The sequence below is a fragment of the Vallitalea sediminicola genome, assembly GCF_054408565.1.
In genome coordinates this window covers 57672-102009 of record NZ_BTPT01000018.1, presented here as the reverse complement: position 1 = coordinate 102009, position 44338 = coordinate 57672, and the positions used below count along the sequence as shown (strand labels likewise).

Annotated in this window: 50 protein-coding genes and 1 pseudogene (1 of these 51 running past the window's edge); 1 reads left to right on the top strand and 50 read right to left on the bottom strand. The window is 28.5% G+C overall.

Annotation, left to right across the window (positions count from 1 at the left end):
• The 16 genes and pseudogenes from ACX6CF_RS08540 to ACX6CF_RS08465 form a co-directional block, all read right to left on the bottom strand.
• Positions 1 to 1141 (bottom strand): histidine kinase N-terminal 7TM domain-containing protein (locus tag ACX6CF_RS08540; RefSeq protein WP_458784901.1); only part of this gene is annotated, 1141 nt, incomplete at its 3' end.
• A complete protein-coding gene (locus tag ACX6CF_RS08535; RefSeq protein ID WP_458784900.1) occupies positions 1141 to 1776 on the bottom strand; it encodes a response regulator in 636 nt (211 codons plus the stop codon). The genes ACX6CF_RS08540 and ACX6CF_RS08535, both read right to left, overlap by 1 nt.
• 23 nt (positions 1777 to 1799) lie before the next feature.
• Positions 1800 to 2867 (bottom strand): hypothetical protein, encoded by a 1068-nt coding sequence (locus tag ACX6CF_RS08530; RefSeq protein WP_458784899.1) that lies wholly within the window; start codon positions 2865 to 2867, stop codon positions 1800 to 1802.
• Positions 2868 to 3064: 197 nt separating this feature from the next.
• Positions 3065 to 3436, bottom strand: coding sequence for a MerR family transcriptional regulator (locus ACX6CF_RS08525; RefSeq protein ID WP_458784898.1), 372 nt, complete (start codon positions 3434 to 3436; stop codon positions 3065 to 3067).
• Between the two features lie 20 nt (positions 3437 to 3456).
• Positions 3457 to 4626 (bottom strand): iron-containing alcohol dehydrogenase, encoded by a 1170-nt coding sequence (locus tag ACX6CF_RS08520; RefSeq protein WP_458784897.1) that lies wholly within the window; start codon positions 4624 to 4626, stop codon positions 3457 to 3459.
• 158 nt (positions 4627 to 4784) lie between these two features.
• Positions 4785 to 5123 (bottom strand): hypothetical protein, encoded by a 339-nt coding sequence (locus ACX6CF_RS08515; RefSeq protein ID WP_458784896.1) that lies wholly within the window; start codon positions 5121 to 5123, stop codon positions 4785 to 4787.
• A gap of 39 nt (positions 5124 to 5162) precedes the next feature.
• Positions 5163 to 6125, bottom strand: a complete 963-nt coding sequence (locus ACX6CF_RS08510; protein ID WP_458784895.1) for an acyltransferase domain-containing protein — start codon at positions 6123 to 6125, stop codon at positions 5163 to 5165.
• 76 nt (positions 6126 to 6201) lie between these two features.
• Complete coding sequence (locus tag ACX6CF_RS08505) at positions 6202 to 6945, bottom strand: 4'-phosphopantetheinyl transferase family protein (protein WP_458784894.1); 744 nt, start codon at positions 6943 to 6945, stop codon at positions 6202 to 6204.
• A 43-nt stretch (positions 6946 to 6988) separates the two neighbouring features.
• Positions 6989 to 7666, bottom strand: coding sequence for an MBL fold metallo-hydrolase (locus ACX6CF_RS08500; protein ID WP_458784893.1), 678 nt, complete (start codon positions 7664 to 7666; stop codon positions 6989 to 6991).
• Between the two features lie 171 nt (positions 7667 to 7837).
• Positions 7838 to 7903: pseudogene (locus tag ACX6CF_RS08495) on the bottom strand (hypothetical protein); the annotation flags it as partial.
• Between the two features lie 448 nt (positions 7904 to 8351).
• Positions 8352 to 9827 (bottom strand): sensor histidine kinase, encoded by a 1476-nt coding sequence (locus ACX6CF_RS08490; RefSeq protein WP_458784892.1) that lies wholly within the window; start codon positions 9825 to 9827, stop codon positions 8352 to 8354.
• Positions 9824 to 10519 carry a response regulator transcription factor gene (locus ACX6CF_RS08485; RefSeq protein WP_458784891.1) on the bottom strand — a complete coding sequence of 232 codons (696 nt, stop codon included), beginning with the start codon at positions 10517 to 10519 and terminating at the stop codon, positions 9824 to 9826. Before ACX6CF_RS08485 ends, ACX6CF_RS08490 begins: the two co-directional genes overlap by 4 nt.
• Before the next feature lie 19 nt (positions 10520 to 10538).
• Positions 10539 to 11777, bottom strand: a complete 1239-nt coding sequence (locus tag ACX6CF_RS08480) for a hypothetical protein (RefSeq protein WP_458784890.1) — start codon at positions 11775 to 11777, stop codon at positions 10539 to 10541.
• 118 nt (positions 11778 to 11895) lie between these two features.
• Positions 11896 to 13119, bottom strand: a complete 1224-nt coding sequence (locus tag ACX6CF_RS08475; protein ID WP_458784889.1) for a hypothetical protein — start codon at positions 13117 to 13119, stop codon at positions 11896 to 11898.
• A 325-nt stretch (positions 13120 to 13444) separates the two neighbouring features.
• Entirely contained in the window at positions 13445 to 15016 is a 1572-nt protein-coding gene (locus ACX6CF_RS08470; protein ID WP_458784888.1) for a methyl-accepting chemotaxis protein, read from the bottom strand.
• Positions 15017 to 15165: 149 nt separating this feature from the next.
• Positions 15166 to 15753 (bottom strand): TetR/AcrR family transcriptional regulator, encoded by a 588-nt coding sequence (locus ACX6CF_RS08465; protein WP_458784887.1) that lies wholly within the window; start codon positions 15751 to 15753, stop codon positions 15166 to 15168.
• Between the two features lie 234 nt (positions 15754 to 15987).
• Here ACX6CF_RS08465 and ACX6CF_RS08460 point away from each other — a divergent pair, with 234 nt between their 5' ends.
• Positions 15988 to 17976, top strand: coding sequence for an oxidoreductase (locus tag ACX6CF_RS08460; protein WP_458784886.1), 1989 nt, complete (start codon positions 15988 to 15990; stop codon positions 17974 to 17976).
• 146 nt (positions 17977 to 18122) lie between these two features.
• Here the strand turns inward: ACX6CF_RS08460 and ACX6CF_RS08455 are convergent, their stop codons facing one another.
• From ACX6CF_RS08455 to ACX6CF_RS08290, 34 genes are all read right to left on the bottom strand, one after another.
• Positions 18123 to 19220, bottom strand: coding sequence for a VanZ family protein (locus ACX6CF_RS08455; RefSeq protein ID WP_458784885.1), 1098 nt, complete (start codon positions 19218 to 19220; stop codon positions 18123 to 18125).
• Between the two features lie 138 nt (positions 19221 to 19358).
• Positions 19359 to 19823, bottom strand: coding sequence for a COG2426 family protein (locus ACX6CF_RS08450; protein ID WP_458784884.1), 465 nt, complete (start codon positions 19821 to 19823; stop codon positions 19359 to 19361).
• 86 nt (positions 19824 to 19909) lie between these two features.
• Complete coding sequence (locus ACX6CF_RS08445) at positions 19910 to 20410, bottom strand: metallophosphoesterase family protein (protein WP_458784883.1); 501 nt, start codon at positions 20408 to 20410, stop codon at positions 19910 to 19912.
• A 203-nt stretch (positions 20411 to 20613) separates the two neighbouring features.
• Entirely contained in the window at positions 20614 to 22134 is a 1521-nt protein-coding gene (gene glpK / locus ACX6CF_RS08440; RefSeq protein WP_458784882.1) for a glycerol kinase GlpK, read from the bottom strand.
• 43 nt (positions 22135 to 22177) lie between these two features.
• Complete coding sequence (locus ACX6CF_RS08435) at positions 22178 to 23038, bottom strand: hypothetical protein (protein ID WP_458784881.1); 861 nt, start codon at positions 23036 to 23038, stop codon at positions 22178 to 22180.
• A 118-nt stretch (positions 23039 to 23156) separates the two neighbouring features.
• Positions 23157 to 23735 (bottom strand): glycerol-3-phosphate responsive antiterminator, encoded by a 579-nt coding sequence (locus ACX6CF_RS08430; RefSeq protein ID WP_458784880.1) that lies wholly within the window; start codon positions 23733 to 23735, stop codon positions 23157 to 23159.
• A gap of 446 nt (positions 23736 to 24181) precedes the next feature.
• Complete coding sequence (locus ACX6CF_RS08425; RefSeq protein ID WP_458784879.1) at positions 24182 to 24436, bottom strand: TM1266 family iron-only hydrogenase system putative regulator; 255 nt, start codon at positions 24434 to 24436, stop codon at positions 24182 to 24184.
• Between the two features lie 7 nt (positions 24437 to 24443).
• Positions 24444 to 24668, bottom strand: coding sequence for a hypothetical protein (locus ACX6CF_RS08420; protein WP_458784878.1), 225 nt, complete (start codon positions 24666 to 24668; stop codon positions 24444 to 24446).
• Complete coding sequence (hydG, locus tag ACX6CF_RS08415) at positions 24661 to 26151, bottom strand: [FeFe] hydrogenase H-cluster radical SAM maturase HydG (RefSeq protein ID WP_458784877.1); 1491 nt, start codon at positions 26149 to 26151, stop codon at positions 24661 to 24663. The genes ACX6CF_RS08420 and hydG overlap by 8 nt, the downstream gene beginning before the upstream one ends.
• Before the next feature lie 427 nt (positions 26152 to 26578).
• Positions 26579 to 27130, bottom strand: coding sequence for a DJ-1/PfpI family protein (locus ACX6CF_RS08410; RefSeq protein ID WP_458784876.1), 552 nt, complete (start codon positions 27128 to 27130; stop codon positions 26579 to 26581).
• Between the two features lie 26 nt (positions 27131 to 27156).
• Positions 27157 to 27438, bottom strand: a complete 282-nt coding sequence (locus ACX6CF_RS08405) for a hypothetical protein (RefSeq protein WP_458784875.1) — start codon at positions 27436 to 27438, stop codon at positions 27157 to 27159.
• A 51-nt stretch (positions 27439 to 27489) separates the two neighbouring features.
• The gene (locus ACX6CF_RS08400) at positions 27490 to 28332 is read right to left on the bottom strand and encodes a PhzF family phenazine biosynthesis protein (RefSeq protein ID WP_458784874.1); all 843 of its coding nucleotides are present in this window, start codon (positions 28330 to 28332) and stop codon (positions 27490 to 27492) included.
• Between the two features lie 193 nt (positions 28333 to 28525).
• On the bottom strand, positions 28526 to 28978 hold the full coding sequence (locus tag ACX6CF_RS08395) for an HIT family protein (RefSeq protein ID WP_458784873.1): 453 nt from the start codon (positions 28976 to 28978) through the stop codon (positions 28526 to 28528).
• Between the two features lie 71 nt (positions 28979 to 29049).
• Positions 29050 to 29601 carry a histidine phosphatase family protein gene (locus ACX6CF_RS08390; protein ID WP_458784872.1) on the bottom strand — a complete coding sequence of 184 codons (552 nt, stop codon included), beginning with the start codon at positions 29599 to 29601 and terminating at the stop codon, positions 29050 to 29052.
• Positions 29602 to 29628: 27 nt separating this feature from the next.
• On the bottom strand, positions 29629 to 30471 hold the full coding sequence (locus ACX6CF_RS08385) for a hypothetical protein (RefSeq protein WP_458784871.1): 843 nt from the start codon (positions 30469 to 30471) through the stop codon (positions 29629 to 29631).
• Positions 30472 to 30513: 42 nt separating this feature from the next.
• Complete coding sequence (locus ACX6CF_RS08380; RefSeq protein ID WP_458784870.1) at positions 30514 to 31221, bottom strand: HEAT repeat domain-containing protein; 708 nt, start codon at positions 31219 to 31221, stop codon at positions 30514 to 30516.
• Positions 31222 to 31226: 5 nt separating this feature from the next.
• Positions 31227 to 31541, bottom strand: a complete 315-nt coding sequence (locus tag ACX6CF_RS08375; protein WP_458784869.1) for a GNAT family N-acetyltransferase — start codon at positions 31539 to 31541, stop codon at positions 31227 to 31229.
• Positions 31542 to 31795: 254 nt separating this feature from the next.
• Complete coding sequence (locus ACX6CF_RS08370; RefSeq protein ID WP_458784868.1) at positions 31796 to 32272, bottom strand: NUDIX hydrolase; 477 nt, start codon at positions 32270 to 32272, stop codon at positions 31796 to 31798.
• Between the two features lie 214 nt (positions 32273 to 32486).
• Entirely contained in the window at positions 32487 to 33092 is a 606-nt protein-coding gene (locus ACX6CF_RS08365; protein WP_458784867.1) for a hypothetical protein, read from the bottom strand.
• Between the two features lie 28 nt (positions 33093 to 33120).
• Complete coding sequence (locus tag ACX6CF_RS08360; protein WP_458784866.1) at positions 33121 to 33843, bottom strand: GNAT family N-acetyltransferase; 723 nt, start codon at positions 33841 to 33843, stop codon at positions 33121 to 33123.
• 69 nt (positions 33844 to 33912) lie between these two features.
• A complete protein-coding gene (locus ACX6CF_RS08355) occupies positions 33913 to 34479 on the bottom strand; it encodes a uridine kinase family protein (RefSeq protein WP_458784865.1) in 567 nt (188 codons plus the stop codon).
• Positions 34480 to 34552: 73 nt separating this feature from the next.
• Positions 34553 to 34975: a ribosomal maturation YjgA family protein gene (locus ACX6CF_RS08350; RefSeq protein WP_458784864.1), complete on the bottom strand. Its 423-nt coding sequence runs from the start codon at positions 34973 to 34975 to the stop codon at positions 34553 to 34555.
• Between the two features lie 63 nt (positions 34976 to 35038).
• The gene (locus tag ACX6CF_RS08345) at positions 35039 to 35827 is read right to left on the bottom strand and encodes a hypothetical protein (protein WP_458784863.1); all 789 of its coding nucleotides are present in this window, start codon (positions 35825 to 35827) and stop codon (positions 35039 to 35041) included.
• A gap of 21 nt (positions 35828 to 35848) precedes the next feature.
• The gene (locus tag ACX6CF_RS08340) at positions 35849 to 36067 is read right to left on the bottom strand and encodes a hypothetical protein (protein WP_458784862.1); all 219 of its coding nucleotides are present in this window, start codon (positions 36065 to 36067) and stop codon (positions 35849 to 35851) included.
• Between the two features lie 295 nt (positions 36068 to 36362).
• Complete coding sequence (locus tag ACX6CF_RS08335; RefSeq protein WP_458784861.1) at positions 36363 to 37289, bottom strand: metallophosphoesterase family protein; 927 nt, start codon at positions 37287 to 37289, stop codon at positions 36363 to 36365.
• A gap of 289 nt (positions 37290 to 37578) precedes the next feature.
• Complete coding sequence (locus ACX6CF_RS08330) at positions 37579 to 38031, bottom strand: hypothetical protein (protein ID WP_458784860.1); 453 nt, start codon at positions 38029 to 38031, stop codon at positions 37579 to 37581.
• A gap of 57 nt (positions 38032 to 38088) precedes the next feature.
• Positions 38089 to 39018 carry a hypothetical protein gene (locus ACX6CF_RS08325; protein WP_458784859.1) on the bottom strand — a complete coding sequence of 310 codons (930 nt, stop codon included), beginning with the start codon at positions 39016 to 39018 and terminating at the stop codon, positions 38089 to 38091.
• Positions 39019 to 39452: 434 nt separating this feature from the next.
• Complete coding sequence (locus ACX6CF_RS08320) at positions 39453 to 39617, bottom strand: hypothetical protein (protein ID WP_458784858.1); 165 nt, start codon at positions 39615 to 39617, stop codon at positions 39453 to 39455.
• A gap of 62 nt (positions 39618 to 39679) precedes the next feature.
• Positions 39680 to 40459 (bottom strand): DUF2262 domain-containing protein, encoded by a 780-nt coding sequence (locus ACX6CF_RS08315; protein WP_458784857.1) that lies wholly within the window; start codon positions 40457 to 40459, stop codon positions 39680 to 39682.
• Between the two features lie 31 nt (positions 40460 to 40490).
• On the bottom strand, positions 40491 to 41495 hold the full coding sequence (locus tag ACX6CF_RS08310; RefSeq protein WP_458784856.1) for a S66 family peptidase: 1005 nt from the start codon (positions 41493 to 41495) through the stop codon (positions 40491 to 40493).
• 31 nt (positions 41496 to 41526) lie between these two features.
• The gene (locus ACX6CF_RS08305; protein WP_458784855.1) at positions 41527 to 42027 is read right to left on the bottom strand and encodes a DUF2569 family protein; all 501 of its coding nucleotides are present in this window, start codon (positions 42025 to 42027) and stop codon (positions 41527 to 41529) included.
• Positions 42028 to 42122: 95 nt separating this feature from the next.
• Positions 42123 to 42983, bottom strand: coding sequence for a hypothetical protein (locus ACX6CF_RS08300; RefSeq protein ID WP_458784854.1), 861 nt, complete (start codon positions 42981 to 42983; stop codon positions 42123 to 42125).
• An 88-nt stretch (positions 42984 to 43071) separates the two neighbouring features.
• Positions 43072 to 43983, bottom strand: a complete 912-nt coding sequence (locus tag ACX6CF_RS08295) for a metallophosphoesterase family protein (RefSeq protein WP_458784853.1) — start codon at positions 43981 to 43983, stop codon at positions 43072 to 43074.
• 97 nt (positions 43984 to 44080) lie between these two features.
• Positions 44081 to 44338, bottom strand: the 3' portion of a protein-coding gene (locus tag ACX6CF_RS08290; RefSeq protein WP_458784852.1) for a hypothetical protein. 438 nt of this gene lie beyond the right edge of the window; only the last 258 of its 696 coding nucleotides appear in the window; the start codon falls outside the window, past its right edge; the stop codon is at positions 44081 to 44083.

Sequence of the window (44338 nt, the reverse complement as noted above, 5' to 3'; positions counted from 1 at the left end):
ATATCATAGGGCATTCTCTTGCTACATAATTTCTCGCACCGATCTTAGATGTCTCTTTCAATGTACTAATTGCCTTTTTGAGCTCTTTATTGGAATTGTTCAAATCCTTTTGACTACATTTAATTTTGCTTTCAACTCTTCTATATGTAGTTATATCTCGAAAAATAATAAGATATTGAGTTTCTCTTATTGAATAGACTTCTTTTACGAATATTATAAAACTAAGACCTTGAATCTTTATTTCTCTCTTTACATCCTTTAATTCATTAATTATTTCTTTATTCAGTATTTTTTGTATCACTTCAGTAGCTTCATCATCAAAAATATTCTCCAACTTTTCATTGACATAGATAACATCACAACTAGATCCTAACACACATATAGGTGTATCCAGTTTATGTACAATCTCATGCTTCATAATTGGCGAGAGATTCAAAAAATCATGTTTAAAAGTAGCATATACATAAGCAAGTGTAGACCATGTAAAAACAATAGGAGTAATATCAAAAATTACTGGTATACCAAGCGAGAAAACAAATCTATGTATTACCTTAGTTATATATAAAAAATTAAATATCAATGGTACTAATATTCCTCCTGAAATAAAATATTTATACCATCTATTTTTATGTCGAAATCTTATTTTGAATGTTTTATAACAGTATACGAAACCTACAGCAATAAAAGTATATACTATTAAAGTATGGATATAGAAAAGTATACCAAAACTGTCACCCCAAAAATCATAAGTAGCATAAAACATGTGATGATAAGGATTAGTTATAACAGCTACAATCTGTAAAAGCGACAATGTATAAATAGGACATTTAATTCTATTAGGTAATGATTTACCCTTGTAATAAGCATAACCAAATTCCAAAAAAGCTACTTCAAAAACACAAGCACAAGCATAATATCCTACAATAAACCACCATCTTGAAATAACAGTAGGAGATACCGTTTTGAATATCTTAAATACCATCCAGCCAATCATACTTACTTGCATGACTAAAAAAGCTTTTAAAGCATAATCTTTATTAGCCTTTATATAAAACATCATAAAAAAGATAATGGCTAGAATTATCGCTACAATATGCACTATACAAATAGTCTGTATTTCCAATTTTAATATGTCCTTCATCATTCTATCCCATTTTCTACAGCATATACCGCCAGCTGCAATCTATCCGAGATACCAAGTTTCTCATAAATCCTACTAACCTTATTTTTTATTGTACCTTCAGTATAGCTAAAAAATGTTGCAAGTTCTTTGTTGCTTTTACCATCTACGATAAGCTTAATCATATTAATCTGTTCTATGGATAAAATATCTGTATAATTCTTTTTACCTTCTGCCATTTTTCTGAACTTATCCACCATAATATTCTTAACGCTTTTATGTATAACAGTCAAACCATAACCTACACATTTAATGGTTGTTATTAACTCATCGGGATCAATATCTTTTGTTATATACCCATCCGCTTGTGATAGAAATGACTCCACAATATTTTCCTTATTTTCAAAGGTTGTAAGTATTATGATTTTAATATTCTTATACTTATTTTTAATTACTCTCAGTGCTGAAATACCGTCCATTTCTGGCATCTCAATATCCATAAGCACTATATCTGGATGATGAAGTTTACAAAGTTCTATAGCTTCTTTACCATTTGTAGCCTGACCAATGACATTAATCTTTTCATCTATACTTAATATCTGACTCAGTGATTTTCTGAGTAACGACTGGTCATCTGCTATTATTACGTTAATCATAACTACCTCCTATTTTTTACATTTTATTCATAGTAATTCATATATGCTGTAACTGCACTTCTAACATCTTGTAAATCATCCTTTGCATGCTGAATTATGTCTACTATGTTCTTATCAAAATCATCATCTACATTTTTACTTAATTCATCTATATTGGTTTTTAATTTACGCATGGATTTGTACTGGTTATTTGCTATTTCTGAGAGAAGATTATTGATTTCTTTTTCTTTTTCCATTTCATAAACAATATCTTTGTATTTAGTAAGTTTGTTATTAGCTCTAGTCGTTTGATTTTGCTTGATTTTCAATTCATCTAACATATTGATAAGCTCTGTTATATCAATGAATGTTATTATATATCCAACGATTTGATTATCTTTTAGTAGTTCTTTTTTATTGTATTGAAAATAGATTTTCATTTCCCTGCTACCAACGTATTTTATAAAAGATTTATCATAAGCAATTCTCGTGGTTACTTCGTCACTAAAAATATTTTGGATATTTTCCACATCAAATATATTTGTTCTATTAAAGATATTTGAATTCATTACTCTAGTATTCTTATAGATGATATATCCATTTTCATCAGTTATAAAAACATAATCAAGTATAAAGTCTTTTACCGCACCAAATATGGACGAACTAATTCTATAGGGCATTAATCTTGTTGATATGACACTAAAATTAATATTAAATAGTATATATATAAATTTTTCTGACTCGCTACCAGACAGTTGTAGTACTACTGGAAGTCCAAACAAGAATATAGTTGTTACAATTGAAAATTTATCTAGATTTTTTTTTGCATATAAATGCGTAAGAAGAATTAAATAGGTTATAATGTAAATCCATAAAAATATATCCGACATAATATTAAAAAACTCAATAGTGCTTTTCTTATATGCTATTTCTTCTATGAACCTACAAACAATAGATAATCCAAGAGAGAGCTGGGTAAAAATTAAGGATTTGTTGTTTTTAGAACTTTTATACAGACATACCATCAAACTTATTACAATGAAAATTATAAGTATTGTAAAAAAGATGATATTAAAAAATTGTTCTGTTGTATAATATCTGCCATCTCCCATTTTGTTCCTCCAAAAGTTGTGTTTCTATTATTATACAATAAACTAACGTCATTATAAAGTAACCGTAGTCATTAGTTGTTGGTTTACTATAAAAATGGAAAATAGAAGATATAAGATAGACTCTAGTTAGCTATTATACCTTAAAAGCTATGTATAAATTATGGCTAAATAGAGTCTATATAATATCTATCTTTTCTTTACTTACAATCGACGTATCCTTTGTAATAATCAATTTTTTTATTAATTTTTTCCAGATTTTTTTTTGTTGATTCAATATTTTGAAGGACTTTATTTTTATGATTTGTCAGAATTTCAAGTCTTTCTTTTAAAGTGTCTTCAGTATTGGTAGCTAAACTAAGCCTAACTATTTCTTTTATATCTTTTAGAGGCATACCTGTTTCTTTTAAACAGCATACTAATTCTAACCATTGAATATCGGTTGTCGCATATTCCCTAACACCATTTTCAGTCCTTTTTACTTCAGGTATAACTCCCTCTTTTTCATAATATCTTATTGTATGGCTACTAAGATTTAATTTGTCAGATACATCTTTAATTGTAAAACTCAATTCATCACCTACTTTAATTTTTATTTATATGCTTGCTTAAGAATATTAGTAGCATCAACTAGTGTCAATTTATATGGATCTAATTCAAATAAGCCGCCCATAGTATCCATAGCATTTTTCGCATATATTTCTAATTGATCTTTTTGTATTCCATAATCAGATAATTTCAGCTTATCTACTCTACAATCTTTTTGTAATTTTAAAAGTATATTAACAAAATCTATTGGTTCATCTGCATCTTTATTACCTAATGCTCTTGCCATATTTATAAATCTCTCTGGTACTTTATCCATAAAAAATCTATAATATGCTTCTGATATCATTATCAAACCAGCTCCATGTGGAAGCTCTGGATGATAAGCACTTAGAGCATGTTCCAGTGAATGCTCAGATATACAACTGGATGTTGATTCAACAAATCCTGATAAAGTATTTGCAAGAGCCATATCTGTTCTTGCTTCTTTATTATTCCCATCATTCACTGCTTTCGCCAAAGACCTTCCTATTAATTCAATACTTTTTAATGCATACATATCACTGATTTCATTGGATATATTAGCAAGATAGCCTTCTGTAGCGTGAAATAGAGCATCGAATCCTTGATATGCAGTAAGTTTTGTTGGTACACTCATCATCAAATCAGGATCTACTATTGATATCCTAGGAAATGTATCGTTATTACCATAACCAATCTTTTCATAGGTATCTTCTTTTGTTATAACTGTCCATGGATCTGCTTCTGTACCAGTACCAGCAGTTGTTGTTATTGCAACTATTTCTAATGGCTTATTACCTAGAGGTAACCCTTTACCAGTTCCACCATGTACATAATCCCAATAGTCACCTTCATTGGTTGCCATAATTGCAATGCTCTTTGCAGCATCAATACTGCTTCCTCCTCCAAGACCTATTACAAAATCGCAATTATTTTTCTTGGCAATCTCTGAACCTTCCATTACATTTTTGTATGTAGGATTTGGTTTAATTTTATCATAAACAACATATTCACATGAATTATTTTCAAGTAACTTACATAGCTTATCCAAATATCTATATCGCTTCATTGAAGTCCCTGAAGATATTACAATCAGTGCTTTTCCCCCTGGTAGCTTGATTTCTCCTAGCTTATTAATCATTCCACTGCCAAAAAATATTTTCGTTGGAATATAATACGAAAAATTTTTATCCATAACATAACCCCTTTTCTTATTAATTATTTATTGGTTATTTTTATCTTACCCCTTAGAGTTAGCTCTAAGTCAAGAACTTTTTTTAAGTCTAGTTTAAAAGTCTAGATATTAATAAATAACCTCTCTAAAAATAGTATATAATATTTAACTAGAGAGGCTTAAATTCCCAATATATCAAAATCATAGTTCATAAATCCACTATCTTCTATTGTTGTGATATGTGGAGTTATACCATAACTTTGAATTAACAAATCATTTTTATCTAGATACCCTTTTATACCTTTATCTTTATAAAAAACAGATACTTGAATACCAAAATGAATTATATCCCCTTCCCATATTCCCTCTTCTTCTCTAATTTTAATTTTATTATTGTTCTTATCTACGTAATATTCACCTTTGTTTGAAAGATATATTTTGCTATTGATTTTAGGCTTTAAATATTTATATAAATTCTTAGGTCCACAATATGGGATGTCGTATCCTAACCTCAACATTCATTTCTTTTTCTAGAAAGCAACTGAACTCTTCCGAATCTAAATTGATGATTTATTGTCGTTTGGAAAATATTTTATGATGGTTTCTAGATTCTTGAGTTCATTATGAAAAGGTGTCATTATCTGAAAATCATTTTGTTTTATACCTTTTCCATGTATACGTTTGCTAAAGTTAGCTAATGTTCCCGATGGTCCTACATCAATAAAGCAATATTCTTCATTAATATCTAAACTATTCACAGCCTTCTGGAATTGTATTGGTTTCCTAACCGTATTCCAATAATAATCATTTTTCATGTCTTTCATATGATTACCTGTTACACAAGAGATATAATTTACTTGTGGCTCACTAAATGTTTTGGTACGCAAATAATCCTTATACGCTATTGCAACTGTATCCATCATGGAAGAATGAAAAGCATATCTTACTGGTAGCTTAGCGCATATGATTTCCTGAGATTTTAGATGTTTTTCTATTTTATTGATACCTTCTATACTTCCAGATACTACAAAATGGGAATCAAAGTTCACAGCAGCCATTTCTGAATTATTCTTTAATATTGAAATATCATCATATATTTTTTTGTTTTCCAAAATTGCTAACATGGAACCTTCCTTACAACTGTCTTTTACTAGTTGTGACAGTTTCAATATTGATCTTATAGTATCATTATAACTCATAACATTGGAAACTGCCGCTGATGTATATTCACCAATACTAGCTCCAATAACATAGTCTGGATTTATTCCATTTTCTATTAACAGATTGGCTAAAGAATATTCAACCATGAATATAGCTACTGATGTATATAATACATTATCAAAAGGATTCTTTAACCCAGATTTATACAAAACATCTATTATTGATTTTCCCATGCTATCTTTTACTACTTCATCTAACTTATCCATCGATTTTCTAAAAACTGTATTATTTTTATACAAATCCAGTCCCATATTATAGTACTGAGAACCCTGCCCCGAAAACATAAATACTACTTTCATTTTTCTAGCTCCTCTCTAATAATTTATATTCACAGCATAATAAATCATAGCTATATATTTTATGCACCCTATATAACTATAAATTATTTATTATTGCATTATAAACTGTTTCATAATTAAGCTTTAAGTCACATTTAGATGGATAACATATAGTAACTAAATATTTATCGACCTTATAAGTTGTAGATTTGAACATCTTAAAATTTTTGTAAGAACCATTTATACAATAATCATCACCTTCTATACGTTCAACTTCATATGTTTTCAAAGATGTTAAAAACCCTATTCTCAGCACTTTTGATAGTGCTTCTTTTATAGTCCATAGAGTTACAAATCCCACTTCTGCTCCCAATGAATGTTGTTCTACTAATTGTATTTCTTTATCAGTCAATTGTGTCTTTATTGCTTTTGTATAATGTTTATCAATTCCTTCAATGTCTATCCCTATTGGATAAAATTCTTTTGTAGCTGCGGCCATTCCTATATGTTTAGTATGGGTAATAGTCACAGTGATGTTATGATTATTACATTTGACAATAGGATTACAAAATATTCCTTTTTCTATGGATATACTTTTATAATCATTACAATCCATATAAGATGCAATAGCTCTTTTGGAAGATACTCTGCCCAATAGATAAGAAGTTTTTCTAGCATCATATTTTAGTTTGTTGTAATAATCTTTTTCGTCCATGTTTAAATATGTATCAATAAACTCATTTTCTATACAATCAATGTTTTTTAAAGAACAAAAGCTCATTGTTATTGGTATTGATTTATTGTTTTCAACCAATTCTGTCGTTATATCTGTATATTTCATCATTACCTCCACTAGTAGTATAATCTTGATTCAACCTTTTAAATTAGCAGAAATTGAATAAATCCTTCTGGTTTTTCCTCATTCTAAAATCTATGAATGTCTGCTTATCTTCCAATATAAGATATATGTTATTGTACTTAAGATAATCTAACTTATGTCCTGGTTTTAATCCATAGGAATGAGCAGGGTACACTCTTATAGTACCTGCTATCTCCTTTTTTATCTTCTGAATACTATGATACATCTTTTCAGCAGAACCACTATAGGATGTACATAAACCACACCCTTCACTAAATAGTGTATCCCCAGTAAATATATGCTTCTCACATAAGAAACAGGTACTTCCTATTGTATGTCCAGGTGTAAGCATACACTTAATTGATGTATTGCCTAATTTCAATACTTGATTATCATTTATTCTTATCTGATTCTTGCAAGTAAAACCAAAGCATTCTGATTCATCTGCTGATATATATACATCTACATCATACTTATCAACCAAAGGATTTACTAAATTTATATGATCATAATGTGCGTGAGTTATTAAAATACTTTTTAGCTCTATTTGATACTTAGTTATTGTCTTCTCGATTTCATTCAATTCCCAAGTAGGATCTATTATAGCTCCATAACGAGTTTCATTATCTATTATAATATAAACATAATTTTTGAAATAATTATGTCTAAGTTTTAAAGTAACCATTTGATATGTTTGGTCCATTCAATTTTACCCTTTCATACTATATATTATCTTGTTCTTCATACTTTACCTATAGCTCTGTATTCACTGTATCGTTTTTGCATTAATCTTCTTTATCCAATGATAGTCATTCCTTTAACTCTTGTAATATCCTCACCTTTATTTCCTTGAAAATACATTCTTTTGCGCACTTTAAGATTTTCTATAACCTTCCGGCATAGTCTTTCCAAAGTTTATAGTTATATTTTCCTCTAAGGTCTTTCCTTTTTATTGTTCAATTACAGTTATTTTTGACTTTTAAATAAAGTTCATCTGTCTTAATTTCAACATATGGTAAATTTAATTCTTGGGTAACTTTTAATAAATTATTTAGTACACTATAATCCATATTTTCTCCTTATATTTTTTACAGTTTATTTTTTATATTACATCAGCTTTATTAGTTTTTAAATAACTTCCTTATTTGCCATTATATCATATAATTTGATATATTTTCAAACTATTTATCATCATAACTTCATGATTTGATTCATGCTTTACGATTAAAATTACTATAATCATAAATGTATTCGCACTAATTTTCACCAATCTCTTTTCCATTGTACACCTTACCTTATCTCTTCAAATTAGTTTATTTATAGAATAAGTACAGATTAATAAATAAGCTATCTAAACTATTATTGATCAATAGATTAGACAACTTAATTTATTTACATACTTTTTCATTTTTGCTTAAAGGAATATTAACTTGAAATACGGTCCCCTTCTTGGAATCCAAAATACAAATTGTTGAATTTTGTTTTTCAAGCATCTTCTTGACTAAACTTAATCCAAGACCCGTACCTGATAATTTCTTGGATTTATTTTTATCAACTGTGTAAAAAGGTTCAAATACCCTTTTTTTGTGTTCATCTGGTATTCCGATTCCAGAATCAGCTATTTTAATTTGGTTAACCCCTTTGTTAACGCTACTTGTAATATTTATTTCACCATTTGTTATGTTATATTTAACTGCATTATCAATTAAATTAATGAAAATCATCATAAAACTTTCTCTATCCATATATACTTGACAAGGCTCTAATTGGTGATGAAATTCAATTCCATACTTAGAAGCTTTGACCCTCAATTTTTCTATGATTTCTTCTAAAAGTATGTGAGTATCAATCTTCTGTTTATCAACTTCAAAATCATATTTTTCTAAACTTGATAAGTGCAATACCTTCTCAACCATTTGATTCAATCTACTAAGTTCCTTATCGACAATGATATAGGATCTATCTATTAGATCTTCATCATCATTATACAGATTCATTAAATCAAACTGAGCTTTTATAACAGTAATGGGGGTCTTGAATTCATGTGTTATATTGCCAATAAATTCTTTTTGTTTCTTTTCTAACTTTTGAACATGTTCTAAAGCCAATTGAAGTTTAGCTTTTTCATCACTAAGCTGCTTAATATTTTCTTGTATCTGTGAAGACATAGTTTGTATCCCTGTGCTTAATTCACCAAATTCATCTTTATCTTTGATAAGTAGTGAGCTGATATCATATTGTCCTTTTTCAATAAGCCTAACAGACTTTCTTAATTTTTTAATTTTATTTACTATATTTATAAAAAATACTCTCCCTATTATAAATGTAACAACAATAGATATCACGCCAAATTTGATAAACAATTTCCAAGTATCTTGATTAAAATTGTTTTGTAAATTAAGATTATATTCTAATTGCATAACTCCAATCTGACCATTAAAATCATAGACTGGTGCCACATATATTATCTTATCAACAATTTTTTTATATAAAATTTGGTTATTCAAAGCTTTAGTAATGATATCCCCATACTCATTTTTAAAATCTTTAAACACCTCATTACCAATCTGTCTACCTTGATTATCAAAAATAATTGTGTGAATACCTAAAATACGTTCTAATTCAATGGTTAATTCATAAGCTTGCTTTATATAAAAAGTTTCAAAGTCTTCAATTTCACTAGTTAGATATCTTTCTCTTATGTATAGATTAGCTGTTTTACTACTTTCTTTTAGATATCTTTCATATTCCTTCATCTGATTAGTACGAATACCCTTCATTGTTAAAATACTAATAAGAACTAAATTAATCAATAATAGAAAAATAATAAAAATTGTTAGTTTATGTTTTATACTGATTCTCATTCTATATGCTCCAACATTTTATATCCTACTTTGGGAATAGTCTTTATTAATCTACTGTATTTCCCTAACCGCTTACGAATACGTTGGATATGTATATCTACTGTCCGTGTACTACCATAATAATCCATATCCCATACTCGATCTAAGATAATATCTCTTGTAAAAGTTATTTTTACATTCTTCATTAAAAAAACCAGCAAATCAAATTCTCTAGCCTTAAGATCAATCTGTTTATTATCCATATATACAACTCTCTCTAATATATTAACTTTAATACCATCAATGACTAAAATATTATCATCCACTGGCTCTCTAGATACATCATTCTTTTTATTGATTCGTCTTTCAAGAGATCTAATACGAGCTAATAATTCTTGTATTTCAAAAGGTTTAGTAATATAATCATCAGCACCTAGTTCCAATCCCAATATTTTATCTACCAGAGTACTCCTAGCAGTAAGCATGATAATACCCATCTTGGAAGTATCTTCAATATTTCTGCATATATCGTAACCATTATACTCTGGCATCATAATATCTAGAATAAGGATATCAGGTTGCTCCTTTCTGATAAAGTCAAGAGCTGCTCTACCATCATATGCCTTATATACTTGATAACCTTCACGGCTTAAAGCATAAGCTATTGCATCTGTAATATTTTCTTCATCATCAGCTACTAAAATTTTTGTCATTTTTCCACCCACTTAATAATTAATCATTAAAATTTACTATTTTACAACTTAACTCTTTATAAAAATACACCGATTCTGAACACACTATTTTGTTTGAGTCTTTATTCCAACATAAAGATTTACATTCACCGAATATAGTCACTTTCTTATCACTTTTAAAGTCATATATATATTTTCTTTCCTCTCCCATAGGATAAATAGCTTCATATATTAATTTACTTTTATCTGGTGATAAATAAAAACCTCCTACAAAATCATGAGTTTTATCAATCATTTTTATCAAATTGCCATTATCATCTGTCTTCCATAATTCTCTAGGTATCTTGTTTTGTATTACCTTTGCTACATCATCAATTTCTATGACATCTTTATCATAATCATATGATTTTATATACCCTTCCTTAAACGTATTATTTTTCATATTAAAAATAAAATTCTTACCATTACAAGAAACTACTTCTAATTCATAACCTTTAACTTGTATCCTACAAATTTTGTTGTTTTTCTTCTCATTTTCATAAAATTTAGTACTTATTTTCTTTGAAAACTCACTTAATTCTTCTCTATCTTCACCATAATGCAAATCCAAGTATTCCTCATAACTATCAAAATAATCTTTTAAGTTGTTAATAAGTTCTTCTGGTAATTCTATTTCAATTTTTTGTTTACTTGCCATATCATACCTGTATACTTGAAATCCTTTTGTATAATACATTTGATCTTCATTAATATATTTTGAACTTACTACATTTCCATCTATCCTAATTAACTTACCCTCGTTTATATCATAGAATAATAATGCGTAAGGTTCTGATATGTAAGAATCTTTTTGCTCTATGACCTGTTCCATAAATAAAACATAATTTTCGCTTAGCTTATATTGATCCAAGCAATTTGCTTGCTCATACCAGTATTCAAACCCTTTATTAGTATCCTTATTATTGGTTACATTTTCAACTGTCTTATCCCTTACATTATAAATAGCTATATTTCTGATACCATCTTTAATAGCTACTCCTAATATCCGATTATCATCTAACCAATGGAAACCTGCAAAATCTTTTACTTCAATAATTTGTTTTATTGCTAAAACATCATTTATATCTTTCTGCTGATTGTCAAGAACAACCACTTCGCCATTATCATTATCACTTCCCTTTGCCTTAGCATTACCACATGCAGTTAGACTACTTATTACCATCCCTGCTGTCAGTAATATACATAATGTTTTCTTAAAACTACGTTTTACTCTTCTCATACTTAATTTCTCCTTTAATCTTAGTAAGGTTATTATATATTACCTCCTTATAAAAATTATAAAGTAATCTTTTATCTAAATCACATAATAAATATTTCTAAGTTGTAAACTTTCACTTTCAATCATTCAAAATTACTATTTTACATTTCAGTTCTTCAGCAAAAAATACAGATTGTGCACAAACTAATTTATTAGATTCTTTATTCCAATAAGCACCTTCATACTCCCCAAATATAGTCACTTTCTTATCACTCTTAAAATCATATATATATTTTCGTTCTTCTCCCCTAGAGTAAATCAGCTCATATATTAGTTTATTTTTATCTGGGGATAAATAAAAACCTCCCACAAAATCATGAGTTTTATCAATCATTTTTACTGAATTACCTTTATTATCTATCTTCCACAATTCTCTAGGTATCTTATCTTGTATTAATTTTGCTACATCACTAATTTCACTGACATATTTATAAGGAACATTATCTGACTCTATGTAACCTTTTTTAAAAGTATTAATTTTCATATTCAAAATAAAATTATTGTGATTATAAGAAACTATTTCTAATTCATTCCCTTTAACTTTCAACTTCTCAATGTGATTATTTTTCTTATGGTTTTTATATATTTCAAGACAACTCTCCTTAACAAGCTCACTTAATTCTTCTCTATCTTCACCATAATGCATATCCAAATATTCTTCATAACTATCAAAATAATCTTTTAAGTTGCTACTAAGTTCTTCTGGTAATTCTATTTCAGTTTTCTGTTTGTTGACCATATCATACTTATATACTTCAAATCCTTTTGCATAATATAATTGAGTATCATCAACAAGCTGATCATCTGTAATATTTTCATCTATCCTAATTAATTCATCTTCTTTTATATCATAGACCAACAATGCATACGGTTCTTCATAATTTCTATTGAGCATTATTTCTTCAAATATAACATAATCTTCAGGTATATCATATTGTGTTATACATCCAATTGTTTCATGCCAAAACTTAAAACATTTATTTTTCATATCTTTATTATCAGTTAAATTATCAGTTGTATCATCTTCACTGTTATAAATAGCTATATTTCTAATACCATCATTAATAGCTACTCCTAATATCCGATTATCATCTAACCAATGGAAACCTACAAAATCTTTTACTTCAATAATTTGCTTAATTGCCAAAATATTATTTATGTCTTCCTCTTGATCATCTAGAACAACAATACTTCCTTCATCCACACCTTTTGCATTAATATTACTACATGCAGTTAAATTACATGTTGTCATGCTTGCCATTAATAAAACACATAAGATTTTCCTAAAATTCATCTTATCCATTATACATCCTCCTTAATTTTCAAATGAGTATCTAATCTCCCATTTATAAAAATTATAAGATCATTATTTTTCAAAACTATATTAAAAATGTTTCTAAGTTGTAAATTATAAATTTTAACTTGAATTTCTATATTACTGCCCATAATCATGAGTAACATTATATAATAATATACAATTATTATTCAACCTGATTTTCTTATTATTAATTAAAATGTCTCTTTTTTATAAACACATGATAATTGCATATCTATTCTATAACATTAATAAACTCAACCAATATTCTTATCTTGTAAAGAATATTGGTTGAGTAATCCTTCTAACCACATCACTTAAAATTAGTTATAGTCTCAAGGGCTAATCCAACTTGATATATTATTCCATCATCCATGATAGATAGGAACTTATAATATTTATTATCTTCAACTCGTCTTTTTATTGGAGTTGAAATATATTTTTCATTACCATTTCTGAGCTTTTGATATATAGGATCTATTTTAAATAAATCTAAACCAATAGCTTCTCTTGCATTGCAATATTCTACAATTCCTTGATTATTAGTTATGTATACAGCATCTACACCTAGTTTTGGAATCAATACATCTATATTTTCATTAGAGATTTGATAATATTGGTTATTGGTATCAACTTTCAACTGTTTCACAGCTTCAAGCATCTTACCTTCCATTACTTTGTTGGCAACATTCTGTAACATTGAATCAGCACTATTAGTAAGATCACCTGTGATATTTTTTAATGTCTCACATTCTTCATCTTGAACTATTACTTGTGCCGCAGTTTCTTGCATCTGGGAAGTTATTTCTTCAGAAAATGAAGTAATATCCAATACATTAGCTGCTATATTTTCACTGCTTAACCTCACCTCTTGAATTGAATTACTCATTTGGTTAATTTTTTCCATACTAATATTTAATGAATCTTGAATACTATTAAAATCATTTATATTCTTAAGAATTACTTCATAACTTTCGTTAACAGAAATGCTTCCATCTTCAATTGATTTTGCAAAAGTAAGTAGATCATTTTGTAAAATCATAATTACTTCTTTTATTCTACTAGATACATTATTAGTTTCAGCTGCGAGTCTGCTGACTTCATTAGCAACTATTGTAAATCCTTTACCTTGCTCCCCTGCTCGTGCAGCTTCGATTGAAGCATTTAGAGCCAGCATACTGGTATGCTCTGCAATGGAAGATACCAAACTATTTAAATTGGTTACTTCCTCTGAATAATTTTTCAACACAGATATCTGTCCACTGATATTTGAGAATAATTCCTGTACATTTATTATTTTATCTTGAATTTCTGAGGTTTCTTTTATACCATTTTTCACACTTTTTATTGTGGAAGAAGCATAGGATGCTGTTTCATCCATTTTACTACTTAAATTGAAAACTGTTTCATATATTTGGTCAATTTTGGCTCTTATTTCTTGGAGCATTATGAATTGTTTTCCTCCATTTGTTGATGTCAAATTTGCTGAAGATGCCACCCTATCCATGGAAGAATCAAGTTTGACTGATATAGCAGTTAGCTGAGCTGAAATTTCATTAATTTTTTGAGAGATATAAACTTGTTCTTTAAAACTTGATTTAAGATTAGATATCAAATGTTTTAATTCCCTGTCACATGCTTTGTCTCTAGTTGTCAATTCAGTAACATCAAACATAAGATTATTATTATTAATTCTTTTAATACAATTAATGAATGATTGATACTTTTTCTGCTTATTTGTTTCATATACTATACTTATGATTATTGATATCATCATTGTAATTAAAATACCAATTATCATTCCGTCTTTTATAGTACAAGCAACAAGAACTATCAAGGAATATATACCCCCTAAAACAACACCCAAAAAGATACCTTTTTTCATAATGTACTCCTTTAATCTTAATAAAATTGTTAAGCTTTTACAAATAAAGCTCTTATCGGCCTTATTTTTTCAATATTTCTTATAATAATTATTATATCATATTAAAAAAACCTTAACAACATTATCAGATTCAAGTTACTTATATAATACTAAATACTCTGTAAGTATGCCTTAATAATATTAGATGTCTTTTTAGAAATGTCATATTCACCAAAACAAATTGCCCAATTATATAATATTCCTCTTGAAATAATTAGTAACTCTTCTGTTATTTGATCTGCAGTTTTATCCGAAGATAATTCTCCATTACCTAAACCTTTTTCAACTAATTGGTGTAAACCTTTTGGTAATCCACGTTCAGCTGAAAGAAAGAAAGCACTTGCGTTATCCATTTGTGCTTTGTATATGTTTCGAATTATATCTACCCCCATATTTTTTGCATAGAGACCTTGTTCACATAGATATCCTATAATCGCATTTTTTATAGTTGAAGAATCTATTTTCTTAATGACTTCTTCTTGAAAAAATTGATCAGTACGTGTATAAGCAGCAACAACAATACCTGATTTGCTACCGAAATGGTGATAAAAAGCACCAGTAGATACCCCTGAACTTTCGCAAATTTCCTGGATACTTATATCATCAAAATTTTTATATTTCATTAGCTTAAGTGCCTCATCTAATATATGACTCTTAGTTCTTTCCGCTTGAAGAGTTCTAGATGTCTTCTTTTTCATAATTCGTATATCTCCTTTTTACTATCTTACATAATAATATATATTATAATGCTCTATTAATCAACAAAAGATAATTTTTTGTTACTATAATTAATAGCTTCTTACAAATTTATACATTGATAAAAAATAAACAAAATCCTTGACTACTTCCATAGGATATACTATACTGAATTTAACATAATTAATTCGGTGAAACTATTATGTTGAATCATAATTTGTAAAGGAGAGGCTTATATGGCAAACTATTATCCAGAATTATTTACTCCAACGTATATTGGAAAAGTAAAGATCAAAAACAAATTGTCAATGGCACCAATGGGTCCTGTTGGTTATGCAGATGCAAACGGAGCTCTAAATCAAAGAATCCAAGATTACTATGTTGAGAGAGCAAAAGGAGGAATAGGTCTAATTATTACAGGTATCTGTAATGTAGATATGGACATGGAAAAAATGGCGAAAGCTGGTCTTCCTAGCCCTACTCAAACCCCTCTTGCTTTTATCCATTCAGCATATCAAATGAATGAACGTATCCATGCTTATGGCACTAAAGTATTTATTCAGCTTACAGGTGGTCTTGGACGAAGTGCTTTACCTGGATTCGTAAATAAGTATATTGCTCCTTCAGAAAATGAGAACCGTTTTGATCCTAATATCGTACACAGAGAAATGACTATAGAAGAAATTCAAACATTAATTCAAAAGTTTGTTACTGCCGCAGTAATCTCTAAAAAATCAGGATTTGATGGCGTGGAGATTCATGCTGTTCATGAAGGTTATTTGCTAGATCAATTTGCAATATCATTTTTTAATAAAAGAACAGATGAATATGGTGGTTCATTAGAAAACAGATTACGTATCGCCACTGATATTGTAAAAGGCATTAAAAAGGCATGTGGAAATGATTTTCCAGTTTCATTAAGATATAGTTTGAAAAGTTGTATGAAAGGTCTTAGACAAGGTGGTCTTCCTGGAGAAGAATATGAAGAGGTGGGAAGAGATATTGATGAAGGTATTGAAGCCGCTAAGATTCTGGTTGATGCTGGATATGATGCTCTTAATGTAGATGCTGGAACTTATGATTCATGGTATTGGAATCATCCACCTATGTATTTTGAAGAAGGTACATATCGTGAATTTGGAAAAATATTAAAAGAAAACGTTGACGTCCCAATTATTTTAGCTGGTAGAATGGAAAATCCTGATATGGCAGTTGAATCTTTAAAAGATAGTTGTGATATTATTGGTTTAGGTAGACAATTATTAACTGATTCAAATTATCCAAAAAAAATACGCGCAGGTAAGTTAGATGAAATTCGGCCATGTCTAGGATGTCATGAAGGATGTCTTGGAAGAATATCCAACGCCCCTGTTAGCTGTGCTGTTAATCCAGCTTGTGGACGCGAAAAAATATATGGTCTTACTCCTACAATGAAAAAGAAACATTTTCTTATCATTGGTGGTGGAGTAGCTGGAATGGAATCAGCTAGAGTATTAGCGCTAAGAGGTCATGAAGTTACTCTATGTGAGAAAAGCAATAATCTAGGTGGAAATCTTATACCAGGTGGTGTTCCTGATTTTAAGAGATATGATAGAGCATTAGTTAATTGGTATAAGAGACAGCTCGAATTATTGAATATTACAATAAAAATGAATTGTGATATAAACATAACTGATATAGATTCTTATAATGCTGATGAAATCATTGTTGCCACAGGTTCAACTCCTATAATACCTAATTTTGACGGTGCAAAAGGTATTGTTTCAGCTAATGATATCTTAGTTGGTAAGGCTACTGCTGGTAAAGATGTAGTTATTATCGGCGGCGGTTTAGTTGGTTGTGAAACAGGCTTATGGCTTGCTGGAAAAGGTTCTAATGTAACAGTTGTTGAAATGGCTAATGATATATTAGGCGGACCTCATGGATTACCTCATATGAATCAATACATGTTACAAGACTTATTAGACTATAATAATGTAAAAATCAAAACTAATACAATGGTAGTTTCTGTAGATAATAATGAAGTTACTGTTAAAAATGCAGAAGGAGCTCATGACATATCAGCTGATACAATAATTTCTGCTATTGGGTATAGAGAAAATAATCATCTGTATGATGAATTACTTGAAAAAGACATTCCTGTATATAATATTGGAGATTCACAAAAGGTACATAATATTATGTATGCTATATGGAATTCTTATGAATTAGCAAGAGAATTATAATCCAAATCTCATATATCAACGCTTACATCACTTAATTAGTGAAGAATGTTAATTTAATTTTTAAAACTTCAAAAATAGAATGCACTATTATAATAAATCTACTAATCGTTTTAGTAACTACGATTAGATTTATTTAAAAGTGCATTCTAAGATTCTTGAGAAACTTTATCTTTTTTATAACTAATAACATTTTTAGTACAACTTATTTTTTCATAGAAGAATTGTTTTTCTCCTTTAACAATAGATACTAACATACTAATTGCAACTATGACATCAAGAACAAAAATCCCCCCAAAGATAATAACTTGAAACATTACTAATCCTTGACTTATATTAATTACTATTATGTTTATCCCAATAAAACCATAATATAGGAAACCATATCTTAATAGCACCTCTTTGAACGATACTCTAGTATCTTTTCCCTGAATTCTAATTGATGTTAATAATTTTCCAATAGTCCGTCCGTTAGTAAAATATACCCCTATTACAAAATATATCATTACTATAAAGAAATATTCAATGAGTCTCTGTGTATTACATAAAATACTAATAATACTCCAATCAATTACAAAGGCTAATCCTCTTCTTATAAGTCCAACCTTCATCTTATCAAAATCTACATCTTTATCTAATTTATTAGAACTAGGTAGAAAAAAAGTAAATAACGGAGCTATAACAAAACCTAGAAGGCATCCTATAGTATTTAATATTAGGTCATCTACATCAAATAACCTATAAGGTGCATTGTAAAATCCATATAGACCAGTTAATTGGGTTAACTCAAAAAATAATGAAATCAAAAATCCAAATAGTACAGTCTTAAACCAACTCTTTCTAAAGTAATATCTTAAATATACACCTAAAGGTACTAACAGCAATACATTAAACGCTGCTTGCAAAAATGCTTGTTCCTTCAACAAATGTATATAAGTTGCTGGTTCATTATATATTACCTGGGTATCCTTTAATATATCTAGTATAAATTGAAATGGAACAAGTTGATATATCTGCCTGCCAGCTGGGAATAAACTCATTACATCACTAGATTTTGGTAATGGTAATATAACCATATAATATGCTGTTAAGCAATATAGCACGAAAGAATATGTAACTAATACTCTGATTTTATTAACGTAATGATATTTTATATATTGGTATAATAAAAAAGGGATTGTCCCCAAAAAAGCTAATATTGGAAAAGTAATAAGCGCAATACGAATGGGATATAAATGCGATTCCATATTTATGAATCCTTTCTTATAATGTTTATTTTATGTTTATTTTCAGTCTTAAAATATAGTATTTCCTATAAGATAAAAAACAAACTACCTAAGCAAAGATAAATATAACATAGATAGTTATAGTTTTCAATAAATATACTAAAAATTAATTCTCCATAATGAAGGGAAAGTTAAAGATATTATCGTTATTAAAACAGCAGAGATTATAGCACCTAAAGTAACACAAATCATGGACTTCTTAAAGTCAAGATTCAAAAAAGCAGCAACAGCACTCCCCGTCCAAATACCTGTTGTCGGTAAAGGTATTCCTATAAAAATAATTAGAGCCAATTCTTTTCTCTTTTCAATTTTCTTAGAGTTTTTAGATATCTTTTTATCAATGATATCATTAATATGTGCAAAAGCTTTATACTTTTTCATCCAAGTAAAGATTTTATTGAAGAATAGAAGTATGAAAGGTGCTGGTATAATACTTCCAATTAAGCTTACAATAAATACTTGTAATACATTCAGGTCATATGATAAAATACCTAGTAAGATTGCTCCTTTTTGTTCAACAATAGGAATCATTGAAGAAATAAAAACTTGTAATAATTTATCCATATAAGGCTCCATTCTTATTATTCATTTTACTATCATATATTACCATATTACATATAATATACAATTATTCATATACGTAATCATTATTACTCATCGCTTTTATACATTGCTTTTATCTTATCAAATGCTATAGGTGTATAATTGTGGTGTTCTACACTAACATTAAAATATTGATTTCCTTCCATTTTATTGCTATGAATATGTCCATGAATATTGACATAAGGTGTCATATTTAAGTTCATATACATAGGTTCATGTGTCAACAAGTAAAAGTTATCTAATATGATTCCTCCATCAATGACATCATTAAATCCAATAGTATGCCACCACATATTACTGTTACATCTATCATGATTACCTTTAATCAACACCTTATATCCATTAAGCTGGTCAAATATATCTTTTACTTCCGACTGATTACCAGATGCAAAATCACCTAAATGGTATATAGTATCTTTATTAGATATTGTATTATTCCAATTCTTGATTAATTGTTTGTTCATTTCTTTTACTGAATCAAATGGTCTGTTTTCATAATCAATTATTCTTTTCTGATTAAAATGTGTATCGCTAATTAAATAAATCATTCTTTCAACTCCTTTATCATAAATTATAAATCTTATTAGTGATAAATAATAGTGAATTTTAATATTTTCTTAATTCATATCGACTCTATTTATTTTCTACTTTATAACACAAAAAATAAGCTAATCATTATATATTAGCTTATTTTTTTGAACATTGACCTTATTTTAAGTAAACAACAATCTATAACTTATCAATAATTATATCAGCTTCCTATCTTTTCTCCTTCTGGATCTTCCCATAGATATGATCTTTTAACTGCTTTTTTCCATCCTGCATATTTCTTTTCTTTATAATCATTTTCCATGGCAGGTTCAAAATGTCTATCTATAGCCCACATATCAGCAATCTCTTGCTTACTATTCCAGAATCCAACTGCTAAACCAGCTAAGAATGCTGCACCAAGAGCTGTAGTTTCAGTGACTACAGGTCTATCTACTGCAACTCCTAATACATCTGATTGGAATTGCATCAAGAAATTATTTGCTACTGCACCACCATCAACTTTTAGAGCTTGTAGTTCTATTCCTGAATCTTCCTGCATTACTTCAAGTACGTCTCTTGATTGGTAAGCTATTGATTCTAATGTAGCTCTTATGATATGATTCTTATTGGCTCCACGTGTAAGACCTACAATAGTTCCTCTGGCATACATATCCCAATATGGAGCACCAAGTCCTACAAATGCAGGAACTACATACACTCCGTTAGTATCCTCTACTTGAGTGGCAAAATACTCAGTATCCTTAGCATTTTCAACTAATTTCAATTCATCTCTAAGCCATTGTACAGATGCACCCGCTACAAAGATACTTCCTTCAAGTGCATATTCTACTTTTCCATCTACTCCCCATGCTATAGTTGTTAATAATCCGCTATCTGACATAACCATTTCCTGTCCTGTATTCATTAACATGAAACATCCAGTTCCATATGTGTTTTTAGCCATACCTGGTAGAAAACATGCTTGACCGAATAATGCTGCTTGCTGATCTCCAGCTATACCTGCAATTGGTATTTCGGCTCCTCCAAAAGTCTTAGGATCAGTGTGACCATAAATTTCACTTGATTGTCTTACCTCAGGCAACATAGAAGCTGGTATACCTAATTCGTCAAGTATTGTTTCATCCCATTTCAATTCCTTAATATTATACAACATTGTTCTAGATGCATTAGAATAATCAGTTACATGTACTTTACCTCTAGTAAGATTCCATATTAACCATGTATCGATATTACCAAATAACAAATCTCCATTTTCTGCTTTTTCTCTAGCTCCTTCAACATTGTCAAGAATCCATTTTACTTTAGTTCCTGAGAAATAAGCATCTAATATAAGTCCCGTATTTTCTTTTATGTAATCTTCTAATCCTTTTGTTTTTAATCCATCACATATATCTGCAGTTCTTCTACATTGCCATACTATGGCATTATAAATTGGTTTTCCAGTATTTTTATCCCATACGACAGTTGTTTCTCTTTGATTAGTGATACCTATTGCAGCTACCTCATCTGGTCTTATTCCCGACAACTCTAGAACTTCTCTTGCTACTCCACTTTGAGTTGCCCATATTTCCATAGCATCATGCTCAACCCAACCTGGATTTGGATATATTTGAGTAAATTCCTTTTGGCTTGTATTAACAATTTTACCTTCATGATTGAATATTATTGCTCTGGAGCTAGTTGTTCCTTGATCTAATGCCATGATATACTTTTTATTCATAATTTTGACCTCCCATTTTTAATATCTATCTTAATATATTTTGTTAAAATATCCCCATAATGATAAAAGCACAAATGAATATTGATGCCGCTGGTGGATCAATGTGTGAATCGGCATTACTATTGAAGTTTAATGCGACAATTTCAAATATTATTGTTGCTAACACTGCAAAAAGTGCCCCAATATATATGCTTCCTGACATAAAACCTGCTAATCCTGCTATTGATGTAACATGATGTGTAGCTGGAACAGAAAATCCCATTTGCACAAATATTAGAGATGCCGCACTAACACAAAAACCAATAGGTGCTATTTTAGTGATTATTGCTATATAAGAAACTACTAACCCTAATCCCAAAGCCATGATAATATCATAAGTCACTGTTTTTGATGTTGGTAATATACTTCTCTTCACTTCAGAAGTTGCTGCTATTTCTGCTGTACCTGAATTTCTTACACCAAATAATCCTGTGTTACCAAAAACTAATCTAGCAATTATTCCCGATGTAACTACAGTCATTGCGATAGTATCAGTTGGAAGAGTCAACACTGAAGAATATAGGTAATTAATCAACTGTCCTAATACTCCAAATACACCTCCAACAATTAATATACTCTTATCTTGAAATTTATTTAATGGTATTGTGGTATTCATTCCACTATCCAATAACTTCTTTTTATTAGCTGCGAACGCTGCCGCCGCAACCCCACCTGCGAAAGCAATATGTGGTCCTAGGAAAGCCCCAAAAGTTATATCATTCAAAATTGTTGGAGGACCTCCAGCACATACAACCCCAATTCCAATGAGACCTACAAAACCTGTAAATATAAAAGCTGGTAATGCTCCAATTAATGCACCTAAAACTCCTCCACCAAACGCAATCAAAATTAATTCTAGACTCAAAAAACTCTCTCCTTTCGATAAATGTTTTTAATTACCTTCATTACATTACCCAAAACTCAACACATATTCTGCCCTCCTACCTAGTTTTGGTTTTTTATGTAAATGTTTGCCTCTAAACTTACATGTACCAAATTTCTTCTGTACTAGCAGAAATCCCTTCAGCACCAGCCTTAAGGCACTCAATTACATCTTCCTTATTTCTTATTAGACCTCCAGCTATTAAAGGTATCTTAGTTCGGTCATATATCTCGTTAATTATTTTAGGTATGGCTCCAGGTAGAATCTCTATTGTATCTGGTTTTGTCAAGTTTACAGAATTAATTCCAGTTTCCAATGATTTGGAATCGAAAATAAAAAGTCTTTGTATTGCCCATAAATTCAAATTCTTTGCTTTTTTTATGAGATTGCTTTTTGTTGTAATAATTCCATCAGGCTTGATTTCTTTACTAATATAATCAAGTGCTATTGAATCCTTAGCAAACCCTTGTAACAAGTCAAAATGGATATATATATCCATATTATTATCTTTTACTTTTTGCACTATTTCCTTTAAATTGAAGATACTGCCTGTCAGTAAAAAAATAACTTTACAAGGTGATTTTATAGCTAAGTCAAGTTTATCCAAATGATTAACTGCTGCAATAATAGGGTTCATTTCTGTTTGATTATGAAAACTATTAACTGGTTTATTATTCATTACAACATCTCCTATGTACATAAAATGTACTTAATCATAATATTTTGGACATAAAAAAACCACACTAAGTCAACCTATTAATAGGTCTACTTGTGTGGTTCTCCATTCTCTCCAACCGGGTATTATGTTTTCTACGTTTTATTTTACATTAGTATGTACCATATGTCAATGACTTTGCTGAATATTATATTATTTTTACATATCAACAATAATTATAGTTAATTAATAATTTATATCTTTATTAAATATTTATTAGTAAGATTTATTTTATTATATTTTATTAACAAAACAATATACTTCATTAATACATTTAATAATTCAATGTCATTATAATTTTTTTTAGTATTTTCATCCATATTGTATAGAAAAAGAAGTTATTATAAAAAACAACTTCTTTAACTAAACATATAATATTCAATTTTAATACTATGTTATAAATAATTAATTTACTCAATTTCTTTTTTAGATATAGAAGTCTTAACTTGTGTATTTGGTAATTTCCCCAACTTACCATTTAAACTGTTAATATCATTAATTTCACCAACTACTGTAATACTAATAACTGAAATTCCTTCTTCGATCAAAGGTAACCCCATTCTACCTTTCACCAAATCTTTATATGAAGAAACTATAGCATTAAAGGTGTTTTGTGTGTCTTCTGGTCGTTCTAATATAGCACTTATTACAGCAACTCTTTTCAATGAAATCTTATCCTTTCTTGATATACTTCTTTATTTTATCTACATCTTGCTCTTCACAATTAACTATTATACCATATTTTTCATCTATATTTATTCTATATCTCCCACTTACATAATTTTTAGTTCCTGTAATATATGACCATCTTCTTTTAAATACTTCACAGATTGCTAATTCAACATTAAATTCACGTTGAATATCCTTGACAATATCCTCAAGTTTTTCTCTATACATATAGATCTCTTTCTCCTTCGGAAATTCTTTTGTAATAATCATTTATCACACTCAATAATTTATTATTCTTATAGAATTCCATGTTGTTAATTTCTTCTAGTTCTTTTTTAATAAGTTCTTCACCTATTTTTTTAGTCTCTTCTGAAGCATAATCATCAAGATATTCTCTAAATGTGAGTACAGCATTTAATTTACAGAATTTACCTTCTGTTCCGCTTTCTAATAGATTCATTATTTTATCTCCTGTTCTACCACATCTATAACCAGCAGTACAGAAAGAAGTGATTTTGCCCATCTCAGCAAGTTTATTAACTACTTCATCAAGAGTTCTTCCATCTCCAATAGTAAATTGTTGTTTATCTTCTTCTTCATTGTTAGCAGCTTTATCATAAGCACCTATACCTATTTTTGTAGAAGCATCTAATTGTGTACATCCAACTTTTACAACTTCATCTCTTACTTCTGGATTTTCACGTGCAGTAATTATTAATCCAGTGTAAGGTACTGCAAGTCGTAGAACTGTAACTATTTTTTTAAAATCTTTATTATTAACTAGATATTTGGAAGCTATACTAAGTTCTGAACCTGATGCTGGTGTAAGTCTTGGGAATGAGATTGTATGAGGTCCTATACCAAATTGTTTTTCAAGGTCATCAGCATGATATAACAATCCCATAACTTCAAAACGCCAATCATAAAGTCCAAAAAGAGCTCCTATCGCTACATCATCAATACCTGCATCCATTGCTCTATGAAGGGAGTATAATCTCCATCTATAATTAGCTTTTAATCCTGCTGGATGAACTGATTTATATGTTTCTTTGTGATATGTTTCTTGAAAAACTTGATATGTACCTATTCCTACTTCTTTTAACATTTTCAAATCTTCTACACTCATAGGAGCGGCATTAACATTGATTCTTCTGATATATGAATTCTTTCCATTGTTTGATTTTTTCTTAACATCATATACTGTTTTCATACTTTCAGCTATATATTTAGCATCAGTTTTAGGATGCTCACCGTATACTACAATAACTCTTTTATGTCCCTGGCTAAGAATATAATCTGTTTCTTTTCTTATCTCATCAACAGTTAATACTTTTCTCTCTTCAGCTGAATTTTCTTTTCTGAATCCACAGTATCTACAACTGTTAACACATAGATTTCCACAATAAAGAGGTGCAAAAAAGACAATCCTGTTGTCATAAACCCTTCTTTTAACTTCTGCTGCAGCTTCGTACATTTCTTCCCACATAGTTTCATCATTAACATTAAGTAACGTTGCTGTTTCATCAAAACTTAATCTTTGTATTGATAAAGATTTGTCAATGATAGCTCTAACTCTTTCTTTGCTACAGTCTTTATTAGTATTTAACTTATTATGTATTTCATTTTCTTTAATAAAGTCTTCACCGTTAATTAAGTACTTATCAATTTCATCTTGTTTTATAACTTGGTTTATCCAACTTTTTGTGTCCATCTGTATAACCTCCTATAATATATAGATCTCCAGAACAAAGAGTAGCTAACTTTCCTATATAACAAAAAAACTTCCACAAAGGAAGTCATGCAAAGAAAAAACAGCTCGAAAGAACTGTTAAATAACAATTCTGCACAAATTCCTATCAAATAAGATATCTCTTTTCTGTAAGGTCTTTGATTTTACATTCAGTTCATCGAAGATACTTCTAAGAAAAACTGAAAATCATTCTAAATTAATGATATCACTTTGTTTATTTCTTGTCAATACACATAGGATTATATCAAAAGTGCACATGTGTTTGTAATTGACATACATCATCATCTCTCATATGCATCGATATTGCACATAAATATTCTACTAATTCATTATATTCACTTTTGTTAATCTCAAATGGTTCCCATTTTTTCTATTAATTGCTCCTGTTCTACGACTTAAAATATTTAAAAAACTGTATAGTTTCCATCAAATCATTTTCATCCTCATATATATCCATTACTTTCCCAATTTCTATTGCAAAATCAACATATCCTGATGCTTTGGCAGTTATTATATTACCATCTACAACCACATTCTCATCTACATACTTAGAACTATCAAATTCACCATATTCACTTACATCTAATGATGTGGTATATTTCTTACCATTAAGTATACTAGCCTTTGCAAGATGAATAGGACCCGCACATACAGCACCAATTATCTTATTTTTATCATATATTTCACTAATTAATCTGTATACTCCATCATAATCATATAGTTCATTGGGATCTCCTCCAGGGATAATCAAAACATCTACATCATTAATCACAACATCGTCAATAGTTATATCTGGAACTATTTTATATCCCTCAGTAGAAGTAACTACATCTTTATTAATACCCACTGTAATAATTTCACCTTTAGTCTTTAATAAATAACTTGCTAAAATCACTTCAAAATGAGCGAAGTCTTCATATATTAAAACGTATGTTTTCAAATTATCTCATCTCCTTATATTTAAAATCAGTTAGTAAACTCTACCTTTACTAATAGTGCCCACTCCAATTCTTTAGCTGTTTCTTCCATATTATCATACTCAACATAGAAGTCTCCACCTCCAGCCAAATATACCCATATCGGTATTTCTTCTTTATCATCCGTTTTTATTGATTCATTTATATTAAACGGTCCTGATGAATAATCATCATTGAATCTATCAATATATTTTGTTGATTTTATATAGCCATTTTCAATAATTAACTGTTTTCTTTTCATATTCATTATAAACATAGATTGTCTATCCAAATTGTATTCTGCCTAAAGTAATAGTCATTATTTCACTTCTTATTATATTTATTAACCTTCTATCCTTACTGCATTACCACCTACATATACTTTATCGATATTATTTTTATTATATTGTAATTCTACTTTTATCTCAGAGGGCTTATTCATACTATACCCTTGCTTAAATAAATATTCTGAATTAGTATTATTGCTATACCTATTTAAATAACAAGCCAAAGCTCCATTTGAAGTCCCCGTTGCAGACTCTTCATCTATTCCATCTCTAGGTGCAAAATTTCTACAAATGGCATTTGCTTTTGTTACTCCTTTTTGTGTAAAAGTATGAATTCCAGATACATCATACTTCTTGCTTAACATAATGATCTCATCAAAATTAGGCTGTAATTCATTAAGCATGGTCAAACTCTTTACTGGTAACATTATATCTCTCATACCTGTAGAAACAATCTGAATAGGTCTATTTTCAATATTCGTTAGAATAGATGCTTTAAAACAACAATTTATTTCTTCTAAGCTTATTATATCAGAAAATACTGGTCTATTTTGTTCCATAAATACATCATAATCATTAATAATTATGTTAAGTACTCCAGCTTTTGTTTCTTGCGTATATTTACCACATGATAAAATCTGTAAATCCCTTAGTAGATTAAATGTTGCAATAGTCGCATGACCACATAGATCTACTTCGTTTATAGGAGTAAAAAACCTTACTTTGTAATCAGCTACTTTTGAATGTGAAACGAATGCTGTTTCAGAATATCCTATCTTAGAAGCTATTTCCAACATTGATCCTTCATCTAAATTATCAGCATTAAGAATTACACCTGCGGGATTCCCCCCTTCCACTGTTTGTGAAAATGAACTTAATCGGTATGTTTCTAATTTCATATATTAAAATCTCCAATCCTATAGTTTTTTCACTGTTTTTCTTTTTCATTCATAAGACCTATATCTCCACTTTTTGGGAATCTATTCTCAATTTTAAATTCTGAAAATTCATGTTACCAAATTTAATATTTATTCATCAATCATTTTTATAATATACACCATATTTATAATAATAAACAATTTAGTTACCCCATTATAAATTGATATATATTTCCCTTAGCTTACTTTTAATATGTTCATTCAACATTGTTATTTCACTAATATTACCCCTTGGTGCATCTGGCCAGTCATCTACTCTTGATCCATAATATTCTCTTGGTGTATTTTTATACCTTCCAACGACATGAATATGAAAATGATCAATTCCTTCACCTATTATAAAAGAATATACCTGCTCTATATTAGGTACTGTCATTAATGCCTTACTAATATTTTTCAACATTATTCCAATTTTAGACATTTCTTCATTAGTTGCGTTATGCATCCCTTTAAAATGTCTCTTTGATTCAATGAAATAATACCCAAGATAATTATCATCTCTATCTGGATACGGGGTATAGTGACTTACATATATTAGTTCATCCTGATATACTGCTCCATTATTAACGTCATGTTTTTTACAGATTCTACATATTTCATTATTCATTGTTTTCCCTCCACAATGGCTATCTATATGTATGATAATTACTCACATCAATTGAAAAAATGTGTAGAAAGCTATATCTCAAAATGTTTTATAACTATTAACTTATCCTTTTCAAATTTTAGCTTGTAAATATCTGGCATTCTCATTGTTTTCCAAAAGTTAAAATCGTAGGTAGTATCATAGAAATTCAATATAACTGCTAAAAACGTTCCATGTGTCCCAATAATTATATTCTTATCTTGGTATGTATCAAGAATTTCTCTCAATACATCATTACCTCTTTTTTGTACTTCTGTTAATGACTCTCCACCATCAAGTTTATATTTAAAGTCCTTCCATTGCTTCTTAGTAAAATTTTCAAAGTCATTAATAATTCCATATGCAACTTTTCTCTCACGTAAATTATCATAACATTTAATTTTTAGCCCTTTATTATTAGCAACACCTTCAATTGTATGTATCGCCCTTTCATATGGGCTAGATACTATGTTATCTATTTTAATTTCTCTAAAAAATTCAATAACTTTTATAACATCTATTTTACCTTGCTCTGATAATGGTCTAGTATGATCATCCTCAGTATACGTTACCTTGGCATGTCTTACAAAATATATGTTAGTCATATATTCACACCCCCTTTAAGTATTATTCTAATCACCTAACCAAAAGTATAAAATTCCATTTATTGCATTGTCTAATTCTACTTCATACCAATATGGTATATTTCCTAATAATTCAATTTGCTTTATCTTTATAGTACTATCTTTTGTAATTAATGTTTCATCCATATCAAATGAAGGTATGTAACCTTTTGGAATAGTTTTCATTTCATTGAAATAAGCACAGAAATCATGACTTACATTATATTTCTTATTAAGATAGTTAGTATAGTCAATAGATGTAAATATTATATCTTCATCAATTATCTCAGCCATTTCTAGTATAATAACTGGACTAAGAAAATTTATTGATGATGTTATCATTTGACCATTACCATCAAATTTGGGATAACCATTTATTTTTCCTAAAAATAATATTTCTTCTCCTGTATATCTAAAAAAAGTAAAAAATGGGTCACCGCTTGGACCATCATCATATATAGTAAATTCAACAAATTCATCTTCATTATCTAAATCAATTACATGTATTTCAAAAGGATTATAAAACTCATATTCAATAGAACTATCATTAATCTGCAATACAGATTTTTTAAGTATACTATCTCTAAATTTTATATGGAAATTAACTAGGTCTACTTTACCATCACAATCAAAATCATAATTACCGGTAATTGAGTAAGAGCTTAGTTCATTACCTTGAATTTCATTCAATTTTATAAATTCTGTATCTATTTCAATTTCATCAATATCAATAAACGAATCAATTTCAATATTATATGTGTTTTCATCTGGTTCTATTTTATCAGTATTTGGTGTAGTACATGAACATAGATAAATAATCAAAAAAATTATTATTACCTTTATTTTAAACATGTGCCCCCTCTTTTCCATACTTGAATTAATAGTTATTAATTTTTATAATGTTATTTGCCTATTAATTTGTTCTAAACTTCTTTTTGCTTCCCATCTATGTTGTTCAATACTTGATGCGGTATGTATTTTTAATAATTTTTGTACTCTTTCATCTTTAAATGATTGTAATGACCTTAATAACTTCCATATTACTAAAGTGTCATCCTTATATTTAGTAAAAAGTTGAATGATATCCTCTAAAGATGTAGTATCTTTTTCATAATAAGATATGAATCCAATAGCGTCAATAGCTTCTAGTATCTGTATATATTCTCCACTATATAAACAACATCTAAGTTGATTCAGAGCAGGTTTACCTATCTTACACATGGTTCTTGCAATTATATCTCTAGGTAGCGGATAATTTTTCTTTTCAAAGGGTCTACTAGGTAATGATCTATGTTGATTATTACCTACCTTACCTAAATGTTCTATCAACATTTCACTTGCTTTTTCACCATACGTACCAATACATTCTGATAATGCTATCTTTGTATATAATTTTGTCTCATTAATTAAGCTACAAATAAGGACTTCTATAACTCCAAACTCTTTATACCTTACTAATAATCTAGCAGCAATTGTTCTATCTGTGGCTATATCGGATTGCAATAATTTAATTAATTGTAATTTGGTTAAATAGTTATATTGTTTTAATTCGTTATCATCAATATATCCTCTATTTTTCAATTGTACTTTGTTGCTTTTCATAGTTATTATCCTTCCACAAATAAATTATAATAGTCTTTTAATAATTCATAATCTACTGAAGATTGAATTTCACCAAGTCGATTCTTCCACGAACTATAATTAATTTTTACTTGTTTAAAACCTATTTTTTCATATACATACTGCGCTCTTTTATTATTCAAGTTTGTGTCTAAGATAATCTTATCAAATTTATAATCTTCAAACAGACTTCTAATAAATATCTTTAAAATCATTGTGCCTAATCCTTTGTCCTGTTTAGTAAAGTCACAAATCTTAATACCAATTTCTACAGTTTTTGAACCTTTATTTCTGTATGACATCTCTCCAATAATTTTTTTTCGTATTCAATAATTAGTATTCTACCTTTATGATCATTATTACTCTTAAGTTGACTTTCGATTATTTCTATAGTTGTTCCTAAACCATTAGGAAATCATGCATGTGACATTATTTTTCCATCATTCCACCATTCACATAAAGTTTTTGCATCTCTTGACTCTGCATTTCGTATTAGTATATTATCTTTAACTAAAAACAATGCTTTCACCCCACCTAATAATAAATTGCTACTCTTTTATTGACCATCAATGTGCATGATATGTTCTATATGGTTTGATAAGTTAACTACCTTTTCCTTAATAAAAGTAGGATATAATTCTATATTACTCAAATCATCCAAATCATACCATCTAAATATTATTTTAGTGTCACCTTCCATCCTAAAAAACTCTTCTTCATCAAAAATATCGCTACCTTCATTTATAAAATTCATCATATAATAAAACGACAGTTCATGATACTTTTTATCATCATATTCAAAAAAATCCTCTGCTACCCATAATAATCTCTCTACCTTTATCTCCTCATTTAGTTCCTCCTGCATTTCTCTAATTAAAGTATCTTCACTAAACTCATGAAATTCATTTCTTCCACCAGGTAAAGCCCAAAAATCATCTTTTTCTAATCTATGTAATAATAATTTATTGTTATAAATAGCTACTCCAGCTATCCTAAAATTAAATCTATTATTATCTCTGTCAAAGCAAATCATATCTTAATCCTCCAATAATTATTTCGTATTTGATACCCTAATATTTTATCTTTCACCTAATAATTCGCTTCTTCTTGTCCCAAATCAGTTAGTGGAGTATCTGTCCAACCTCCTAACATATCATTAATATGGTGTTCTGATTGACAATGTTAAATTAATATAATTGTCCTCATTTTAAATAACTCTCCCCTTCTACATAACTATAATACACCGATTAATCTTTAAAATATATTTTTAATACTATTGCCCAATCCACTTCTTTAGCTGTCTTTTCAATACTACCTTTAGGGTTATATACTTCATCACCATTTGCCATTAACCCCCAAACATCTATTTCAGCTTCATCTGTTTCAATGATTTCTTCCGTTAAGTCATATGGTGAATAACCATATTCTTTATCAAATCTTTTTATATATCTTCTATTACTACTATATCCTGATTCATTCCCTATAGCTGTTGTCATTATCATGTCTTCTGATATCTCTAAATCATTATTAATCAATTCTTTTAGAGATATACTAACTTCACCATCAAATTCTCCATCTATGCTTTTTGAAAACAAACCACTTGTTTCCGTTGTTTCTCCATTTTCCCATATCTCATATTTACAGCTAATGAATTTTTTATCACCTTTATATTTTACTTTGACACATCCAGAAATTAATCCCATATGAGGTTTCAATTTCTTGGACTCACCTTCAAATAGATCACTGCGGGTTACCTTAACAGTACCTTTTTCTATTCCAGCTATTTTTGAACAACCTATTATAACTAAAGCAATAATCAACAATATAACACTTATTTTTATTTTCTTAATCATTATCCTCATCCTTTTAACTAAACTGATATTAATCAACATGGTTTGCTTTTAACCAATGAACTCTTCTATCCTTTTGAAACCCAATTTTCAATGCTAAATTTGTGGATTTTATATTATCTTCTTCTATATGTAAAAAGGGTATTTTATCAATCTTTCTAACTTCTTTAATCATAGCCAAGATTAATTCATAACCATATCCTTTCTTTCTATAATCTGGGAGTACATTTAATAGACCTATTGCTCCATCATCATGAATCATAATCCATCCAACCAATTTATTATCTTCAATTATACCTAAAGAAATATCTTTAACAATTCTTTCTGCTATATATTCCAGTGAAGTATACTTCTTATACTCATAATTATCATAGATATACTGGACATCATCTACAGAAAGTTCTATTATTTTACAATTGTTTCTAGGTAATTTGATATTCTTTGGAAAGATATATTTCATACAAGATAGTTTCCATTCTACCTCTTTACCTTGAGTTAAAATAGGTAACATCCAATCTTCAATCACTGCAAAATACTTATCATTGTCATCTAGTTTACTTACTAATTCGTTTAACTCAATATTGGATGAGCTACTGATATATATCCAATTCTCATCACTTTTGCCTCTTGCTAATACAGATTCTCCTATCATTTTAATCATGTTAATAGGATACGTCCTTACAAAATTAATCATGTTAACATTCTTATTCTTATCTTTACTTAAAATCTTCACCAATTCATTCTTATTATGCATTCTTATCAATCCTCTAGCCTTTTTATTAATTCCATATATTAAGACTTCTTCTTCATAATTAAAATTAGTTCAATTATTTATTTCATCTCTTATCCATTTAATTATTATATCTTTTCCAATTTGTGATGTGTTAGTACCATTTAAAATAAAATCCGCGTACCAACGGGATGGCTCAACGAATTCATTATGTCTATATCTTACTGCATCTAAATACACTGAAGTTATTTCTTCAAAACTTTCTCCCCACGATGAATTTCGACTAATCCTTCTTATAATCCTTTCATCAGCTTGACAATCTATATAAATTTTCAAGTCAAGAAGTTCTCTTATTCTTTTTTCGTAAAGAGTCATAAGCCCTTCTATAATTATTACATCCACATCTTGTACTGCAATAATACTATATTGATTAAGTAATCTATCAAAATCAAACGAATCAGGATGGTTAAAGTCTGGATAGACAACACCTGTGAATGGAGAGATTATATTTGGTTTATCTGTTTTAAAATAATCGTCCATATGAATACTCTTAACTTTCAGATCATCTAGATCGTCTTCAAAATAAGAACATATCGTAGATTTTCCACTTCCTGATCCCCCAGCTATCCCAACAACAATTTGTTTTTTCTTCTTAATCATAATACACCTCCAATATTTACTAACGGTACATTCATCACTTTATTTTTTCATGAGGTCATATAAATCCTTCAAATCATTGACTATTTTTAAATTTTTTTTTTGCTATGCACTCTTGTCTTTTTTTGATATAATCATATAATTTCGTATCAAGTAAATATACTATTATTGTACCTAATACATATGCCAACAAATCTCTGAAATCAAAAGTTGTTCCAATTATTATTTTCGCAACTTTACTTTGTCCAAGTCCAATATAATTAATGAATTTTAGATACTGTAGAATTTCAAGCAAAACAGAAAATAATAAGATACTAATGCTAAGTTTAAGTGAATCAACTTCAACAAATATCTTGATAAAACAATAAATTAAAATAATTACTACTACATCTCCTATGAAACCTCTAATAAATTGATTATGACTTAATAATAACACTATTAATAAGCATATTATAAAACATATTGTTGTAGCTAATATATATACAAGTCTTCTTTTCATATGTACTCCTCCATTGCTAATCAATAGATAATGTAGTAAATACCTTATCACTCCATAACTCTATTACAATACATTAAGATATGCATTTAATTTTAATTCAAGTTTATTAATTATTTCTATCGCCTTTATTTTACCTAATGCCCAAAACAGTAATCCTAATACCTCTTCATCATCAAAATAATTATATATAATTGGCATTATAAATTCTAAATACTCCACATTCTCTGTTCTTCCCATAGCTCTAATAGTTGCAATAGGGTTACTATTTACTATTTTTATTGTAAAACTATTAAATCCATATTTTTTTATCGTTTCTTCAATAATTCTACACTTCCAATAATTATCGTCAACGTTATATATTAGAAATAGTATATCTTCTTGTATAATATTAACAATTGAAATATTCCTTATAATTATTTTAAGTAAATCCATATCATAATTTCTTTTAGCTATTCCCAATATATTTTCAAGTTCTTTTGAATTAAAATCATGATACTTTAATAATTGGATTCCTTTTTCTCTTCTATTTTTTCTATTATGCTTTATAAATTCAAGTGCATATTCATATTGATAGCTTAACGGCATAAGTTCAACAAGCTTTCTTAAATAATTATCCGCTTTATATTTATCTTTAGATTTAACTTTTTCTCCATCTACTATTATTTGATCTATTAAAATTTTCAATCTAGTTATAGCATTTGCACTCAACTTTAATTCTGATAACCTTTTGACTTCATTAGGATATTTATTATATAGTGATAATGGATTTGTAGTAATTGTATTCAATAAATCTTCTTCACTCATACATCTAACTTTTGCTAACTTTATTGTTTTTGTTATCTTTTCGTACATTTATACTCCTCCATAAAGTTACTACTTATTACTTGTATTAGATAACATGTCTATTAATCCCATAACAAATACTAAAATACCAATTAACATAAATGAATGTATAAAACCATTTAAAATAGGAATATATTCACCAACTAAATTCTTATTATAATAAATTACATTAACTGCTTTATACCCCAAAGGTGTACTCAATAGTATTATGATAAATGCGCATACGAAATATTTTATTTGTTTTTTCATAATTAACCCTCCTCTAAATATCACTTTAAATATATATTTTCATTAGTAATCTCGTTATAATATATATAATGTATTTAGCAAATATTATCTTATTACATTTTCAATACTCAAACTTACTTTACTTTATTTCTTAATAATTACCAAAAATTAAAACAATATATCATAGTCAATTCGTGAATCTAATACCTTATTTCTTTTGAGTCTATTAAATAAATTCATGTAAGTCTCCTCATTCATCTAGATTATTCCTTCATTGCTACTACAACTTAATTAACACTCTACACTTTTAGATTACCTATCCGTCACCTTTAAACCAGCATTCTATAGCCTTGTCCCATATTTTGTTATCTATCGGCCAACTCTGATTTTTATCTACTCCTCTAACATATCTAAAGAAAAATGTTATCTCATCTCTTGCACTTTTCAGCTCTTCAATAACTATATCGCTCCAACCTTTTGCACTTTCATATAGAATGGACTGTTTAAATTCTTCCACTAGCTTTTGTATGCTATAAGCTACTCTATGTTCTTCCACAGTTATTGCGTTTGAATTTATATCTAGAATTGTATAAGGTGCCGTTGTTTTTGCATCTAGTGGTAATCCACATGACCCAGCATTTATTAAAATTTTACCATCTATATTAATATGCCACTGTATATGCGTATGCCCAAACACTATGACATCTGCATCAATGTCCTCTAAGCTTTCCAATAATTTTTTATCTGCTAATATTATGTTTTTAATATATGCTATATACTCTTTATGTTTAAAATCACACTTATCCATCCTTTCAGCATATCTTGAACTTGTTAATAAATCTAAATTTGTTTCTTTAAATAGACTTGTTATACTATGAAGTAGTAATATCTTTTTTATATTGTTATCTTTTATTATCTGCTTTTTAGGTAATTGTATTAAATACTCTAAATTGTCTTTTCTTAATTCTCTATAATTCCAATAGAGAGCTTTGAATTGATTATAAATCCAATCATCTTGGTTATTTTTATGTAAATCTATTAAATAATCTTCCTTATTACCTGCTACAATATATTTTTCTGGTAATCCTTTTATTATATCTGTTACTTCATTGGGATATGGTAAATCGCCAAAATAATCTCCAACAAAAATATATTCATCAATATTTTTATTTCTTATATCCTTCAAAACAGATTTCAATGCATGTAAGTTACCATGTACATCTGAAATAATTGCATATCTCATAAAAATCTCCTTGCTTTATCATCTATGTTTGTTTTTTCAATTTATTAATTCTATCTGTTTATACTCTATTTCTCTAATTATTATATCATATTTTGCTAATTACAAACTCAATTATTCCGACTACTTTTATGTTACCAAGTTAAATATGTTTCTTTTATCAACTTATACAATATGTTTTCATGTAACTCCAAATAATGTATCTCGTTTAATTTTCTATTTTAAATTCTGTATCATATAACGTTTATATTATCTAAATAAATAAGACAGCTTATTCATTACATGTAATTCCTTATTCTAATTTAGTAAGATACTCTTTCAATTCTTCAGCCTTTTCTTCAGAATCTAGGTCCATACTTAATTTCAATATTAAGTTGAAAATATCAACATTGATATCGTAATCAACCTCTTGATTTAACGGTGAGTGTTGAATCATATAACTACGCAATGCAAACAACGCCCCATCTAATTTATTATTATTCTTATCATATGATGTTAAAATTAATAAATCATCCGCACAACTAATACCTACTAAAGCCTGTGTATACTGATAATTCTTATCACTAAACTCCATTTCATTATATTTTATGTTGAATCCAGATGCTGACTGACTCAAATAGCCAGCACATAATTTATCAATATAATCTTGCTTATAGGTATATTCTCTTCTCCTTTTCACGCTTAAAATACAAATTAGTGCTATTGCTATTATTAATATAACTATTACTATATTCTTTTTATTCATATAAATCTCCTCTTCCTTTTGTAATAATAATTATATCTCCCCTTTCAGGAAATATTTTTATTCATTTGATGTACTAAAATTTATAACAACTAATTTATCTTTGGGATAATAACTTATATGATGATTTCTATTTTGTCCTAATTCACTAGAGTTAAGTGAAGTTGTAATTGCATACACATCTATGCTACCTGTATCATCTACTAATTTTGCAGTAAAATAGTCGTCCTTATGAGGGTGATGGGTAAGTGCTTCTTGGAGAGTTACAGGTACTTTTTTCAATTTTCGTACATCTTTTAATTGACCTTGGACAATTAACCGAACTATCTCGTCTTCTGTGTTAATTTCTGCAATATCAGAAACGCTGATATCATCTATAATTTTTATTCCTTTACTCTTGGAGTAATTTATCCATCCCTCACTACTTGAAATTGCGATATTTTCATATGACTCGTTGTTCATAATCTTCAAAGTACTTAATTGATAATAATTATTTCTGAATAGAGATAAATTTATTTTAAAATGAGTTTCATCTATACGTTTTGTAAAATACCCATACTCATATTCTATACTATTTCTACCTTTCAAATAAGCTAAAAACTCTTTATAAACTTTTTTCACATCTTTATTGTTTCCGTAAAAAGTACAAGCAAGTTCAAATAAATCAAACCATTCTTCTTCATTAAATTCTTGTATTTGCTCGGTGGAGTAATCTTGTGGAAAATGGAATTGTAATATTATAAATCTTCCTTTTTCTCCACTATAACTATTTAGGCTACAAAAAACATTTTCATTATCTCTTAATGAAAAAACTGACTGCCCCTCAATAAAAAATTGTTCATCTTCTATACACCAAGATAATTGTTTCTCTTCTATTACTTGCTCTACTACCTCTCTATGCAATGGAAAATCGTATGTATTAACTTCCTCTACAATATTTTTTTTATTAGTACCTAAAAAAATACTGACAATACCCAATAAAGCCAACATAACTACACCTGTGACAAATACTTTAATAATTGTTATAAAATCTATTTTATTAATATTATTCATCTCACAATCATATTATATTACAATATTATATGTATGTGAACGACTTTAATATTCTTAATAGATGCTACTAATAATTAATTATGCTTATTAATAATCCATAAGAAAAAAACACATGCCTTTATATCTATTGCTTTCATTTGGCATGTATTCTTTTTTTATCCCCAAAAAGTTATAATTGATCCATCTATGGTTGTAACATTACGGAATCTTCCACCCCATGGCTGTTCTTTTATATTTGTAATCTCTTCCCAACCATTCTCTTTAACGAACGAATAAAAGGAATCAATATTATCAACATTAGTAAATCAAATAGGTTATGTTAACATTGCTTGCTTTCTAAATAAATTGTTGTACATGTCTTGGCAATATTATTATTCAGATTCAGCTTCTTCTAGATGATTTTTACCATAATGATTATTTATTGTATTCCAAGTATTATTACCAAAACCGTTCTTTGCTGGTGAAATTAAAAATCCAAAAACTGTACCCATGAAAAATGTTAAAACTGATAACATAAAAATTTGTCTTTTCTTCATTTTTATCCTCCTTTAATTATATGTGATATGATAAACTACCTAGTAGTAATTATTAAACTTGTTTATCCTGCTATTTCAGCTCTATTTAATCCACTTTCAAAATCACCATCTACAACAATTACGTGACCTCCAAATATATCTCCATCCTTATACCAAAATGTATACGAATCATCTGTGTACAACACTATAGATTCAAGACTCATTAACGATTGGAATTCTATTTCGGACATTTCTTTTTCATCATCATCAATCCAAAAATCATTTTTCGTAGAAATAAGTTCTTTAGAAGCAAATTTCTTTGCTTTTGAATCCCAATCAAATTGATCAGAAAATCTATCTTTATATTTTTCTATGAGTTCAACTAATTCACTTTCCTCATTGGTTTCCATAATTAGTTCAGATTTAACACCACACCAATCCAAAATACTACCATACGTATCAACACTCTTATTCAGAATAAATTTACCTAGTTCACTATCATCATAAATTATATCTTTTCTTATATCTTCTACGAATGGTTGTAACTTAGAATCATAAAAATCATAATCAATAATTCTATCAAGTTCTACTATGGAATCAGATATATCTCCATCATATATAATTTTGATAACAGTCTCTCTCTTTGCTTTATCCATCAATTTTTTCAATTCTGCATGTTCTACTTTTTTTGTAACTCTTAACGGTTTAGTATTTATTTCAAAATTACTATTATACCAATATTCTAAATTCAAACTAAAAGTCCAAAGTTCTTCACCTTGACATTTTCCACCACCTGAACCCTTTGAACTTACAATTCCAATAATAACTTTTTCTTTAGATTTTAAAATATTAAATATGCCCATAAATCCTCCTTGTAAGCTCATAATAATAACATCAATAATTTTTCCAAAATATATCTTCTATTAATTCTATTGATTTATTAGTTGCATCCATCTTAATTCTCTTCCCTATGGGCATCGTAAACATTGGGTGTGTATGACAACAGTCCACTTCTGCTAAGAATGGAATATTATGCACCCCCAATACTTCCTCTAGAATTTCGTATGGTTTTCTTCCTGTCGCTCTATCATCAAATTTTTCATGTTTTCCTAGAATAAGACCACTAATTCGTTCAAAAACACCATTTACTTTTAACAAAGAAAATGAACGTTCTATTGTAGCTGCATCCTTTAAGGAATCTTCAATAAATAGTATATCTCCTTCTAGAATCTTAGGCATATATTTGCTGCCCCATATGCCAGTCATTGTATTTAAGTTACCAATTATTAGTCTTCCTTCTGCTTTTCCTTCGTTCCTAGTAATCCATTTGTTTTGAATTAAATTCTTAGATCTAGTTTGTGTCTTCCAATCAATAAATTCATCTGTCCATACGTCTGGCATTTCATATGTATAATTTTCTGTACTCTCATTGATTATGATATCCTTTAAATATTTGTAAGTTATCTCATTAAAAGGTTCAAATTCTCCAAATGAAGCAACTAATGCAGGACCATAAAAGGTTGTAATACCTGTCATAGAATATATTGCAAATAAGATAGCTGTGACGTCTGAATATCCAACAATAACTTTAGGATCTTTTTTAAAAGCCTCGTAATCTATGTAAGGTAATATCGAATTTGAATTCATTCCACCTATTGTAGACATTATACATCTCACTTCTGGATTTCTTATTAGTTCATTTAACTCTTCTGCCCTTTGTATTATACTACCTGACCTATAAAAGTCACTTTTTCCTGTTAATCTACCTTCTATTATTTTAAATCCTTTACTTTCCAAGAAATTCTTAGACCTATTATATCTTATCTTACATGTATTAGTTATAGGATTGGATGGAGAAAATATACCAATTGCATCTCCAATCTTAATTCGTTTCAACATTTTTTCCTCCTCCTATGTGAGTCAACATTAATTACTTCACAAATGTATTTTTTACCCTCTTAGATTCTAGAAAATATGCTATTATTAAAATTGAACCAATTAAATTTCCAAATAATCTAGGAGCTTGATTATTAAAAGTTCCACCTATTATACTATTCGCTGCTATTAAATCTAATATTATTATTACCTGGACCACAATAACTTGAATAATAACAATTCTTGGAGCAATTCTTTTTTTATTGAATATCAAACATAAAACTATAATGGTAAAAACAAACATACAAATATTTGATATCAACTCTACATTAATTATAAAAGTTAAATTAGGAATATATTCACTCATCCCATTATCTTGTAATATATCCATTTCACCATTCATATGCATCTTAATAGTATTAAAGATTGTTTTTAAGTAAGTTAGCAAAGATATAGAAAATCTAACAATCATAAATATCATCCATCCACCTAATCCAACAAGTTTTTTTGTCTCCTCTTCTACAACTTTTTCTTCATTAATATTTTCGTTTTCCAATTTAGTTCACCCTTTATATTTTTTTAGTTTTTTGATACTTATAATTTATTATCAGCCACTAGTATCTAATTTCAATAACTTCCCATAAAACAGTGTTAAGATAAATTGTCAATTTCTATCTCATTGTTTGATTTCAAGAGCCAAGTTATTGCAATAAAGTAACCTATAATGGGAGAAATACCATATCCCATTAGCGGCACTGGAAAATTCCCAAAAAATGTAGTTATTATAACTATTATAAAATATAAACCTATACACCTAGATAGCAGTTCAACACCCTCCTTTGGAAATACTATGAATGGTAATGGTAAAATAACAAGGGATATAATTCCTAAAACAAACCAAATCATTCCCATATTTAATACCAACGAAATTATTTCTTCTACATAAGATACCGCCGGAAGGGAATCCAGGAATACCCATGAAATTATTGTACCTATTGATAGCAAACTAATTATAATATAGCATATAATTTTCTTATTAAACTTATTAAACAGGATTATTATCATCGGAATAGCAAATGCAGTCAATTGTGAAGCATCAGGTTGTAGAATAAGCAAAATTGTTATTACCACTGTAATAAATACTGCTACTAGCTCCCTATTTTTCATCAATAATCTCCATAGTTCAATAATCAGGACAGGTATAAATATACTTGATAGGTATAGTCTGATTGGTCCTAAAGATACCCATCTATGAACTCCACCTATTCCTAAATTAATAAAAGTAAATACATACAATACTAAAACAATAAAAATTTTCCCTACAGTTTTATTTATTTCAGTCTTACTAGATATAAAATAACATGATATTAACCATCCAAAAAACAAACAGATAATATTCTGCCCAAAGGTCATTCTTGGAATATTATTAGATCCCATAGTAATAGCTCCAATAATAACTGATGGTGATGCTACAATTAAGGGTATAAAACATCTTAACTTATTTTTATTCATCTTTCTACCTCTTCTATCTATACTAAAACTTAAGTTTATTTAACATATTATGCAGATTCAATTTTTCATCCCCTGTAATCACCATAATTTACTCTACTTTTAATGAAGATACAATAGGTAATATAGATCGTCCATTCCATACACCCTCGAGTCCCAATTCTTTTGGCGAGATATTCTGGTAATGTCCATTCATTCCTTGTATATCAATACCACCACTTTCTGTAATTGTGATGATACTATATAACCCTTTTTCATATAGAACCATATCCTTCAAAAATGGGTATTGTTTATGTATTTCATCAGAGTAACAAAAATGCTCGTATTGTGGTCCAAACCATATATATGACATTGAATTCAAACCAAAATAATAAGTTTGTCCAATTTTTTCAATAGAGTCTCCATGGTCATGTCCATTTATACATAAAAGCACTCTGTTGCCTGTATGATTTACTCCATTAATCAAATTTCGAACTGTTTCCCTGTTATATACCCCTCTTTTAGCAAATTCATTTTCAAAACTATGATGTGAAAAAATAACGAAATACTTACTATCATCAGTTAATTCAGATTCCAACCACTTTAATTCATAATCTGGAAGAATGGGATATATATCATTAGTTTTATTATAATTTTTTTTGCAATATGGTTCATAACCATTTCCCTTTTTGATAAAGCAAGTATCTAATACAATAAACTTAACTTTACCATATTTAAATGAATAGTAACTAGTATCCATATGTAAAAAATCCATAACTTTTCCCTTAGGAAATAAATCAGAATCATGATTCCCTATCAAATGATAATGAGGTTTTCCTAGACTATCAAGTATATCAAGTAAAATTTGATTTTCTTCTATTGGTGTACAGAAATCTCCAAGTTGAATAACAAAATCAACATCTACATCTCTAATATTTGTTATAAAATTTTCAATTCTTTTACGTCCGTCAGGAATATGTTCAAAATGTAAATCTGTAAATATTGCAAATTTTACTCTCTCCATCAATTCACCTCCAAATTAATCAAATTCAAAACTATTTCTCTTTCAGGCGAAAAAAACTCGAGATGAAAACATAAATATATTGTTATATGTAGTAAACTTATTGACCGTCTTCCATTACATGCCATTTATATTCATCATCGCTTAAATGGTTGTCATTTAATTCATAACCATAATAGTAAATTATATCTGATTCATCATTTAAAGCTACAGCCTTATAGTCAGATATATTGGCTCCTCTAGGATATTTATAGTGAATAATAGTAGGCTCACCTACTTTAACTATTTGACTCATGACATGATTATCAACTGAATCAATTATTGCAATTTCTCTAACTTGTGGATCTTCAATCACTAT

Coding starts and splice junctions, on each gene's coding strand:
- ACX6CF_RS08535 (WP_458784900.1), bottom strand. CDS start 1,776: ATGATTAACGTAATAATAGCAGATGACCAGTCGTTACTCAGAAAATCA.
- ACX6CF_RS08300 (WP_458784854.1), bottom strand. CDS start 42,983: ATGAATAAAAATAAGTTAAGATGTTTTATACCCTTAATTGTAGCATCA.
- ACX6CF_RS08380 (WP_458784870.1), bottom strand. CDS start 31,221: ATGAAAAGCAACAAAGTACAATTGAAAAATAGAGGATATATTGATGAT.
- ACX6CF_RS08530 (WP_458784899.1), bottom strand. CDS start 2,867: ATGGGAGATGGCAGATATTATACAACAGAACAATTTTTTAATATCATC.
- ACX6CF_RS08485 (WP_458784891.1), bottom strand. CDS start 10,519: ATGACAAAAATTTTAGTAGCTGATGATGAAGAAAATATTACAGATGCA.
- ACX6CF_RS08295 (WP_458784853.1), bottom strand. CDS start 43,983: ATGGAGAGAGTAAAATTTGCAATATTTACAGATTTACATTTTGAACAT.
- glpK (WP_458784882.1), bottom strand. CDS start 22,134: ATGAATAAAAAGTATATCATGGCATTAGATCAAGGAACAACTAGCTCC.
- ACX6CF_RS08375 (WP_458784869.1), bottom strand. CDS start 31,541: ATGTCATACAGAAATAAAGGTTCAAAAACTGTAGAAATTGGTATTAAG.
- ACX6CF_RS08430 (WP_458784880.1), bottom strand. CDS start 23,735: ATGAATAATAAACCAGTTAATAGTTTTCATAATCAAACAGAAATGAAC.
- ACX6CF_RS08320 (WP_458784858.1), bottom strand. CDS start 39,617: ATGAAGAAAAGACAAATTTTTATGTTATCAGTTTTAACATTTTTCATG.
- ACX6CF_RS08360 (WP_458784866.1), bottom strand. CDS start 33,843: ATGCATAATAAGAATGAATTGGTGAAGATTTTAAGTAAAGATAAGAAT.
- ACX6CF_RS08520 (WP_458784897.1), bottom strand. CDS start 4,626: ATGGATAAAAATTTTTCGTATTATATTCCAACGAAAATATTTTTTGGC.
- ACX6CF_RS08390 (WP_458784872.1), bottom strand. CDS start 29,601: ATGACTAACATATATTTTGTAAGACATGCCAAGGTAACGTATACTGAG.
- ACX6CF_RS08365 (WP_458784867.1), bottom strand. CDS start 33,092: ATGATTAAGAAAATAAAAATAAGTGTTATATTGTTGATTATTGCTTTA.
- ACX6CF_RS08350 (WP_458784864.1), bottom strand. CDS start 34,975: ATGAAAAGAAGACTTGTATATATATTAGCTACAACAATATGTTTTATA.
- ACX6CF_RS08340 (WP_458784862.1), bottom strand. CDS start 36,067: ATGAAAAAACAAATAAAATATTTCGTATGCGCATTTATCATAATACTA.
- ACX6CF_RS08455 (WP_458784885.1), bottom strand. CDS start 19,220: ATGGAATCGCATTTATATCCCATTCGTATTGCGCTTATTACTTTTCCA.
- ACX6CF_RS08335 (WP_458784861.1), bottom strand. CDS start 37,289: ATGAGATATGCAATTATTTCAGATGTACATGGTAACTTACATGCATTG.
- ACX6CF_RS08400 (WP_458784874.1), bottom strand. CDS start 28,332: ATGAAATTAGAAACATACCGATTAAGTTCATTTTCACAAACAGTGGAA.
- ACX6CF_RS08470 (WP_458784888.1), bottom strand. CDS start 15,016: ATGAAAAAAGGTATCTTTTTGGGTGTTGTTTTAGGGGGTATATATTCC.
- ACX6CF_RS08355 (WP_458784865.1), bottom strand. CDS start 34,479: ATGATTAAGAAGAAAAAACAAATTGTTGTTGGGATAGCTGGGGGATCA.
- ACX6CF_RS08445 (WP_458784883.1), bottom strand. CDS start 20,410: ATGATTTATTTAATTAGCGATACACATTTTAATCAGAAAAGAATAATT.
- ACX6CF_RS08510 (WP_458784895.1), bottom strand. CDS start 6,125: ATGAAAGTAGTATTTATGTTTTCGGGGCAGGGTTCTCAGTACTATAAT.
- ACX6CF_RS08480 (WP_458784890.1), bottom strand. CDS start 11,777: ATGAGAAGAGTAAAACGTAGTTTTAAGAAAACATTATGTATATTACTG.
- ACX6CF_RS08490 (WP_458784892.1), bottom strand. CDS start 9,827: ATGAGAATCAGTATAAAACATAAACTAACAATTTTTATTATTTTTCTA.
- ACX6CF_RS08370 (WP_458784868.1), bottom strand. CDS start 32,272: ATGATTTGCTTTGACAGAGATAATAATAGATTTAATTTTAGGATAGCT.
- ACX6CF_RS08515 (WP_458784896.1), bottom strand. CDS start 5,123: ATGTTGAGGTTAGGATACGACATCCCATATTGTGGACCTAAGAATTTA.
- ACX6CF_RS08385 (WP_458784871.1), bottom strand. CDS start 30,471: ATGTTTAAAATAAAGGTAATAATAATTTTTTTGATTATTTATCTATGT.
- ACX6CF_RS08325 (WP_458784859.1), bottom strand. CDS start 39,018: ATGTTGGCTTTATTGGGTATTGTCAGTATTTTTTTAGGTACTAATAAA.
- ACX6CF_RS08460 (WP_458784886.1), top strand. CDS start 15,988: ATGGCAAACTATTATCCAGAATTATTTACTCCAACGTATATTGGAAAA.
- ACX6CF_RS08315 (WP_458784857.1), bottom strand. CDS start 40,459: ATGGGCATATTTAATATTTTAAAATCTAAAGAAAAAGTTATTATTGGA.
- ACX6CF_RS08450 (WP_458784884.1), bottom strand. CDS start 19,823: ATGGATAAATTATTACAAGTTTTTATTTCTTCAATGATTCCTATTGTT.
- ACX6CF_RS08310 (WP_458784856.1), bottom strand. CDS start 41,495: ATGTTGAAACGAATTAAGATTGGAGATGCAATTGGTATATTTTCTCCA.
- ACX6CF_RS08395 (WP_458784873.1), bottom strand. CDS start 28,978: ATGAATAATGAAATATGTAGAATCTGTAAAAAACATGACGTTAATAAT.
- ACX6CF_RS08420 (WP_458784878.1), bottom strand. CDS start 24,668: ATGTATAGAGAAAAACTTGAGGATATTGTCAAGGATATTCAACGTGAA.
- ACX6CF_RS08500 (WP_458784893.1), bottom strand. CDS start 7,666: ATGGACCAAACATATCAAATGGTTACTTTAAAACTTAGACATAATTAT.
- hydG (WP_458784877.1), bottom strand. CDS start 26,151: ATGGACACAAAAAGTTGGATAAACCAAGTTATAAAACAAGATGAAATT.
- ACX6CF_RS08345 (WP_458784863.1), bottom strand. CDS start 35,827: ATGTACGAAAAGATAACAAAAACAATAAAGTTAGCAAAAGTTAGATGT.
- ACX6CF_RS08330 (WP_458784860.1), bottom strand. CDS start 38,031: ATGAATAAAAAGAATATAGTAATAGTTATATTAATAATAGCAATAGCA.
- ACX6CF_RS08475 (WP_458784889.1), bottom strand. CDS start 13,119: ATGGATAAGATGAATTTTAGGAAAATCTTATGTGTTTTATTAATGGCA.
- ACX6CF_RS08505 (WP_458784894.1), bottom strand. CDS start 6,945: ATGAAATATACAGATATAACGACAGAATTGGTTGAAAACAATAAATCA.
- ACX6CF_RS08465 (WP_458784887.1), bottom strand. CDS start 15,753: ATGAAAAAGAAGACATCTAGAACTCTTCAAGCGGAAAGAACTAAGAGT.